At 62.6% G+C, this 57,671-nt stretch carries 46 protein-coding genes and 4 pseudogenes (1 of these 50 running past the window's edge); 19 read left to right on the top strand and 31 right to left on the bottom strand.

What is annotated here, in order from left to right; all coding sequences use genetic code 11:
• Positions 1-64: 64 nt before the first annotated feature.
• Positions 65-1,036, top strand: a pseudogene (locus D8676_RS20930) (ArsB/NhaD family transporter); the annotation flags it as partial.
• A gap of 407 nt (positions 1,037-1,443) precedes the next feature.
• Here the strand turns inward: D8676_RS20930 and D8676_RS20935 are convergent.
• The 5 genes from D8676_RS20935 to D8676_RS20955 form a co-directional block, all read right to left on the bottom strand.
• Positions 1,444-2,508: a lipocalin-like domain-containing protein gene (locus tag D8676_RS20935; RefSeq protein ID WP_121583045.1), complete on the bottom strand. Its 1,065-nt coding sequence runs from the start codon at positions 2,506-2,508 to the stop codon at positions 1,444-1,446.
• Positions 2,498-4,897 (bottom strand): ABC transporter permease, encoded by a 2,400-nt coding sequence (locus D8676_RS20940; RefSeq protein ID WP_121583046.1) that lies wholly within the window; start codon positions 4,895-4,897, stop codon positions 2,498-2,500. The genes D8676_RS20935 and D8676_RS20940 overlap by 11 nt, the downstream gene beginning before the upstream one ends.
• Positions 4,894-5,550: an ABC transporter ATP-binding protein gene (locus tag D8676_RS20945; RefSeq protein ID WP_121583047.1), complete on the bottom strand. Its 657-nt coding sequence runs from the start codon at positions 5,548-5,550 to the stop codon at positions 4,894-4,896. Before D8676_RS20945 ends, D8676_RS20940 begins: the two co-directional genes overlap by 4 nt.
• Positions 5,551-5,955: 405 nt before the next feature.
• Positions 5,956-6,798 (bottom strand): universal stress protein, encoded by an 843-nt coding sequence (locus D8676_RS20950; RefSeq protein WP_121583048.1) that lies wholly within the window; start codon positions 6,796-6,798, stop codon positions 5,956-5,958.
• A 66-nt stretch (positions 6,799-6,864) separates the two neighbouring features.
• On the bottom strand, positions 6,865-7,188 hold the full coding sequence (locus D8676_RS20955) for a cytochrome c (protein ID WP_121583049.1): 324 nt from the start codon (positions 7,186-7,188) through the stop codon (positions 6,865-6,867).
• 300 nt (positions 7,189-7,488) lie between these two features.
• Between D8676_RS20955 and D8676_RS20960 the strand changes: the two genes are divergently transcribed.
• A complete protein-coding gene (locus D8676_RS20960) occupies positions 7,489-9,876 on the top strand; it encodes a phosphoketolase family protein (RefSeq protein WP_121583050.1) in 2,388 nt (795 codons plus the stop codon).
• 30 nt (positions 9,877-9,906) lie between these two features.
• On the opposite strand, the gene D8676_RS20965 is transcribed toward D8676_RS20960, so the two are convergent.
• The 9 genes from D8676_RS20965 to D8676_RS21005 all read right to left on the bottom strand — a co-directional run bounded on the left by D8676_RS20965 (position 9,907) and on the right by D8676_RS21005 (position 21,939).
• Complete coding sequence (locus D8676_RS20965) at positions 9,907-11,736, bottom strand: acetate/propionate family kinase (RefSeq protein ID WP_245427013.1); 1,830 nt, start codon at positions 11,734-11,736, stop codon at positions 9,907-9,909.
• Positions 11,737-12,138: 402 nt separating this feature from the next.
• Positions 12,139-12,663 carry a DUF411 domain-containing protein gene (locus D8676_RS20970; RefSeq protein WP_121583052.1) on the bottom strand — a complete coding sequence of 175 codons (525 nt, stop codon included), beginning with the start codon at positions 12,661-12,663 and terminating at the stop codon, positions 12,139-12,141.
• A gap of 136 nt (positions 12,664-12,799) precedes the next feature.
• Positions 12,800-15,205, bottom strand: coding sequence for a heavy metal translocating P-type ATPase (locus D8676_RS20975; RefSeq protein ID WP_121583053.1), 2,406 nt, complete (start codon positions 15,203-15,205; stop codon positions 12,800-12,802).
• Positions 15,206-15,366: 161 nt separating this feature from the next.
• Positions 15,367-16,866: a multicopper oxidase domain-containing protein gene (locus D8676_RS20980; protein WP_121583054.1), complete on the bottom strand. Its 1,500-nt coding sequence runs from the start codon at positions 16,864-16,866 to the stop codon at positions 15,367-15,369.
• Between the two features lie 72 nt (positions 16,867-16,938).
• Complete coding sequence (locus tag D8676_RS20985; RefSeq protein WP_121583055.1) at positions 16,939-17,331, bottom strand: hypothetical protein; 393 nt, start codon at positions 17,329-17,331, stop codon at positions 16,939-16,941.
• A gap of 192 nt (positions 17,332-17,523) precedes the next feature.
• On the bottom strand, positions 17,524-18,288 hold the full coding sequence (locus D8676_RS20990) for an SDR family oxidoreductase (protein ID WP_121583056.1): 765 nt from the start codon (positions 18,286-18,288) through the stop codon (positions 17,524-17,526).
• A 619-nt stretch (positions 18,289-18,907) separates the two neighbouring features.
• A complete protein-coding gene (locus D8676_RS20995) occupies positions 18,908-19,561 on the bottom strand; it encodes a DUF924 family protein (protein ID WP_121583057.1) in 654 nt (217 codons plus the stop codon).
• A 118-nt stretch (positions 19,562-19,679) separates the two neighbouring features.
• A complete protein-coding gene (locus D8676_RS21000) occupies positions 19,680-21,632 on the bottom strand; it encodes a cation-translocating P-type ATPase (protein WP_121583058.1) in 1,953 nt (650 codons plus the stop codon).
• A 79-nt stretch (positions 21,633-21,711) separates the two neighbouring features.
• Positions 21,712-21,939 carry a heavy-metal-associated domain-containing protein gene (locus D8676_RS21005; protein ID WP_121583059.1) on the bottom strand — a complete coding sequence of 76 codons (228 nt, stop codon included), beginning with the start codon at positions 21,937-21,939 and terminating at the stop codon, positions 21,712-21,714.
• Positions 21,940-22,031: 92 nt separating this feature from the next.
• Here D8676_RS21005 and D8676_RS21010 point away from each other — a divergent pair, with 92 nt between their 5' ends.
• Positions 22,032-22,973, top strand: coding sequence for a LysR family transcriptional regulator (locus tag D8676_RS21010; protein WP_245427016.1), 942 nt, complete (start codon positions 22,032-22,034; stop codon positions 22,971-22,973).
• A gap of 96 nt (positions 22,974-23,069) precedes the next feature.
• Positions 23,070-25,007, top strand: a complete 1,938-nt coding sequence (locus D8676_RS21015) for a cation-translocating P-type ATPase (RefSeq protein ID WP_121583211.1) — start codon at positions 23,070-23,072, stop codon at positions 25,005-25,007.
• Here the strand turns inward: D8676_RS21015 and D8676_RS21020 are convergent.
• Positions 24,955-25,448 (bottom strand): annotated as a pseudogene (locus D8676_RS21020) (IS3 family transposase); the annotation flags it as partial. The gene D8676_RS21015 and the pseudogene D8676_RS21020 overlap by 53 nt on opposite strands.
• Here D8676_RS21020 and D8676_RS21025 point away from each other — a divergent pair.
• Together D8676_RS21025 and D8676_RS21030 are read left to right on the top strand one after the other, a co-directional pair.
• On the top strand, positions 25,431-25,928 hold the full coding sequence (locus D8676_RS21025; protein WP_121583061.1) for an intradiol ring-cleavage dioxygenase: 498 nt from the start codon (positions 25,431-25,433) through the stop codon (positions 25,926-25,928). The pseudogene D8676_RS21020 and the gene D8676_RS21025 sit on opposite strands and share 18 nt — an antisense overlap.
• A 101-nt stretch (positions 25,929-26,029) precedes the next feature.
• Positions 26,030-26,453, top strand: a pseudogene (locus tag D8676_RS21030) (CopG family transcriptional regulator).
• A 56-nt stretch (positions 26,454-26,509) separates the two neighbouring features.
• Here D8676_RS21030 and D8676_RS21035 read toward each other — a convergent pair.
• From D8676_RS21035 to D8676_RS21050, 4 genes are all read right to left on the bottom strand, one after another.
• Positions 26,510-27,424 carry a nucleotidyl transferase AbiEii/AbiGii toxin family protein gene (locus tag D8676_RS21035; RefSeq protein WP_121583062.1) on the bottom strand — a complete coding sequence of 305 codons (915 nt, stop codon included), beginning with the start codon at positions 27,422-27,424 and terminating at the stop codon, positions 26,510-26,512.
• Positions 27,424-28,272: a type IV toxin-antitoxin system AbiEi family antitoxin domain-containing protein gene (locus tag D8676_RS21040; RefSeq protein ID WP_121583063.1), complete on the bottom strand. Its 849-nt coding sequence runs from the start codon at positions 28,270-28,272 to the stop codon at positions 27,424-27,426. Before D8676_RS21040 ends, D8676_RS21035 begins: the two co-directional genes overlap by 1 nt.
• Positions 28,273-28,724: 452 nt before the next feature.
• Positions 28,725-29,387, bottom strand: coding sequence for a GntR family transcriptional regulator (locus D8676_RS21045; RefSeq protein WP_245427019.1), 663 nt, complete (start codon positions 29,385-29,387; stop codon positions 28,725-28,727).
• Between the two features lie 52 nt (positions 29,388-29,439).
• Positions 29,440-30,393 (bottom strand): D-glycerate dehydrogenase, encoded by a 954-nt coding sequence (locus D8676_RS21050; protein ID WP_121583065.1) that lies wholly within the window; start codon positions 30,391-30,393, stop codon positions 29,440-29,442.
• A 78-nt stretch (positions 30,394-30,471) separates the two neighbouring features.
• Here D8676_RS21050 and D8676_RS21055 point away from each other — a divergent pair, with 78 nt between their 5' ends.
• Positions 30,472-32,181, top strand: coding sequence for an IlvD/Edd family dehydratase (locus tag D8676_RS21055; protein ID WP_121583066.1), 1,710 nt, complete (start codon positions 30,472-30,474; stop codon positions 32,179-32,181).
• 39 nt (positions 32,182-32,220) lie between these two features.
• On the opposite strand, the gene D8676_RS21060 is transcribed toward D8676_RS21055, so the two are convergent.
• The 11 genes and pseudogenes from D8676_RS21060 to D8676_RS21110 form a co-directional block, all read right to left on the bottom strand.
• Positions 32,221-32,856 (bottom strand): aldolase, encoded by a 636-nt coding sequence (locus D8676_RS21060; protein ID WP_121583067.1) that lies wholly within the window; start codon positions 32,854-32,856, stop codon positions 32,221-32,223.
• Positions 32,853-34,127, bottom strand: a complete 1,275-nt coding sequence (gene otnK / locus D8676_RS21065; RefSeq protein WP_121583068.1) for a 3-oxo-tetronate kinase — start codon at positions 34,125-34,127, stop codon at positions 32,853-32,855. The genes D8676_RS21060 and otnK overlap by 4 nt, the downstream gene beginning before the upstream one ends.
• A complete protein-coding gene (locus D8676_RS21070; protein WP_121583069.1) occupies positions 34,121-34,804 on the bottom strand; it encodes an aspartate/glutamate racemase family protein in 684 nt (227 codons plus the stop codon). The genes otnK and D8676_RS21070 overlap by 7 nt, the downstream gene beginning before the upstream one ends.
• A 17-nt stretch (positions 34,805-34,821) precedes the next feature.
• Entirely contained in the window at positions 34,822-35,268 is a 447-nt protein-coding gene (locus tag D8676_RS21075; RefSeq protein WP_121583070.1) for a substrate-binding domain-containing protein, read from the bottom strand.
• Between the two features lie 17 nt (positions 35,269-35,285).
• Positions 35,286-36,728: pseudogene (locus D8676_RS21080) on the bottom strand (Na/Pi symporter); the annotation flags it as partial.
• Positions 36,729-37,017: 289 nt separating this feature from the next.
• On the bottom strand, positions 37,018-38,064 hold the full coding sequence (locus tag D8676_RS21085; protein ID WP_121583071.1) for a C45 family peptidase: 1,047 nt from the start codon (positions 38,062-38,064) through the stop codon (positions 37,018-37,020).
• Entirely contained in the window at positions 38,054-38,782 is a 729-nt protein-coding gene (gene glnQ, locus D8676_RS21090; RefSeq protein WP_121583072.1) for a glutamine ABC transporter ATP-binding protein GlnQ, read from the bottom strand. The genes D8676_RS21085 and glnQ overlap by 11 nt, the downstream gene beginning before the upstream one ends.
• Positions 38,779-39,435 carry a glutamine ABC transporter permease GlnP gene (gene glnP / locus D8676_RS21095; protein WP_121583073.1) on the bottom strand — a complete coding sequence of 219 codons (657 nt, stop codon included), beginning with the start codon at positions 39,433-39,435 and terminating at the stop codon, positions 38,779-38,781. Before glnP ends, glnQ begins: the two co-directional genes overlap by 4 nt.
• 96 nt (positions 39,436-39,531) lie before the next feature.
• Positions 39,532-40,272 (bottom strand): glutamine ABC transporter substrate-binding protein GlnH, encoded by a 741-nt coding sequence (gene glnH, locus D8676_RS21100; RefSeq protein ID WP_121583074.1) that lies wholly within the window; start codon positions 40,270-40,272, stop codon positions 39,532-39,534.
• A gap of 15 nt (positions 40,273-40,287) precedes the next feature.
• Positions 40,288-41,631 (bottom strand): aspartate aminotransferase family protein, encoded by a 1,344-nt coding sequence (locus D8676_RS21105; RefSeq protein WP_121583075.1) that lies wholly within the window; start codon positions 41,629-41,631, stop codon positions 40,288-40,290.
• Positions 41,628-42,512, bottom strand: coding sequence for a MurR/RpiR family transcriptional regulator (locus D8676_RS21110; RefSeq protein ID WP_121583076.1), 885 nt, complete (start codon positions 42,510-42,512; stop codon positions 41,628-41,630). The genes D8676_RS21105 and D8676_RS21110 overlap by 4 nt, the downstream gene beginning before the upstream one ends.
• 91 nt (positions 42,513-42,603) lie before the next feature.
• Here D8676_RS21110 and D8676_RS21115 point away from each other — a divergent pair, with 91 nt between their 5' ends.
• The 12 genes from D8676_RS21115 (at position 42,604) to D8676_RS21170 (ending at position 55,997) form a co-directional block, all read left to right on the top strand.
• Positions 42,604-43,470 carry a 3-keto-5-aminohexanoate cleavage protein gene (locus tag D8676_RS21115; RefSeq protein WP_121583077.1) on the top strand — a complete coding sequence of 289 codons (867 nt, stop codon included), beginning with the start codon at positions 42,604-42,606 and terminating at the stop codon, positions 43,468-43,470.
• Between the two features lie 268 nt (positions 43,471-43,738).
• Positions 43,739-44,194: a non-heme iron oxygenase ferredoxin subunit gene (locus D8676_RS21120; RefSeq protein ID WP_245427022.1), complete on the top strand. Its 456-nt coding sequence runs from the start codon at positions 43,739-43,741 to the stop codon at positions 44,192-44,194.
• Positions 44,195-44,270: 76 nt separating this feature from the next.
• The gene (locus D8676_RS21125; RefSeq protein ID WP_121583079.1) at positions 44,271-45,566 is read left to right on the top strand and encodes a sugar ABC transporter substrate-binding protein; all 1,296 of its coding nucleotides are present in this window, start codon (positions 44,271-44,273) and stop codon (positions 45,564-45,566) included.
• An 80-nt stretch (positions 45,567-45,646) separates the two neighbouring features.
• Entirely contained in the window at positions 45,647-46,636 is a 990-nt protein-coding gene (locus D8676_RS21130; protein ID WP_183097185.1) for an ABC transporter permease, read from the top strand.
• Positions 46,633-47,646 carry an ABC transporter permease gene (locus D8676_RS21135; protein WP_121583081.1) on the top strand — a complete coding sequence of 338 codons (1,014 nt, stop codon included), beginning with the start codon at positions 46,633-46,635 and terminating at the stop codon, positions 47,644-47,646. The genes D8676_RS21130 and D8676_RS21135 overlap by 4 nt, the downstream gene beginning before the upstream one ends.
• A 27-nt stretch (positions 47,647-47,673) precedes the next feature.
• Positions 47,674-49,224, top strand: a complete 1,551-nt coding sequence (locus D8676_RS21140; RefSeq protein ID WP_121583082.1) for an FGGY family carbohydrate kinase — start codon at positions 47,674-47,676, stop codon at positions 49,222-49,224.
• 7 nt (positions 49,225-49,231) lie between these two features.
• Complete coding sequence (locus D8676_RS21145) at positions 49,232-50,725, top strand: sugar ABC transporter ATP-binding protein (protein WP_121583083.1); 1,494 nt, start codon at positions 49,232-49,234, stop codon at positions 50,723-50,725.
• A gap of 147 nt (positions 50,726-50,872) precedes the next feature.
• A complete protein-coding gene (locus D8676_RS21150; protein ID WP_121583084.1) occupies positions 50,873-51,862 on the top strand; it encodes a fatty acid desaturase in 990 nt (329 codons plus the stop codon).
• Entirely contained in the window at positions 51,859-53,088 is a 1,230-nt protein-coding gene (locus D8676_RS21155; protein ID WP_121583085.1) for an FAD-dependent oxidoreductase, read from the top strand. The genes D8676_RS21150 and D8676_RS21155 overlap by 4 nt, the downstream gene beginning before the upstream one ends.
• Before the next feature lie 10 nt (positions 53,089-53,098).
• Complete coding sequence (locus D8676_RS21160) at positions 53,099-54,208, top strand: zinc-binding dehydrogenase (RefSeq protein ID WP_121583086.1); 1,110 nt, start codon at positions 53,099-53,101, stop codon at positions 54,206-54,208.
• A gap of 9 nt (positions 54,209-54,217) precedes the next feature.
• On the top strand, positions 54,218-55,099 hold the full coding sequence (locus tag D8676_RS21165) for an alpha/beta hydrolase (RefSeq protein WP_121583087.1): 882 nt from the start codon (positions 54,218-54,220) through the stop codon (positions 55,097-55,099).
• On the top strand, positions 55,056-55,997 hold the full coding sequence (locus D8676_RS21170) for a LysR substrate-binding domain-containing protein (protein WP_183097186.1): 942 nt from the start codon (positions 55,056-55,058) through the stop codon (positions 55,995-55,997). The genes D8676_RS21165 and D8676_RS21170 overlap by 44 nt, the downstream gene beginning before the upstream one ends.
• 138 nt (positions 55,998-56,135) lie before the next feature.
• Here D8676_RS21170 and D8676_RS21175 read toward each other — a convergent pair whose 3' ends face one another.
• On the bottom strand, positions 56,136-57,671 hold the 3' portion of the coding sequence (locus tag D8676_RS21175) for an SLC13 family permease (RefSeq protein ID WP_245427026.1). 441 nt of this gene lie beyond the right edge of the window; only the last 1,536 of its 1,977 coding nucleotides appear in the window; its start codon lies off the right edge, out of view; the stop codon is at positions 56,136-56,138.

Below are 57,671 nucleotides of genomic sequence, written 5' to 3' on the forward strand. Positions count from 1 at the left end.
GGGACGGGTTCAAACATGGGTCACTTCTCAATGAAAATTACACGCTCCCCCGGGTCACTTCTCAGCAGCAATCAACATGCTCACCCCGATCGTCCTCGCAATCCTCTTGCGTCTCGACTTCCCGCCAACGGCCGCGCTCGCGTTCACGGTCGGCTGCGGCTTCGTGGCAGACACCACCTCGCTTCCACTCGTCGTCTCAAACCTCGTGAACATCGTCACGGCGAACTTCTTCGGCATTTCCTTTGGCCGCTATGCTGCCGTCATGGTCCCGGTCAACTTTGTCTCCCTCGTCGCCACGCTCCTCGTGCTCTGGGTCTGGTTTCGCAAGGACATACCTCAGACCTATTCCGCCAATGGATTGGAAGAACCACGCCACGCGATCCGTGACATGGCCGTTTTCCGCACGGCCTTTCCCCTGCTCGGTCTCCTCCTCGTCGCCTATTTCGTAACGGGGCCGCTGGGCGTGCCGATCTCCTTCGTGACAGGGGCGGCCGCGTTTATCCTGCTGGCCGTTGCGGGCCGCTGGTTTTCCGTCGGAAGAGATGCGGTAGTACCACTTGGTAAAGTGCTGCGTGGCGCGCCCTGGCAAATCGTCCTCTTTTCGATCGGCATGTATCTCGTTGTCTACGGGCTTGGGAATGCAGGCCTGACTGATCTCGCGGCGAGCGTTCTGCTCTGGCTGGCTGCGCAGGGAACATTCGTTGCCACAATCGGCACCGGCTTCGTCGTCGCGGTGCTGGCCTCCGTCATGAACAACATGCCTGCCACCCTCGTTGGGGCGCTTGCCATCGATAGGGCCGACGTTCCGGCATTCACGCAGGAACTGATGGCCTATGCCAACATCGTCGGCAACGATCTCGGCCCGAAGTTTACGCCGATCGGGTCTCTTGCAACGCTGCTCTGGCTTCACGTTCTTGCGGGAAAGGGACAGCGGATCACATGGGGGCAATACATGAAGGTCGGTCTGGTGCTGACCCCGCCAGTCCTTCTGGTCACGCTGATTGCGCTTTGGGCCTGGCTACCCATCGTGTCGTAATGTCTGAATATGCAATCTGCGTCGGGTAAGCGGAGCGTCTTGTTCCGACCAATGGCGGCCCTTCGAATCCTATCAAAGGGCCATTATCAGGCATAAAGCAGCGTGCCACCGTAATCGCCTCGGCTGGCAGGCTGTTGCTTGTCATCCGTGGCGGATGCTGCCCTCGCTTCCTGATGGTCCCAAACCTACTCCCGATCGCGATGCGGGCGTGGTCGGTTGGTTGAGCGCCAACGCTTGGAACAGGGGTTCGAGATGCATCAAGACCCTCAGAGCAGCGGCAGTTTTCGATTGACAAGATTTCCGGTGGCCGAAGATCCTTCCACCCAGTGGTCAACCCGAACGCATGTGAGGTAGCCAAGGCGCACGGCCGCGATGCGGCTTATTGATCACCTGGAGGCTGCCAACGGTCATCGCGGTTCGTAGCCCGTCATCTCAAGATAGCCCTTGCCGGGGTGAGTGCCGGTCACCCGCACCGGACCTTCCCAATAGGGGATGCTGAGGCCCATCCAGGCCTGCGTATTGAGCGCGCCGACGGTGACGTCGAGCGCCCGGTCGGACAAGGCGAGCCGCCAGCGTGTCGGGACGTCGCGACCGTCCACCCGACTTGTTTCTAGCGGAGTGGCGACAAGATTGCCATCGCCATAAGATGTCGTGCTGCCGTCCGCCCCGATCCAGGTGGCCGAGGTGAAGCTGCCGCCGACAATGTCGCGCAGGCTGAAACCCATCAGCTTTTCGCCGGTGTCGAAAGAGAGTGAGAACCAGTCCCAGCCGGCCTGATCCTGCGCCAGCGGCTGCGACGACCATTCGCGATCGAGCCACGCGGTGCCGTGCACTGGCACCTCGCCTTCGGGCAGCGTGAGCGTACCCTCGACCGCGAAGAAGGGCTGGGAATAGTAATAGCTCGCCTGTCCCTTCGCCGACTTCACCGAGTAGCCATGATCGCCGTGAAGAACGAGCGGGCCTTGGGCGTGCATTGCGATGTCGTAGGCGAAGTCCGTGCCGGTGGCGGTCAGCCGCAGCCTGTCGAAACTGTCACCCGCCATTTGCCAGTCGTCGATCCAGGCGGCGAAGGGCTCGGCCGTGACGCCCGCCTGGCCTGTGCCGCCGCGCGCGAAACGCTCCGTGGCCCGGTGGGTCAAGGCGCTGGTGACGGCGGCATGGCCAAACCATAGCTGCGGACTCTCCCATCCCTCGGCCTCGGCCGGCGCGAGCGCCGAACGGAACAGCGTCCATTGCAGGCCGTAGTCCGCGCCATCGGGCCCGGTAAGATTCGCGGTCAGGTACCACCACTCGATCCGGTAATCCGGATGGGAGCCATGATCGCGCGGAAATTGGAACTGCTTGCCCGCTTCCGGAACCGAAAAGCCCTCGGCGTCGGTGCCCAGCCCGGCAAAGCCCTGGGCAAAACCATTGCCGAAGCCCAACAACAGGACGATGAGCGCTACGGCGCAATGCCAGGCTCTAGCGTTCATTGGCGAAGATCCTGAGCAATGCTGTCGGCTCCATGCGGGCGAGCCGCCAGGCAGGCCACAGCGCCGCGAGGAGTGCTGCGGCAAGCGCAAAGAGCACCAAGCGGATATATTCGGCAGGAAACAGATACATCGGCAGACGCCAGCCGAACGCCTCGACATTGACGATGGCAAGCAGCACCCAGGCGAGCGCCAGGCCCAGCGGCAGGGCCAGCGCCGCCGTGACCCCGGCAAGCAGGACGGTACGCAGGATCTCCAGCCCGGCGAGCCGGCGCTGGGTCGTCCCCATCGCCCAGACGGGCGCCATCTGGGGCAGCCGCATCGCCGCCAGCGTGAGGAGACTCATCAGGATTGCGAAGGCCGCGACGGCCAGCGTCAGCACGTTCAGCGCCCCGGTCACCGAGAAGGTGCGCTCGAACACCGACATCGAGAACGCCTTGAGTGCCGCCTGGTCGACAACGCTGGCGGGCCGCAGCCCGATCTCGTCGACCAGAGCCCGGCGCAAGCCCTCCGGGTCGGAAGTGCGCACGCCGTAGCGGACGGGCACGATGTCGGGGAAGACCTGCCGAAACAGCGCCTCGCCGATGATGGCCTGGCCGCTCGGGTTTCCGTAGTCGCCGACCACGCCCGCGACCGGCAGCGACAGTTCGGGACCAAGCGCAAGCATGGCGCCGACCCGCAAGCCGGCGCGGCGGGAAAGCTGCTCGTTGACAACCACTGCCTTGCCCTCCTCGACCTCGTCCCATACCGCGGGAACCGCATCGAGGAAGCGCCAGTTCTCGCGGTAGGTATAGCCGACGCGTGCTCCGAAAATTTCCGCCGGAAGGCCGGCGAGCGTCGCGTCGACCGACATGACCGGCAGCAAGGCGTCGGCGCGCGCCGCAAGGAAGCGCTCCAGGCCCGCCCGGTCTGTGCCCGCATCCGCATTGACATAGAGTTCGGCCGACAGGCGCTGGTCGAGGAAACCGGTAAAGGTCAGGCGGAAGCTCGAGACCATGGTGGAAACGCCGACATTGGCCGCCATCGCGAGAAGCAACGCCATCAGTGCAAGCCCGAGACCGGGCAGTTGCTGGCGTGTGTCGGCCCAGAACCATTGCGCCATGGCGCGGGCGGCCTGTCCTTCGCCAAGACGCAGGATCGCCGCCAGGCAAGATGGCAGCGCAAGTGCTGCCCCGAGCAGCAGGCAGGCAAGAAGTGCGAAGCCGGCAATCAACCCGTTGCCGGCGACAGCCAACGCGCCAGCCGCCGCGAGCAGCACGACAGCGACTGCGGCCTGCAGCTTGCGCGTCCGTCCCGAGGCCAGCGCCCAGGCGCGTCCGCCGGCGCTGGCCAGGACCGGCATTTGCGCCAGCCGCCACACCGCGCTGGCGGAAGCAAGCAATGCGCCGCCGAGCGCCATGGCCATGCCCGAAAGCCACCATGCCGGACGGATCTGCAGCGTGCCTGCGACGTCAGCGCCGTAAAGGCCTCGTATCGTTGCCGCGACGTCGGGCATCAGCAGCGTTGCGATGAAATAGCCGAGCACGATGCCGAGCGCGCCGGCAAGCGTCGCCAGCGAGACAAGCTCCAGCACCATCAGGACGATCAGCCGGCGGAGCGGCACGCCGAGCGCCCGCAGCGTGCGGACCATGCTCCGTCGCTGCTCGAAGGCGAGGCCGATCGCGCCGTGGACGATAAAGATGCCGACGGCGAAGCTGAGGAAACCGAAGGCCGTGAGATTGAGGTGGAAACTGTCGGTCAGCCGACCAACATCGCTTGCGTCGTCCGCGCGCTGGAGCATGAGGTCCGGCGCGATCGCGGCCAGCGGCAATTGGTGCAGAGGCTGGTCGGCCAGAACGATCAGGCGGCTGATGCGCCCGGTACGGTCAAGCAGCTTTTGCGCGACGCCGATGTCGGCGAGCACCGTGCCTGGCGCTACCGCCGTGTTGCGCAGCGCCGGGTTGGGCAGGTTCGCCACGAGCAGCGCTTCCGTTTCCGGGCCGGCGACCAGCGTGTGTGCGCGCAGGAAGTCCGCGAGGTCGGTGCGGTCCAGCGCTGCGCTTGCGGTCGAGCCGGGTGGCGCGGTCAGGGGATCGATCCCGACCAGCCTCACCATCGTGTCGCCGACGCGCAGCCTTCCCTCCACCACCGGGCTGACCAGCCAGCCGGCGCGGCGCAGTTCCACGAAAAGCTCCTGCGCGATAAAACCCCCGTCGCGCGGCAGAAGCTGGTCAAACCGGCCCTCGGCGAGCGTGGCGGCAGCCGCATCGTAGCTGGCGCGCGCCTCGGCGTTGATCGCCTGCACCCCCGACCAAAGGGACGTCGCCAGCGCGAGGCCGATCACGAGAGTCAGCAGTTGGAGCCGGTTGCGCCGCCAGTGTGAAGCCAGCGCCGACAGGATCGCGCCCGTCACGCGAGGCGACCCTGGCTGAGATGCGCCTGCCGCCCGAGCCGCGCTGCGAGGCGAGGGGAATGCGTGACCATCAGCAACGCCGCCCCCGTACTGGCCACGAGCGCCAGGAACTGCTCCATCACCTCATCCGCAGTCGCCTCATCGAGATTGCCGGTCGGCTCGTCGGCGAGGATCAGCTTCGGTCGCGCCGCCAGCGCGCGGGCGATCGCCACGCGCTGCTGCTGGCCGCCGGACAATTGCTCCGGGTATTTCCGTAACTGCGCCTCCAGCCCGAGCGCGCAGGCCAACCGTGAAAGCTCCGCGGGTTCCGCCATGCCGTTCAAACGCGCCTGGAAGGCGATGTTGGCGGCGACGTCCAGGGAGGGGATGAGGTTGAATTGCTGGAAGATGATGCCGACCGCGCTTCGTCTGAGAGCCGCGCGGCCGCGGTCGTCGAGCGCGGTGACCTCCTGCCCGTCGAGCAGGACGCGCCCGCCATTGGCGGCATCCAGCCCTGCCACCAGATGCAGCAACGTGCTCTTGCCCGAGCCGGATTCGCCGGTCAGCGCCAGCGTCTCGCCGGCATCGAGCAAAAGCGATACGCCGCGCAGGACAGGAACCGGACCTTCCGGCCCAGGATAGGATTTCTGCAAATCTTCGATCGAAAGCAACATGCACTACAGCTATCGTCTATGACGGAAGCGGGAAAGTCATGTGATGATGCGCGCTCCAGGCCGTGTTCCGTTCCGAAGCTGGATAAGCGGCAAAAGGTGGCGCGCCGATAAAAATCGGCGACGATAAGGCAGGAGCCGAATTGCCGTGTTCGCGGATATGCCGCAGGCGCAGAATCGTTCTCGCCGCTCGCTCGATAGGCCTACGTCATGTTGATGGCGCCGTGGTGAGGTCAGATCCTTGGCTCATCTCGCCGAGGGTCTTGGATCGGCGATGACGAAGAGCATGCCGATCCCGCCCAAAGACAACTGTCGATTCAGAACTTCGGCCGCGATGGCTACGGACTCGTTCTCGTCCAGCCGAGAACATGAACTCTCACTTTGCACGATCAAACAACGCGGCTAGCTCTAGTAAGCCATCATAAGAGGTACGGGGCATTTATCCAGAAGCGAGCGCGTCATCCCGCCCAAGACCGCTTGACGCAAACGCGAGTGGACGAACGCTCCCATGACCAGCAGTTCGACCTGCTCACTGGCAAGGAACAAACGCATCGCTTCGCCTTCGTCATCGCCCAGCTGGTTTGCGACCACGGCGATTTTCGTCGTGACACCATAAAGGGTCAGATAGTTGCTGAGTTCATCGGCTGATTTTAATCCCTCCGAACCCTTTGTGTCGAGAACAGTGGCGATGTTGACCTGATCAGCCATCATCAGGAAATCGAGGCTGTCGCGAACCGCTCGGGCAGCTCTGGCACTGCCATCCCAGGCGATCGCCACCTTTCCGATAGAACGGCGATCTGTCCCGGGAGTTATCAACACCGGCCGTCCGGTGTTGAAAATCGCATGTTCGATCGCCGGCCTGACCCAAGTATGCGACGGCTGGTCAGCTTGCAGAATTGTCAGATCATGAAGTCGCGCCATGGCAATGAAGCGCTGGTAGCGCCCGTCAAATGGCGAGTGGGCGTGTTCAATGGATACGCCGATACCTTTTTCGGATGCCAGTTGTCTAACTGTCTGCGTGGCGTGTGCAGATGCCTTTGCGAGTCGATCCGTTTCTTGCGCGATCCAGATCGAGGATGAACCAAGCGTTAGCGGGAATGGCTGCAACAAATCGGGAGCGAACACGTAAACTGTGAGTTTCGCCCGGTAAGCCAACGCCAGTTCCATCGCATCGGTCAGAGCGGCGGTCGAGGGGGCGACATCTGCACCGACGCCGACGAGCAAGCTTCGGAAACGACCGCTATCGCACATATGCGAATCCTCCGCGACTCTCGTTGTGCTCCACCCTCATCGCAGCCTTGCGATCCGGGTCATGATCTAATCATTGAGGCTGCTAATATAGTCAAGGATTGCGCCGATCTGGCCGGGTGTCGCTACGAACTCTGGCATGTCAGGGTGTCCAGTAGATATGCCTTCGGCAAAGGCTTCCTCAAGCGCATCGATAGGATAACGCTGTGAAAGCGTCCGGAAGGGTGGCGCATCCGCATGATCGCTCTTGCTTGTTCGATCGATCGCATGACAGCGCGCGCAGTTCAACTCCACCAAAGCCTTTCCCTCTGCAATGCCGTCGGTTTGGGCGGACGCTGAATCGAGAGCCATTAGCATCGCCAACCAAGCCATTCCGACCATCGTTCTGGACATGGGGTCGTTTCCTCCCTGTCGGTAGCTGTTTCACTCTGATACCATGGAGGGTAGCGCCTGGCGAACAGACGCACACGTCTAATTTCGATTAACTCTTGGCTTTGCAATACTCGGTAGCACTAATCTGATCTGTTACGCCGAGACTTGATGGGTGATTGACGGCATGGGGCCAAAAGTGGCCGACCGTGGCGAGTCCCATAGGGTGTTCGGGGCAGCTGAGGCGGTACCGGTCCATCATGACCGGCTGGCGAGACCATCGACGACCGGTTTGTCGCAGGGATCTGGATTACGGAGCTTAGAATGGCGGAACTGGATGACACGCAACTGGGTTTGATGGACCGCTACTGGCGCGCGGCCAACTACGTGTCGGTCGGCCAGATATATCTCATGGACAATCCTCTGCTGCGTCAGCCGTTGAAGGCGGAACACGTGAAGCCGCGGCTTCTCGGTCACTGGGGCACGACGCCCGGGCTCAACTTCATCTATGTGCATCTGAACCGGGTCATCAGGGAACGCGACACAGACATCCTCTACATCTGCGGCCCCGGCCACGGCGGGCCTGCAATGGTCGCCAACACCTACCTCGAGGGCTCGTACAGCGAGACCTATCCTGAGATAACGCAAGACGAAGAAGGATTGAGGAAACTCTTCCGGCAGTTCTCGTTCCCGGGCGGCGTGCCCAGCCACGTCGCCCCGGAGACGCCCGGTTCCATTCACGAGGGCGGTGAACTCGGCTACGCGCTTGTCCATGCCTTCGGTGCCGCGTTTGACAACCCCGCCCTCACAGTCGCCTGCGTCGTCGGCGACGGGGAAGCCGAGACAGGTCCGCTGGCGGCCGCCTGGCATTCCAACAAGTTTCTGAATCCGAAGGTTGATGGCGCGGTCCTGCCGATCCTGCATCTTAATGGCTACAAAATCGCCAATCCCACCCTTTTGGCGCGCATGTCGGACGCGGAACTCCGCGATCTTTTCAGGGGCTACGGCTACGAGCCGCTCTTCGTCGAGGGGCATGAGCCGATACCGATGCACCGCGCCATGGCGGCGTCAATGGACTTGGCCATGGACAGAATTCAGGACATTCAGCGAGAGGCGCGAACGGAAGGCTGGTCGGGCGAGCGCCCGCGCTGGCCGATGATCATCCTGCGCAGCCCGAAAGGTTGGACTGGACCGAAGGAGGTCGACGGCAAAAAGGTGGCGGACTTCTGGCGCTCGCATCAGGTCCCCGTTTCCAATGCTCGCGGCGATGCCACCCACCGCGAGATCCTCGAAGAGTGGCTGCGCAGCTATCGGCCGGAGGAGTTGTTCGACGTAAAAGGCCGCTTCCGGCCGGAGATCGCTTCCCTGGCGCCCGAAGGCGCAAAACGCATGGGCGCGCTGCCCCATGCCAATGGCGGGATGCTGAAGAAGGACCTCATCCTGCCGGACTGGAAGAGCCTCGCGCTCGACGTCGGGCAACCGGGCGAAACGATCGCCGAGGCGACCCGCTTGATGGGAGCTTATCTGCGTGAGGTCATACGCCTCAACGCCGAGGCAAGGAATTTCCGCCTCATGGGTCCAGATGAGACCGCCTCGAACAGGCTCGACGCCGTCTTCGAAGTGACGGACCGGGTCTGGATGGAGAAAATTGAACCTTACGATACCCACCTCGCGCGCGAAGGCCGGGTAATGGAGGTTCTGTCAGAGCATCTTTGCCAAGGGTGGCTGGAAGGTTACTTGCTGACCGGGCGGCATGGCGTGTTCTCCTGCTACGAGGCCTTCATCCACATCGTGGATTCTATGGTCAATCAGCATGCCAAATGGCTCAAGGTTTCTGCGGAATTACCGTGGCGCAAGCCGATCGCCTCTCTCAACTATCTCCTGACCTCGCATGTCTGGCGGCAAGACCACAACGGCTTCAGCCACCAGGATCCGGGCTTCGCCGACTTCGTCGCCAACAAGAAGGCCGACACCGTCCGCCTTTATTTTCCGCCGGATGCCAACACGCTGCTCTGGGTCACCGACCACTGCCTGAGGACCTGGAATCGGATCAACGTGATCACGGCTGGCAAACAGCCTCAGCCGCAGTGGCTGACTGCCGAAGGGGCGGAACGCCATTGCGAGGCGGGCGCCGGGATTTGGGAGTGGGCCTGCACATGCCCGGCTGACGAGGAGCCCGACGTGGTGATGGCCTGCTGCGGCGACGTGCCGACAGTGGAAACGCTGGCTGCCGTCGACCTGCTGCGCCGCGAGCTACCCGATCTCCGGATCAGGGTGGTCAACGTTGTAGACCTGATGACGCTGCAATCTCACACGACCCATCCGCACGGGTTCACCGACGATGAATTCGACGCTCTCTTCACGAAGGACAGGCCCGTCATCTTCGCCTACCACGGCTATCCCTATCTCATTCACCGTCTGACCTATAAGCGGACCAACCACGACAATTTCCATGTCCATGGCTTCCAGGAGGAAGGCACGACCACCACGCCCTTCGACATGGCGGTCATGAACCGGATCGACCGTTTCCACCTGGCAATGGCGGCTGTCAGACGCCTGCCGGATCTAGGCGAGCCTGGCGAACGAATGAGGGACATGTGCAGGCTTTTCCTCGAGGAGCACGCTCACTATATCCGCGAATACGGCGAGGACATGCCCCAGGTCCAGAAATGGAGCTGGCCCTACAAGACTGCTGCAGAGGCCGGAGACTGATAGCCTGACTGGCGACGGCCATGGCATACTTCAGTTCTGCACGAGTTGACCCATCGCGGTGACTTCAATTCCCGCCGCGTTTGCCTCGTCGGTATCGATGTGCACTTCCGTGAACGAGTTGGCGCCCACCCGCACCAGGGTCCGCCCGAAGGTGAGGCCGCGATCCTCGTCGCCAACGCGCACGTCGACATACTCCCCGTCCTGGATGCCGAGGCGCTTTGCGTCGGCGGGGTTGGTGTGGATGTGCCTGGCCGCAATGATGAGGCCGTCGGTGGTGAAGCTTCCGGAGGGCCCCTCGATCGTGACCTGCGGTGTAGCTTCGATTCTGCCGCTGTCGCGCACGGGCACGTCAATGCCGAGCGCGAAGCTGTCGGTGCGCGAAACTTCGATCTGCGTGCGCTCGCGCAACGGTCCGAGGATCGCGACACGTTCGAGCCTGCCCTTGGGACCGACGAGCGTGACCCTTTCGCCTGCCGCCCAATGGCCTGGCTGTCGCAGCGGCGTCGCCTGGTCGAGCACGTAGCCCTTTCCGAACAGGGCATCGACCGCCTCGCGCGAGAGGTGGACGTGCCTGGCCGAGACCGCAATCGGCAGGCGCAGCTGGCCCCCCGGCTGGCCGGCCGCGAGCATCGCCGCCGTCTCGCGGGCGATCATCAGCTGCTCAGCCGTCTCCGTCACGAAGACGCGGACACGCGAACCGTAAGCCTGGATCTGAGACGCCGCGTGGCCTGACAGGTTCACCCCCATGTTGCGGTCGTGGTCGAGTTGCAGGCCCATGAAGTCCAGACCGTCGCAGATACGCCGACGCATGGAGGGAGAATTCTCGCCGATGCCCCCGGTGAAGACGATCGCGTCCAGTCCTCCCATGGCTGCCGCATACGCCCCGACATATTTTTTGGCGCGGTAGGCGTAGATCTCGATCGCGAGCTGGGCTTGGGGGTCTCCCTTCGCTGCCCTGTCTTCGATGTCGCGCATGTCGGACGAGCCTGCCAGCCCTTTCAGCCCGCTTTCGTCGTAGAGCGCGTCCTCGATCTGCTGCACAGACAGACCGAGTTCGCGCGACAGGAAGCCGAACGCGCCTGGGTCCACGTCACCTGAGCGGGTTCCCATCACCAGCCCCTCGAGCGGCGTCATCCCCATGGAACTGTCCATGCTGTGCCCGCGGTTGACGGCGCAGACGCTGGCGCCGTTGCCGAGATGAATGCTCACCAGTTGCAGGTCAAAAAGCGGTCGGTCGATTTCCTCGGCTGCCCTTTCGGCCACATATTTATGGGAGGTTCCATGAAACCCATAGCGGCGCAGGCCCGCCTCTCGCCATCTCGCGGGCACCGCATAAGTTGTTACGAACGCCGGGTTGCTGAGATGGAAGGCTGTGTCGAAGACCGCGACCTGAGGCAGGTCCGGCCAGAGGCCCCTGCAGAGCCTGACTGCCTCGAGATTCGCTGGGTTGTGAAGTGGAGCGAGCGGTGACAGCGCCGCGATGGCCTCGACCGTTTCGTCGTCCAGCAGCGTCGGCGAGGAAAATCTTGCGCCGCCATGGACGATCCGGTGGCCAATGGCATCGATAGCCTCAACTCCGAACCGCTTCAACGCAGCCGGAACGCCCTTCAGCGCTTCGGTGGGACTGCCAAACTCGGCTGCGCCGCGCTCGTCGGTTTCGCCATGCCGGAAGCGGTATTCGCATCCTCTGCTCCGAAAGCGCTCATAAGAACCCTTGAACACTCCGCGTGTCTCCGTTCCCACGCTGAAGATGCCGAACTTGAGGCTGGAACTGCCGGCGTTGAAGACGAGTACATGCATGCACTGCCCCTTGTCAGTAGGTGGTTTACGGTTGACTAACACAGTTTCGCCGAACTGCACGGTGGACGCTAGAACATCGATCGGGTCGCTGGCACGCAGGGCTATCCCCGGTGGCCGGGGTGGCATTCAGCAGCGCTTTGAGCACGCCGCGTGTCTGGCCGATATTCGCGTTTTAGCTGGTGGCAACACGGTTCGCATCCGAGTTTTTTGGGCCGACTGGCGGAAGGAATAGCGAAGGAGGCGCTTCTACTGATGGCAAGCAGGCAGGATGCAGACCGCAAACTGGCGCAATCGGCCGTATCTCGCCCGAGAACGGCTTGCGTGCTCCCGGTCATGCGCCCCATCTTCCTTCCGGTGGCACGCCAGGCCAGTGCGACGTCGCGTTCACGTCGCCCGCCACCCGATGCCGCGAGACAGCCCTGCTGAGGGAGGCAAGCCACCCTCGGCCTGGTGCTGATGCAGTTAATTCTCAGGCCGGGCGGTCCTGTCGAATTTGCCTATGTCAGATTCCTGCGGACCGAGGAAGCGGCCGAAGCTCCGGATGGTCGGGCCGAACAGGAACGCTTCGTACGGTTCGGGATTGACGTCAGGGAAATCCATGCCGGGCGAGCCGGCAGGCATTCCGGGCACGGCCAGCCCCGTAGCCCCAGGCCGCTGAGCCAGCAGGCGGTGGATCGCCGCGACGGGCACATGGCCCTCGATCACATAGCCGGCCACCTCGGCGGTGTGGCACGATGCCAGACCTGCCGGAACACCGAGGCGGTGCTTGAGGCTGTCCATATCGGCGGATTCCACAACCTGCACCGGGAACCCCGCGGCCTCGATATGCGCGACCCAGCCATCGCAGCAGCCGCAGGACGGATCCTTGGTGACACTCACCAGAGGCAACGCCCCGGCATGCCCCCACCGTGCCATGGACATCAGCAGGGGGAGCGCGCCGGCAGCGGCCAGAAGGGCGCGTCGGCTGATGCGGTGATCGGTTCTCATCGTCAAACCTCGTTCCATGAATGCATTATCTCTCCGTCAGGTCAGGGCGCGACGCACGAAGGGTGAGCAGGCGCCGCGCTCGCAGAAGACGTCGGCAGATGCGTGCGCGGGATCGGCTGGCGATGCCACCCGGATATCATAGCTTCACCGAGCGCAGCCTTGTGGCATTTGCGATGACGCTGACCGAGGATAGCGCCATGGCGGCGGCGGCAATGATCGGCGACAGCAAGATGCCGAAGAACGGATATAACACTCCGGCCGCGACCGGGACGCCAAGCGCATTATAGATGAAGGCAAAGAACAGGTTCTGGCGGATATTGCCCATGACCGCCTGCGACAGTCGGCGGGCGCGGACGATGCCGGTCAGATCGCCCTTGAGCAGGGTGACGCCGGCGCTTTCCATCGCCACGTCGGTGCCGGTGCCCATAGCGATGCCGACATCGGCGGCGGCCAGTGCTGGCGCATCGTTGACGCCATCGCCGGCCATTGCCACCACTTCGCCCGCCGCCTTGTGCCGCTGCACGACCTCGCTCTTCTGGTCGGGCAGGACCTCTGCCTCGACCTCATCAATGCCGAGCTGGCGGGCGACCGCCTTTGCCGTGGTCCAGTTGTCGCCGGTGAGCATCACCACGCGGATGCCTTGCGCTTTCAGCGCGGCCAGCGCTTCAGGCGTCGATGGCTTGACCGGATCGGCGATGGCGAAGATCGCGGCGACGCGGCCCTCCACCCCCATGAAGATGGCGGTGGCGCCATCCTCGCGCAGCCGGTCGGCCTCAGTGGCCAGCGGTGTGACATCGATGCCTTGCTCAGCAAGAAACTTCGCATTGCCAAGGGGAATGCGTTTGCCCTCAATCGTGCCGTAAGCGCCTTTGCCGGTTGGCGAGTCGAAATCCGTGACCGGCGCAATCGTGATGCCGCGCTCTTCGGCGGCGCGGACAATGGCAAGCGCCAGCGGATGCTCGCTCGCCCTTTCGACGCTTGCGGCGAGGCGCAAGGCCTCATCCTCCGTAAAACCGGGAGCCGGAACGATTTTCGTGACGGCGGGCCGGCCCTCGGTAAGCGTGCCGGTCTTGTCGACAATGATGGTGTCGACCTTTTCCATATGCTCCAATGCCTCGGCGTTCTTGATCAGCACGCCCGCCTGCGCCCCGCGCCCGACGCCGACCATGATCGACATCGGCGTCGCCAGTCCAAGCGCGCAGGGACAGGCGATGATCAGCACGGAAACCGCCGCGATCAGGCCGAAGGAGAAACGTGGTTCCGGTCCCCAGATCGACCAGGCGACAAAAGCAAGGACCGCGACGATGATCACTGCCGGCACGAACCAGCCCGACACCTGATCGGCGAGGCGCTGGATCGGCGCGCGCGAGCGTTGTGCCTCCGCGACGAGCTGGACGATCTGTGACAGCATGGTGTCGCGGCCGACCTTCTTCGCCTCGATCACCAGCGCGCCGGACTGGTTCATGGTGCCGCCGATGGCCCTGGAGCCGACCTCCTTGGTCACGGGCATCGATTCCCCGGTCACCATCGATTCATCGACAGCGCTGCGACCGTCCAGCACCTCGCCATCGACCGGCACCTTCTCGCCGGGGCGCACGCGCAGGCGGTCGCCGACATCAACGGTGTCGAGCTGAACCTCCTCCTCGGTGCCGTCGTCACGAATGATCCGGGCAGTCTTGGGGGCGAGATCGAGCAATGCGCGGATTGCGCCGCTGGTGCTTTCCCGCGCCCGCAATTCCAGCACCTGCCCGAGCAACACCAGCACGGTAATGACCGCCGCGGCCTCGAAATACACCGCCACCGACCCGTCACTCTGACGGAACGCATCCGGGAAGATCCCGGGCGCAAACGTGGCAATGATGCTGTAGACCCATGCCGCGCCGGTGCCCATGGCGATCAGGGTGAACATGTTGAGGTTGCGCGTGACCAGCGATTGCCAGCCGCGTTCAAAAAATGGCCAGCCCGCCCAGAGGACGACCGGAGTTGCAAGGATCAGTTGCAGCCAATTCGAGGTCGTCTGGCCGACATAGTGGTTGAGACCGAGGAGATGGCCACCCATTTCCAGAATGAACACCGGAAGCGTCAGCGCCAGCCCGATCCAGAAGCGCCGTGTCATGTCGATCAGTTCAGGATTGGGCTCAGCCTCCAGGCTGACCAGCACAGGCTCCAGCCCCATGCCGCAGATCGGGCACGAACCCGGACCGATTTGCCGAACCTCCGGATGCATGGGACAGGTATAGACCGTCCCCTCGGGTACCGGCTCTGCCTTTGCCGCCGCCGTTGCAGGATCGAGGTAGCGTTCAGGCTCAGCCAAAAACTTAGAGCGACACCCCGCCGAACAGAAATAATAGGGCCGCCCGGCATGGTCAGCCTTGTGTTCTGTCGTGTGGGGATCGACCATCATCCTGCAGACCGGGTCCTTGACCTTGTGGGCACTGTCCGGCGCGGCGGCTGCGTGGTCATGCGCGTGATCGTGCACATCCCCCTCGGCCGAATGAGCGTGAGTCTGGTTCTGGTGATCGTGTTCGGTCTTGCTGGTCATTTTCACGTGTCCTCGGCGTTTATCCTCGGGCTTGCTTTCCACCTGTTCTGCGCTTTCCGATAGCTGGAAGGTCAAGAGGTGATCGTTAGTCCGAAGTATTGCCCTTTACAGATTGCCTGGCAGAGGGAGCCGACATCCGGCGTCCTCTCCCATCCCTTGATTTATGCGCTGACCGTGAACTCGGTCATCATGCCGGTCTCAAGGTGCGGCATGTGGTGGCAATGCAGCATCCAGCGCGCGGCCTCGCCAGCCTCGAGCGCAATATCGACCATCGACATTGGCGGGACATACACCGTGTCGCGCAGTGCGCCACGGACCGCGCGCCCATTCAACCCGACGACCTGGAACACATGCCCGTGCAGATGCATCGGGTGACCCATCATCGACATGTTGTGGAAGGATAACACGACCCGTTCGCCGTTGCGTGCGGCAAGCGGGCGGTGCTGGCCCCAAACTTCACCGTTGATCGTCCAGACATAGGGCTGCATCGAGCCACCGAGCATCACCATATGACTGCGGTCCACCGGCCGGTCCGGCAGGGCATCGGCGGCGATCAGGCGCGATTCCTGAGCAAGGTCGGTGTCGTAGGCAGGCGCTTCGACCTCTGCCGCGGTGTCGATGCGTCGGACGTCGGCGCCCTGCGTGGCAAGGATCATCCCGGTGCGCTCTCGCGCGCCCTCCCGAAGCGCGAGGATCGGCCAGGCGCCGCCCGCCTGCGGCAGGTCGATCTCAAGATCGAGCCGCTGGCCCATGGCCAGGCCGAAGCGCGTGCCCGGGACGGGCTGAACGGCATGTCCGTCCACCGCGACGAGCCGGGCCTGCGCCTCGCCAGTCTCGATCCAGAATACCGTTGCCGCGGCGGCGTTGATCACCCGCAGGCGGATGCGCCCGCCACGCTCGACCGGCACCACCTCGGGGTCCGAAAGGGTGCGGTCGTTGGCAAGATAGGCGTCCCAGTCGTAGTCGTTGAGGTCCATCGCCATTCCTTCCATGGCGTCCATCCCCATCATCCCGCGCATGGCGCCGTGGTCCATGCCACCCATTGGCATGTTCCCCATCGCGCCGTGATCCATGCTGCCCATGCCCGAGCCGTGGCCGCCACCGTGACCACCGGCGGTCCCGTGGCCGGCGCTGATCTCGGCCATTACCTCCTCGGGGGCCTTGAACGAGAAATCATGCAGGAACAGCACCACCTCCTGCCGGTCGGCGGTGACATCCTCGGCGCTGCGCACGATCAGCGGCGCGGCCAGAAGGCGCATTTCGTGCACTGGCACATGCGCGTGCATCCAGTACGTGCCGGGCAGCGGCGCGAAGTCGTAGGCGCGTGTCTCGCCGGGGGCGAGCATCGGCAAAGGCATGTCGGGCACGCCATCTTGTGTGTTGGGCGGGATCTGGCCATGCCAGTGGATCAGCGTGTCAACATCGAGATCGTTGCGCAGATCAACCCGGAATCGCGTGCCGGGATCGAGTGTCAGGCCCTGTCCGGCCGGCCCGACAAGACCCCAGACGGTGGCGGCGCGACCGTCGATATCCAACGTCCGGCTTGCGGCGCGCAAGGACAGCGGGGCGACGCCCTGCGCTGCCGCGATCCGGGGTAGATGCGCATAGGCCAGCATGGCTGCGCCAGCGGCAAGAAAGCCGCGTCGTGAAACGGTATTCATGATCGTCTCCTTGGGACAGCAGTCCCGTTCTTGAAAGCGATAGACGCCGCGGACCTCGGCCCGGACGCGCGTTCAGAGGAGACGGTGCTTGGGAGGTCGTTCGTTCAGCCCAGGTGCCCGACTGGCGAAGACTGCACCCGTTGGCAGGTCATGGCTGGCAGGCGCGTAGTCGCTGCCGCCGCCTTCACCAGGGGATGGCAGGAACACCGAAAGACCGGCGCAAAGCAACTCACAGGCTTCGACATTATCTGAGCCACAGTAATGGTCGCCATCACAGGGATCTTGGCTGCCGGCCACAACGTGCATCATCTCGCCGACATGCACTGAGTGATCCGGCTCTGCGCCCAAACGCGCCGCGTGCGCCGATGTCACCGTCGTCATGACGACGATCGCGAGTGCGGCAAGCATGGTCACAAGGCGCGAGAACATGCCGGAAAGATAGGCGCTGGCCACAGGAATGTCCATTGCCCCAGCGTGGCGCCTCTGGCAGTAATTCATCCTAGCATGTAGCTAATAGAAATTGCTCGCCACCAATCATGCAACTCATGCAAAAAGAACTCGGTAATATTTTGTGGCTCGGGTTGCTCCTCGGGAGGCCTGATCCCGGCAATTCTCATTGGATGGCATCAGGCCGCCTTCTGTTTGCTCTTCAGATTCTCAACTCAGCATGCCGCCATCCACACGGAACTGCGACCCGGTAATGAAGCTGGATTTCTCACTCGCCAGGAACAGTACGGCGTTGGCGATGTCTTCACCCTCGGCATAGCGGCCGAGCGGAATGGAGCGCGCGATATCTTCCTGCGCGGCGCCTGACCCGCTTTCCAGCGAACGCATCATCTGCGTGTTAGCGGGCGACGGATGAACCGAATTGACTCGCACCTGATAGGGCGCTGATTCATTCGCAACGATGCGTGTCATGCCGTGAATTGCAAATTTCGACGTGACATAGGGTGATACCGGCATTGGCCCTGCCACCAATCCACCGATCGACGAGGTATTGATGACGCTGCCGGATTTTTGAGCATACATCACCGGCAGGACATATTTCAAACCAAGCCAGCAGCCCCGGACGTTGATGGCCATAACCCGGTCAAAATCCTCGGTCTTCTGATCCACGATCGGCGCCACCTTGCCTTCAATGCCAGCGTTGTTGAAAAACACATCGATCGTGCCGAATTGAGCGACGGTTTCCTCCACGTAGCGCTTGACATCCTCCTCCTTGGAAACGTCGGCGGCAATGGTAATCAACTGGTCAGATTGAGCACCAAGATCGGTCGCTCGCGTGACCAGAGCGTCGGCAGAGATGTCAACAATTGCGACCTTGCAGCCCTCTGACAGGAATGCCTTGGCCGCAGCCGCGCCGAGGCCGTTCGCGCCACCGGTAATCAGGACAACCTTTCCTGCTAGATCCGAATACGTCATGCTTCAACTCCTTTGGTGGGAAGCTTTCGGAGCTAGCACAGGATCAGCTGCGGGGTGGCCTTTGTAAAGGAGGATGCCCGCGGAGAATTGTGATTACTCAGCTGGCCGAGCGCCACCTCCATTTGTTCCGCTGATGCCAGTTCGGCGACGGCACGAGATCGTGGAGTGACCGGACCCATCGTACAGTTCACCTGCCGTCCTGGAAGCTGTACTCGGCAGCGGCTTCTTGGATGAATCGATACCGCTCTCGAGTTACGCCGCCAGGGTGCGGGCGTTAGCGCCGATGACATGAGTATCCGGCATCCGGGCGGTAGCAGGACCTGGATTCCGCAGAGCATGTCGGTGTCGATGTTCCCGGCTCGACCTCCACGTGACGTCGTAGTTGGCCGATTGGCGCTCGGGCGAACCGAGAGGGTAGATGTTCAATCCAAATTTGTTGCAGTCATTTCTTCGCTTGGTTTGTCCTCGATTAGTTTCCACAAGAAGCGGACCGGATCGAACTGGCTCCAGCCCAAGCGGTCGGTTTGATTCCTATCGGTCTCAAAGTTCGTTGGTCAATTCAACGAGCGACTGCCTCATACGGATAGGGTCTGTCAGATGAGCCAGCAAATCTGAGCGTTTAAGTCGACTGAAATGCCCTTTCATGCGGAAAATCACCTTTCTCCAAATAAGCTTCTTCTGCACGAGTCGACTCCCGTCTGAGGACCCGATTGCGGTGCGGATGGCGCCCGAAAGCTGCTAGCACCTCTTTCACGTCTCGGGCCTGCTTCACCAGCGACCGGTAGATCGGCTGAAGCGGGGCAGGGGCCTCCGCAGCGATTTCCTCGCGAAGCCCTATGAGGCGGTCGATGCCCTGGAGATGATCCGGCCCCTCGCAATGACCGAATGGCAGGCCGTGAACGATCCTGAACCAAGGCGTTGGCAGCGCGGCGTAGTGGCCATTAGACAACCCATCCAGCGAGAGCGCCAGCGCCGTCGGGTCCTGCGCGAAGGCGCGTGGGCTGCCGCGCCAGACCGAGCGCGAGAACTGATCCAGCAGGATGATGAGCGCGAGCCTGCCTGCAGGGTCGGTGGCCCAATGATGGAGATTGCCTGCGGCGACCTGTGCGGTGAGCTCGGAAAAGCGGTCGATGATTTCGCGGTCCGCGCCGCCTCGCATCCGCCAGAACCAGTGATCCCGGTGGACGTCGGGGTCGATTGCCATAGAGCGTCCCTCGGGGAACCAGAACTGAAGAACCGCACCCCAGGGTTGCTCGTCGGATTCAGTATTCATAGCCCCACCTCCGTGAAACCGCTGCTTCCTTGCATTTTGCAGCGTATCGGAAATTCCATCGTAAGGAAGCGAATTGCCCCCGCGCCGGGGCGCGGGGGCTTTCATCATGGACAACAGCTTATGTCCTGGCAGTGGCTGCCTTTGCTGCGGCGGACACCGATGTCTCATGACCGCCGGCCACAGGCCTGGCTCCCTTGGGAACACGCAGCAACCGCATGCCATTGGCGATGACGATCAGCACCGACAACTGGTGCACCAGCATGCCGCCCGCCATATGGATGTCGCCCGAGAACACACCGGCCAGCAGCCCGGCAACTGTCACCAGCGCGATCACCAGATTTTGGCGCATGTTGCTGAGCGTTGCCCGCGAGATGGCCATCGCCTCAGGAATCTTTCCTAGATCGTCCTTGAGGAGCGCAATATCCGCGGTCTCGATGGCAACGTCGCTACCGGCGGCACCCATGGCAATGCTGGTATCCGCAGCCGCGAGAGCGGGAGCATCATTGATGCCGTCGCCGACCATGGCGACATGGGCGCCATCGGCCTTCATCTTGCGGATGAGATCCAGCTTGTCCTCTGGCATCAAGCCGGCGTGAACCTCGTCGATGCCGACCTCGCGGGCAACGGCTTGTGCCGCGCCCTCTTGATCTCCGGTCAGCATGACGACGCGCCGGATGCCGATTTCGCGCAAACGGGCGATGGCCTCTTTCGCACCCTCGCGGGCCATGTCGGACATGCCCAGCAATCCGATCAGCCTGCCATCAGCCGCCACCAGGATCGGCGTCTGGCCGGCCTTGAGCAGCCGCTCCAGCCCGGCCTCGCCCTCCGTTCCGAGAGGGATGCCCAACTTTTCCATCAGCCGGCGGTTGCCGGCGGCGACGTCACGTCCTTCGATGCGAGCGCTGATGCCCATCCCGGCGTGTTCGTCCAGCGTCTCGGGCGTGGGCAGCGGACCTTGCTTGCGTCCAGCCTCGACGATGGGACGGCCAAGCGGATGGTCAGATCCGCCTTCTGCGGTGGCGGCAAGACGCAGGAGGTCATCCTCGCTCATGCCCTGGAGCGCGATCACCGTAGCCAGACGCGGCTTGCCTTCTGTCAGCGTGCCGGTCTTGTCGAGCGCCAGCGTATCGATCCGTCCGGCACTTTCCAGATGCTGACCACCCTTGATCAGGATGCCGCTGCGTGCGGCTCGGCCGATACCGGCGACGATCGACACCGGCGTCGAGATCACCAGCGCGCCGGGGCAGCCGACGACCAGCAGGGTCAGTGCCAGCCTGATATCCTGCGTGAAGGCGAAGGTGAGCACGGCAAGTCCGATGATAGAGGGCGTATACCATTGCGCGAAACGTTCGATCATGCGCTGGCTGGGAGCCTTTTCATCCTGTGCTTCCTCGACGCGCTGGATGATGCGGGCAAGCGTGGTGTCGGCGCCGACATTGGTGGCGCGAATGCGCAGGAGACCGTTCTCGGCGATGGTCCCGGCATGGACGTGGCTGCCCGGTGCCTTCTCGGCCGGCATCGGCTCGCCAGTGATCGCGGCTTCACTGACCGCGGCTGTGCCCTCGGTCACTTCACCATCGACGGGAATGCGCTGCCCGGCCTTGACCAGCACGATCTCGCCCGGCTGCACTTCATGGGCCGGGATTTCGGCCGGTTCACCATTGCGCAGGACGGTTGCGGTGGCAGGCGCGGCGTCCAGCAATTCCTTCAAGGCGCCGCGGGTCTGGCCCATTGTCCGCACTTCAAGCCATGCGCCGAACATGAAGAGGAAGGTGACGGCGGCCGATTCCCAGACTTCGCCGATCATCAGGGCGCCGACAGCGGCGACGGTGACAAGGAGTTCGATGCTGAGATGCCTGACCCGCAACGCTCGCCAGGCGCGTACCGCAATGTCGGAGCCAGCCAGCAAGGCGGCGGCGACCATCAATGCGGACCACAGCTCGATCATGTCAAAGCCATAGCGTGCCAAAAGGCCGGTGGCGATCAGCCCGCCGCTGCCCATAGTCAGCCAGAAGCGCCGGCGCGCCGGATGCGCAAAGGCGCTCTTGATCTCTAGAATGACACCGCTCATCTCAACTCTCCTTTTTTCAGCATCCTCCAGACGAGCCGGCCGCGCCGATTTTTCGACGCGGCCGGGCGATGGGATAGATTCAGAAGGCCGACGGTCTTGCTTCGTAGCCGGTGCTGCGCACCGCATCGACCAGCGCCTCGACGCTCGACTGGCTGGGGTCGTGCTCGACCTCGATCTTGCCGGTGTTGAAACGTACGGTAGCCTTCTCAACGCCCGGCAAGGCATTCAACGCCTTCTCGATCTTCGGAACACAGGACGGGCATGAAAGCTCATCACTGCGCAGGACCGTTTTCATCGATTGGGTCATGGTTTTTCTCCTTCTGTCAGGGGCAGGTTGCGGTGAACCCAGCCCTCGACCTGAAAGATAGGCTGTGCGAGGATGGGTTAGTATGAGCCATAATGGAAAGCTCGGCTTGCATGGATGCAAAGGCTAATTGGGATGATCTGCGTGTCTTTCTGGCTGTCGCACGGGCCGGGTCCCTGTCGGGCGCGGCGCGAACGCTCGGCGTGAACCACTCCACGGTCTTTCGCCGCATCGGCGCATTCGAAGAGGTGTTGACGGTACGCCTCTTCGAGCGGCAGCCGGGCGGCTATCTGCTCACGCCCGCCGGAGAAGAACTGCGCGACGGCGCGTTGCGCGTCGAGGAGGAGATCGCAAGCCTGAGCCGCAAGGTGAGCGGGCAGGATTTGCGTCTCAGCGGCAGCGTCAGGGTTACGACCATCGACATGCTGGCCTTCGGGCTGCTGCCACGCCACCTTGCCGGGTTCCGTGATGCCTATCCCGATATCGAGGTCGAGCTCATCGTCGGAAACGCCACCCTCAATCTTAGCCGACGTGAGGCTGACATTGCGCTTCGTGTTGGCAACGCGCCTGCGGAAACCCTGGTTGGTCGTCGGGTGGGGCGGCTCGCCTTTGCCGTCTATGGCAGCGCCAGCTACCGCGCGCGCCGGCCGGAGGCCGATCTGGCGCAGCATGACTGGATCGGCTACGATTCAGAGCATGAGGCGCTGGTGCGCCGCATCACGCGCTTTCTACCCGAGGCAAAGCCGACGCTACGCACGAATTCGGTCGCATCCGCTCTGTTCGCGGCCAAGGCGGGGCTAGGGCTTGCACCATTACCGTGTGGACTGGCCGATCTCGAGCCCGACCTGACACGAATTGCGCCGTTGCCCGATGAGTTCACTCTCGATCTTTGGCTGTTGACCCATGAAGATTTGCGCCAGACGGGACGGATTCGCGCATTCCTTGATTTTCTGGCCGAAGAATTGGCAAAGGAAGCGCCATTGCTGGAAGGACGAGGTCATGACGAGATCGTTTCAATTCGCGGGACCACCCAATGAACGGCGACGATCGGGCTGCGTCATATCGGAGGTAGTGTGAGAAACCTGTTTCAGATTGACCGTTCTTTCATCCTGACGGTCCTCACCGTCCTCGGGATGATCCTGGCCACGCTCGCTCTATGGCCGCTTCAGGGCGCCGTCGCCGCTTTCTTTTCTCTCGTCGGTCTTGCGCTCGTTTATCTGGCGGGGGGTCTGCCTGCCGCATGGCGGGCGGCCGTCACCTTGTGGGAAGAGCGCGTTCTCGACATTGACCTTCTGATGGTGGTTGCTGCTGTCGCGGCGGCGGCGGTTGGCGCACCCTTCGAGGGCGCGGTTCTGCTGACGCTTTTCAGTATCTCGACCACGCTGGAGGAGCGCGCGCTCGGCCGCGCGCGCCGCGCCATCGAGGCATTGATGGAGCTGCGTCCCGAGACGGCACTTCGCAAGGCATCGGACGGAACAGTTGCCGAGATTCCGGCTGCCGATCTCAGTGTGGATGATGTCGTGGTGCTGCGGCCGGGCGCGCGGGTTCCCGCCGATGGGGTAATCATTGGCGGCCGCAGCTCGCTCGATGAGGCAAACATCACCGGCGAGTCGATGCCGGTCGCCAAGGAGCCCGGTGCACAGGTCTTCGAGGCGACGGTCAATCTCGACGGTGTGCTTGAGGTGACCGTGACGAGGTCGGTCGAAGAAAGTACCGTCGCCCGCATGATCGCGCTGGTGACCGAAGCGCAGGCCGCCAAGGCGCCGTCCGAACGCTTTAGCGCGTGGTTCGGCCAGCGCTACACAGTTGCGGTGATGGCCGGAGCTGTCTTGGCCTTCGCGATTTTCTACTGGCTAGGACGCGACTGGGAGGAAGCGCTCTACCGATCTGCGACCTTGCTGGTGGCTGCAAGCCCGTGCGCGATCGTCATCTCCGTGCCTGCCGCGATCTTATCGGCGCTGTCGGCGGCAGCGCGCGGCGGTGTGTTGTTCAAGGGCGGGGCGGCGCTTGAGACACTGGCGGCAGTCGACATTTTTGCCTTCGACAAGACCGGGACGTTGACGACGGGCAAAGCGTCGGTAACCGGGGTTGTGGCGCTTGACGGGGATGAACGGCTCTTCCTGTCGTTGCTTGCAGGGCTCGAGGCGCACTCCGAACACCACAGCGCCGCGGCCATTCGGCAGGAAGCCGCCAGCCGCGGCATCGACCCCGCCAAAGTGGTGAACGTGAGCGCCCGCCCGAGCGCCGGAATCGTCGGTGAAGCAGGAGCCGGGCAATTGTGGGCAGGCAATCCGCGCCTGGCCGCGCAGATGGGCGCATCCATTGAGCACCCGGCACTCAAGGCGCTGGCCGCTGACACGCAGACAGTCATTTATGTGGGGCGAGATTCGCGCGTTATGGGCGCTGTCACCATCGCAGATCAGGCGCGCTCGACGTCCGCACCGGCTCTTGCCGCGTTGCGGGAAGGTGGGGTCAGCCAGATCGTCATGATGACCGGCGACCGGCGGCCCGTCGCCTTGCGCATAGGAGCAGAGCTTGGACTGAAGCCTGACGAGATCCACGCCGACATGCTGCCGGAGGACAAGGTGCGGATGGCGGGCGAGTTGGCAGCCAGAGGCAAGGTTGCGTTCGTCGGTGATGGCGTTAACGACGCAGCAGCGCTTGCCCGCGCTGATGTGGGGATTGCAATGGGCGCGGCTGGCTCGGATGTCGCGCTGCAGGCGGCCGACGTGGCGCTGCTGTCGGAGGACATGGGACGGCTCGCGGATGCGCATCGGCTTGCCCGTCGCGCAGCAACAATTATTCGGCAGAACCTCGTCTTTGCCATGGGTGCCATGGCGATCCTCGTCACCGGTGGACTCTTTTTCGAGTTGCCTCTGCCGCTTGCGGTCATCGGCCATGAAGGCGGAACCGTGTTGGTGGTTTTGAATGGGTTGAGACTACTCAGAGATCCCATTCGCCGCGACGCATCACAATCCAAACCGCACCGAAAATTGCTCGGCACTTCGAGCGTGATCCAGCCCATCCAGCGACAGGCCTACCGTCGAAAAGTCTTACGACGAGCGAGTTGAACCGACTTTAACTACCTAGGCAAAGCCTTCCTGGGTCCTGATGTAGGTGATGTCTGTCACCCACGCCTTGTCCGGCGCATCAACATCGAACTGTCGAGCCAGGGTGTTGTCGACCACGACCGACGGCTTGCCGCCATAGGAGCCAGGCCGGCGCTTGTAGCCGATCTGCGCCTTGATCCCAGCCAGCCTGGCGAGACGAGCGATGCGGTTGGCACAACTGGTCTCTCCCTGGTCGAGTAGGTCGTCGTGCAGCTTGCGGTAGCCGTAGACCCTGCCGCTTTCCTTCCAGGCCTTGCTGATGAGCTCGGTCTGACGGGCGTCTTCTCGACCTCGCCTGCTCAAGGGATTCTTCAGCCAGGCGTAGAAACCGCTGGGTTGGATGCGCAGGCAACGACACATCGTCCGAACAGTGAACTGCTGGCGATGCTCGGCAACAAACGCGCACCCGCTTGCGAGGATGGGAACGAGCCTACGCTTGCGCGCGAAGCCGGCCCGTTCTTCAGGCCGAATGCGCCGCTCAAGCAGGATCTTTTTCTGGATGCACCAGGCGGCACTCCATTCACTATCGCCGGCTACGTCGTTGATGATCGCTGCAGACCTCTATCTAGGAGCCTGATCGAAATCTGGCATGCGGACGAAAATGGTGACTACGACCACCAGGGCTTCCGGCTCAGAGGCCATCAATTCGCCGATGAGCAGGGGCGCTGGTGGTTCAACACGGTAATGCCCGCGCTTTATTCGGGACGCACGCGCCATTTTCATTTCCGAGTTCAGCGTGCGGGCGGAGCGGTCCTGACAACGCAGCTGTTTTTCCCAGATGAGCCGGGCAATGCGCGAGACTGGCTCTTCGATGAAACGCTGCTCATTGCCATGACCAATGCCACCGATGGACGCTTCGGGCGTTTCGATTTCGTCGTCTGATATCGCCGACCACGTGCGGAAGGGCTTCAGATGAAGAAGTATTTCCATGATCGAGCCTGATCCTCCACGGATCCGGGCGAAGGCATGTAGCTATGAGCATCATGGTTCGTCGCAAGAAGAAGACGCAAATCTCGGTCTATCTCGATCCCGAGATCATGACGATGCTGACGGATTACGCTGCCCGCCGGGACCAGTCCCAGTCGATGATCGCGGAAGCCGCTATCGCGTCCTTCCTGTTGCCCGATGCTGATGAGAGACGAGAAGCGGCCATCGCCAAGCGGATCGACCAGGTCGACCGCCGCTAATGCGACTGGAGCGCGATCTCGGTATCAGCGTTGAGATCATGGCGGTTTTTATTCGGTTCTGGTTCTCCTCGAGACCGGCGTTGCACGAACCCGCGGCCCACGCCGCGCGGGCCAAAGCGGACGAACGCTACGAGCTTTCGTCTCCGCGCTTGGGCGTCGTTTGGCGCAAGGGCCGAAGCTGCGGCAGGAAATCAGCGAAGATCCAGCGAGCAATGCCTAGTTGCCTGCAACGCCTTTACCGGGGAATGGCGGCTTTAGTCATCCTCGAGACATAGTCTAAGTGGGCAGAACTTCTTCAAGCTGTCTGACCAGCGCCTGACGCTTCTCGACTTTCAAGCTGTCGAGGTTCTGTTGCCGCCATCGCACTGCGGGCAGGTCGGCCGCGGACTCTAGGTCGGGGATCGCCCAGTCGGGTTCACCACGCTCGAACGCCAACAGGAACTGGCGGTGCGCATCGGGCATCGCGCCGACAATGCCGGCGATCAATGCTTCACGCGCCGCAAGCAGGGTCTCGAGTTCGACCGGTTGCCGGGTCATGCCGACAAAACCGCGCGCGAATTCGGTGGCGATGTCCTTGCGCCGAACTGCCAATACCTCGGCCATGGGGCGATCATGGCTGATGAGATAGATGAGAAAGGCCCGGCGAAGTGACTCGTCGATGCCTTCGTTCGCCAGTAGATCGCGGACGTCGAACAGATCGCGCGGATGCTGCCTATCGAGCGCGGCGACAATCTTGCCGGCATAAAGATCAGGGAAGGAGACGATCCGCATTTCGGCAAATCCGAATTCGTCTTCCACGCTGGGCGAGACCGAGCGTATGGCGGGCTCGAACACGCAGCCACGCAGGACCGGCGTCACCTCAATCTTGATTTGCGCGCCATCGCCGCGGAACACGAGCTTGGTGATCACGTTCTCGCGTGAGCGTGACGGAGCGACACGGGAGCCGCGGACTGTCTCGGTAATGCGCTCGGCGATACGCGCCATCGCCGCATCGATCGTTGCAAGCGAGGTCGCGCGATCCTGCACTGGCAGGTAGGTAAGGTCGATATCGACCGAGAGACGCGGCAGGTCGCGCACGAACAGATTGATTGCCGTGCCACCCTTCATCGCGAAGCACTCTTCAGCAACCACCGAAGCCAGTGTGCGGATCAGTAGTGCGACCTGTTTTCGGTAAGTGTCCGCAAATGCCATCAATACGCCTCGGCCAGTTCCTTGGGAACGGTGATCTCGTAGGTCGGGTCGTACCTGCCATCCTTGACCAGCATGCGCTTGCCCGATCCCAAATCGATTGCGGTTCGGTCGACATGCTTGAGCCATGCATGGCGATGCCGATCGGCAAAAAAGAAGAACAAGCGCTTCACCTTCACACTGCGGCAGCGGACAAGCAGCTTCTGGAGCCGCCTCGGCGCAAGATCGCTCAGACCTTCCATCAGCACGTCGACCTGATCGAAGCTTTCATGGTGCGGGAGTTCATCGAGAAGTTCGAGAATCGATCGTTCGGGCGTCGATACCGTCAACGGCCAGTCCCATTGGCCCCAGGGCAGAACACGCAGTCCGGCATCCTGAAAAGATCCCGCATCTCGCGCATCAGGTGCGCGGTCCGAAACGAGGGAAGGGAAGCTGATACCTTCCAGGTCGGCCCCGAAAAGCGGCGTGCTGTTATGATACACGAACCGTTCCGTCAGCGGCAGCGTCGTGAGCCAGCTGGGTGGCCTTGCTGGACCGTGAAGGTGGATCTCGGAACGATCCTGTGAGAGGTAATGGGCATAGCCTTGCAGCTCGAGGGCTGTCCGGCCGCCAACGGTGAGACGATAGCCTAGAAGCGTCTGCAGGGAGATGACCACCTGCTGCCAGCCAAGCTGTCCGCGAGGGCGCCGATAGACACGGCGAGCCGGCTGTTCGAGCCAACCCGAGGCGACATATTTGGTGCGCAGTGAGGTTGAGTAGCCGTGAGCAGAAAGCCACGCGGCATCGACGAGCAATCCTTCTGGCAGGAGGTGCTCCAGCTGCTTTAACTTCCCCGTTGTTTGCTCACTCATGGTGAGTGTTTTAGCATGATTTCAAACTATGCGCCAGTTTGAAGGTGCCTTGGTTTGCTGCGCTGTGGTTAGCAAATCCGCACAAACGCAAACTGACCTCTTGTTCGAGGCAGGTCGCTCATTGTGGTCAGCGGTGTTTTCTGATACAAATCGGCTATTCTGTGGTGTGGCCTTCACAGGGTCCAAACGGGCGATAGACGCCGATTGTCCTTGAAACCCACAAATTTCTTTTCGACCCTTTTTCCCTTTAAAATCAAAAGCGTAACATTTTGACTAGCCAGTAGTCGGTTTTTGTGCGCCCGAAGGCCATAATTATATGTGATATCAATGGCTTAAGGTGGGTTTGGACGATTGAGTGGGAATGATCAGGCCCTCCGAACGTGTCCAAAACTGCCCGCAATGGGCTTCATGCCATCTCAAGCACGAGTTTGCGACACAGCCGCGGCGGCGGGTCAGCGGGTTTTTAGGTAAAAGGTTTTGGATGTCGGCAGATGCGCCCGGCACAGCCTTGCCAGCAATGCCCCGTCGCCCTGCTTCAGCGCGTCGATCATGGCATGGTGCTCGTTGCGGGCCGTCTCGCGTGCCTGGGCGTCCTTGAGCGCCGCGAAGCGGATAGAATGGGCGCGCTGCGAGGCGCTGTCGATGGCTTCCGCCAGGAACGGGTTGGCGCAAAGCGAGAAAAGCAGCTTGTGGAAAGCGAGATTGCTTCTGAAAATGCCGGCATAGTCCACGTCCCGGACAGAACGGTCATGGCCGGCCTGAATGGCCTCGAGTTCGGCAAGGGCCGCCGGGTCTACCGGAAACCGGATCTGAAGCGCCGCCTGCGTTTCCAGCAATTCGCGCAGCTCGTAGAGCTGTTCGACCTCCAGCGCAGAGTAGGCCCGGACCTGTGCGCCGCGGTTCGGCACGCGCTCGATCAGCCCCATGCGGTCGAGTTCCATCAGCGCCTGGCGGATGACATGGCGCTTGGTATCGAAGCGCGCGAGAAGAGCATCCTCCACCAACCGCTCGCGCGGCAGAAGTTCGCCGAGGACGATGTCTTCCTCGAGTTGGGATACGATCTCCTCGAGCGTGGAGCCCGAAAATTTCTGGTGCGCATCGTCCAAGTCGGCCAAGCCCATCTCTTGCCCTCGCTATCTGATAACGAATGACCTTCGCCCCGGATTGTCAATAATCAAGGGCATCAGGTGGGTGCCCACCCTCCTTGAACCGGGCAAGATTGTCCAGCGCACGCCAGCCCATGGCATTGCGGGTCTCGACCGTGGCGCTGCCCATATGCGGCGTTAGGAAGACGTTCGGAAAATCCCCGAAGCGCAGGTCGAAGGCAGGCTCGCCGCGGAAGACATCCAGCCCGGCTGCTCCGATCTGGCCCGACGCGAGCGCCGCCAGCAGCGCCTCTTCATCGATCAGATCGCCGCGCGCGGTGTTGATGAGGATCGCGCCGCGCGGAAGCAGGTGAAGGCGTTCCCGGGTCATGACGGGAGACCCGGCGGAAGGCACGTGCAGGCTGACGAAGGCACATTGCGGCAGCATTTCCTCGATGGTGTCGAGGTAGCGCGCACCGATCGCCTCGTCGTCTGGCAGGCGGTGACGGTTGTGGTAGAGGATGTGCATGCCGAAGCCGCGCGCCCGGCTTGCAACGGCCCTGCCGATGCGACCCATCCCGATGATTCCAAGGTTTTTTCCGCTCGGCTGCACGCCGAGCATCTCGTTCAGGGCAAACCGCCTGCGCCAGCCTGCATCCATCACTGCAGCATATTCCTTCGCGCGGCGCGCGGCGCAAAGCAGAAGCATCATGGCGAGGTCGGCGGTGGCGTCCGTCAGCACGTCCGGCGTGTTGGTGACGATGATACCGCGGGCCCTGGCGGCCTTGCGGTCGATATGGTCGAAGCCGACGCTGCAGGTTGCGATGATCTTCACCGTCTCCGGAAATGCCGCGATCGTCGCGGCATCGAGTTTTTGCCGCGACGACACCAGCACGCCCCGCGCCGCACTGGAACGAAGGGCGGCGACCAGCGCCTCGGAGTCGAGTTCCTGCTCCTGCGACAGAACGGCATCGAATTCGATCCTGGCGCGATCGGCCACGTCTTGGGGAACGGGGCTGGCAATGACAATGCGCATCTCGATCTCCTATCAATAATATTATTGACAATTTAGACCCAGGCAGTCAACTGTGGCGCGAGCACGAGGAGCGCTGGAATGACGGACTGGAAAGGGATGCATAAAAACGTCGCCCATTACGGCGACGCTGACTTTTCCATTTATCTGCGGAAGGCCTTCATCAAGGCGATGGGCTATACCGACCAGGCTCTCGACAGGCCGATCGTCGGCATCATCGACACCGGTTCCGATTATAACGCCTGCCATCGCAACGTTCCCGACCTGATTGAGGCGGCCAAGCGCGGCGTCATGCTGGCTGGGGGTATCCCCATGGCTTTCCCGGTCATCTCGCTGCAGGAGAGCTTTTCCCACCCCACCAGCATGTACCTTCGCAACCTGATGGCGCTCGACGTGGAAGAGATGATCCGCGCCCAGCCGATGGATGCGGTGATCCTGCTCGGCGGCTGCGACAAGACCGTGCCGGCGCTGCTCATGGGCGCGGCCAGCGCCAATGTTCCGGCCATTCTTCTCGTGACCGGCCCGATGAGCGCCGGTAGCTGGCGCGGCGAAAAGATCGGCGCCTGTACCGATTGCCGCCGGTTCTGGGGTCGCTACCGCGCCGGCGAACTGAGCCGGGAGGAAATTACCGAGGTCAACGACGAATTGGCGCCGACGATCGGTACGTGCGGCGTCATGGGAACCGCCAGCACGATGGCCCTGGCAGCCGAAAGCCTCGGGATCATGCTGCCGGAAGGGGCCTGTACGCCGGCCGTGTTTGCCGAACGGCGCCGTCTGGCCGAGCGGACCGGTGAGCGAGCGGTACAGATCGCGGCCGAGGGCCTGACGCCGGACAAGATCATGACGCCGGCTGCGTTCCGCAATGCCTTCCGGGTGGTGCTCGCCGCCGGAGGCTCGACCAACGCCATCATCCATCTGACGGCGATTGCCGGGCGGCTCGGCATCGAGGTCGATCTCGACCGCGTCGACGAGATCGGCCGCGAGATTCCGGTGCTGGTGGACCTGAAGCCGACGGGCCAGCACTACATGGAGGACCTCCATCGCGCCGGAGGGCTGACCCCGCTGCTGCGTCAGCTCAGCCCCCTGCTGGAACTGGACTGTCTGACGATTACCGGAAAAAGCCTCGGCGAAAATGTTCGCGCGGCGAGGCCGGACTGGCCCCAGACCGTGGTGCGGCCGCTGGAGAACCCTATCCATGCTGGCGGCGGTCTGGCGATCCTCAAAGGCAACATCGCTCCCAAGGGCGCCGTGATTAAGAAGGCGGCCGCCAATGCAGCCCTTTGCAGGCATCGCGGGCGGGCGGTGGTATTCGAGAATCTCACTGACCTCGCCGACAGGATCGATTCCGCCGATCTCGACGTCGGCCCGGACGATATCCTGGTGCTGCGCAATGCCGGCCCCAAGGGAGGGCCGGGAATGCCGGAAGCCGGCTATATCCCGATACCGAAGAAGCTGGCGCAGAAGGGCGTCAAGGACATGGTCCGCATTTCGGATGCGCGCATGAGCGGGACGGCTTTCGGTACCATCGTGCTGCACATCACGCCCGAGGCTGCCGAAGGCGGCCCGCTGGCGCTGGTCGAGAACGGAGACGTCATCAGCCTCGACGTCGATGCGCGGCGGCTGGAACTGGAAGTCGATGCCGAGGAGCTGGAACGGCGGCGCTCCGCGGCGCGCAAGGCCCCCGAGCCCGTACAGCGTGGCTATGCATTCCTGCATTTCCACTACGTTACCCAGGCCGACACGGGATGCGACCTCGCTTTCGCCATCCCTCCCTACACGTCCAGGATGTGAGGCCAGGTCGTCCCTTCCGTCACCGGACAGCGGGATCGGTCAAGGCTCGCCGTATCTGGTGCGAAGTTCCTCGATTTGCTGTGTGTTCAGGTGGCGCGGGCCTTGGCCGCGCAGCAGCATCTGCAGCTTTGCGCTTTCCTCCAGTTCCTCGGCTGCGTAGACCGCGGAGACGATATCCGGGCCGCTGACGACCGGCCCGTGATTGCCAAGCAGCACCGCCGCGTGCCGTCCCTTCAGGCCACGGATCATTTCACCGGTCAGCGGTGAGCCAGGCATCGTGTAGGGGAGATATTTCAGGCGGCCCACGCGCATGATCAGATAGGGAGTGATCGGCTCCAGGCAGTCATCCTCATCGGCTATCGAGAGGCACGAAAGGGCAGTGGCGTAAGTCGAATGCAGATGGACGACCGCCTTGTATTGCGGGCGCGTGGCGTAGAAGGCGAGATGAAGCGGCAATTCCTTGGATGGCGGAAGGCCGTCCACATGCTTTCCCTCAAGGTCGAGTTTCGACAGGCTTTCCGGATCGAGATGCCCGAGCGAGGAATTGGTCGGCGTCATGAGATAGCCGTCCGCGACGGCGGCGCTCATATTGCCGGCCGAGCCGACGGAATAGCCTCGCTCGAAAAGCGAGCGCGCCAGCCGGGTGATTTCCTGCCTGAGTTCCGCCTCGGTCATTCCGCAGCTTCCATCCTCGCCAATGCCTTGTCGAAGAAGTCGACAGCGCCGAAATTGCCCGACTTGAGGGCAAGCGCCATTCTGGGGCCGGCCTTCGAAAGCAGGACCGGCACACCCGGATCGATCTCCCGGCCTATGGCGAGCGGCCCCAATTCGAGCGCCGACACCACGGCACCGGAGGTTTCGCCGCCGGCGACGATGAGCCGGCGGACACCACCGGCAACCAGTTGCCGGGCAACCTTGCCGAAGAATCCGTCGATCGCTGCCGACGCGCGGGCGGCACCGTAGCGCGCCTGAATTTCAACCACCGTTGCAGGGTCGGCCGAGGTGAAGGCGAGCGGCGCACGACCCTCATTCTCCCTCAGGAACAAGACCGCTTCTTCCGGTTTCAACCGCTCCTCGACGATGGCGCCCACATCGAGGGCCAATGTGGGATGAAGCCGTGCGTGGTGTTCCACCTGTTCGCGCGTTCGCCCCGAACAACTGCCGGCAAGGATGGCCTCCGGCCCGGACACCGCCGACGCTTGCGGGGCGCTGCCGCGCGCGGCACCGATGAGGATGAAATTCCGTGGCAGGCCAAGCGCGATGCCGGAGCCGCCCGTGATCAGCGGCTGCCCTGCGCAGGCCGTTGCGATGGTAATGAGGTCCGCGTCGCCGATGGCGTCCACGATCACCAGCGTTTCGCCCCGCCCTGCGGCAGCTTCGAGCGCGGTCTTGACGGCCTCGGGGCCGCTGGACACGACGCCTGCCGGGACGAAGCCGACCGGCGTGGCACATTGCTGCTTCAGCCACCGGCGCAGGTCGGCATCCGTCATCGGGTTGATCGGATGGTTCTCAAGGCCGGATTCGTTGAGAAGCCGATCCTGAACGAACAGATGGCCCTGGTAGACGGTTCGGCCGGCGGCGGGAAAGGCCGGACAGGCAACGACCCCGCGCACGCCCAGTACCCTGGCAAGGGCTTCGCCTACGGGACCGATATTTCCTTCGGGCGTCGAATCGAAGGTCGAGCAATATTTGAAAATGACTTGCCGGCAACCGTGCCGGCGCAGCCATTCCAGGGCTTGCAGCGATTGCGCGACCGCTTCCGCAGGCGGGATGGAGCGGCTCTTGAGAGCGATGACGCAGGCTTCCTCGTCCGGCGCCGGGTCCTGCTGCGGGACACCGAGATACTGGCTGGTTCGCAACCCGCCCTCGTCGCTTATGCCTTTGGCCAGCGTATTGGCGATATCGCTGGCACCCGTGAAATCGTCCGCGATGACACCGATCAGCATGCCGTACCGTTGCCTCGTTGGCCGATCAGGCACTTCATCTGCTGGACAGCCGACCGGGGCGCCGTCAGAACGGGGAGGGGGATCCTGGCCTGCACGGCCTCGGCGGCTGCGGAGGTCGAGAAGTGGGCAAGCATGACCGCATCCATACCGGCCAGCTCGGGCGCGCGCTCGGCCACCAGACGGTTGTGGGTTTCGTGATCACCCTTGCGCAGGCGGTCGATCGCGTCGTCCACGAGCACGGTGGTTAGGGTGGCGCCAGCATACCGATCGGCGGCATAGGCGGCGAACTCCGCTTCCATCGTCGGGACGGAGGGCCCGAAGGTTGCCAGCATGCCGATGCGGCGGCCCTTTTCCAAGGCGGCGGCGAACATCGCCTCGTTGGGCTTCACCACGGGGATCGGCAGGTCTTGCGCCATCCGCTCTATGGCGGGCCCGAAGGCCGAACAGGTCACCAGCACGCCATCCGCGCCGATAAGATGAGCGTACCGGCCGAACGCCACGAAGCGCGCGATCAGCTTCTCGGACAGCGTGTCCGCCTCCTTGGCCCGGTCAATGGTCAATCCGTCATCGAGAAGGTTGACGGTTTCGGCCCCAGGCCAGTTCTGCGCGAAAGCCGCATGGACCGGCGCCATCGCCACCGGCGTGGCATGAAGAAGAACGATCCGTGGCTTTGCCATTTTAGTCTCCGAAAACACTATTGTCGGGGCGACAGGCCGGCCGCCGCATATGCCTTCATGGCATCGGCGGAAGACAGGGCCTGCACCAGCTGCCGTGCCTGTTCCTGCCGTGGCGACGAGCGCAGCACGGCGGCGGAAAATCCGGTGACGCTGGCGACTTCCGGCGGCAACGGCCCGACCAGCTCGACACCCTTCACCATGATGAGTTCGCTGATCTGCTGGATTGCGAGGTCGGCTTCGCCGCTGACCAGTTTTTCCGCCGTCAGCCCTTCCGGAATCACGACCGCCTTCTGCCGTACCGCCTCGCCGATGCCCAGGCGGTCGATGAGCTTCTCGAAATAGATGCCGCTCGCTCCGGCCCTGGAATAGGCGATGGCGGAACAAGACAGCACGGCCTGCCGGAATGCCTCGGTCGTGGCGATATCCGGCTTGGGCTTTCCGGCCAGCACGGCGAGACCGACCATGGCGTCGGCAAGAGCCACGCAATCTCGGGCGAAACATTCCAGCCGATGGGAGCGGCCTGGGCGCCGAGGGCCGTTTCCGAGGTGATAGAGTTTCCAACTGCCTCGGCTCCGTGCATTGTCCGTGCGCACAGTTCGGCAACGTGAATATTGTGAGCGGCTGCGACCGTCTGTATTTCCAGCCCACAGTCCGTTACGGCTTCTACGAGGCGCGAGGCGTGTTCCAAGGCATGTAGCGTGCTCGTCATGCGCAGTCGCTCGGCCTCGGTCTCGGGAGGTTCCTTCAATTCGGACAGGAATCCCCACACCTCCTCGAGCGTGGCTGCCGCCGCAGCGTCATGCGCCACATGGCCCCCTCGGCCCGAAAGCGCAGCGGAAACCGAAGCCGCGGTGGTCGACACCACATCCGCGACGACTCGCCGGGCTGTTTCGACCGCGATCACCGGACTGGTGAGCGTGCTCGGATCGAGCGCGCGCTGAAGCGCCGTCTGCCTGGAGGGCAAGAGCCGCTCCACGACGCGGGTGAACCACTGTATTGCAGGAAGGAGCACCGCAACCCCGATGACATTGTAAGCCGTGTGATAGGCGGCGAGGAGCGTCATGCCGTCGATCGAGGCGGCAAGAGCCCTCATCAGGGCCGCCGTGAATGGAAAGGCGATGATCGCGATTAGCGCGGCCAGGACCTTGAACAGGACATAGGCAAGGGCGAGACGCTTTGCCGTTGCGCCGGCACCGATGGCCGCCAATGCGGAGCTCGTCGCCGTACCGATATTCTGGCCGACGATCAGCGCCGCACCCTGTTCCAGGCTTATGGCCCCGGCGTAGAAGGCCGAAATGGTGACGGCGATAGCGGCCGTCGAGGATTGCATGACCGCAGTCATCGCGAGGCCGACGGTGATCAGGATCAAGAGGCCAACCGACCCGGCCATCCAGCCGACACCCGGCGCGCCGAGCACCCCCGGAAGGTCCGACGGATGCAGGCTCTCGGCAAGGCCTCCCATGCCCTGTTGGAGAGTTGTCAACCCGTAGAGAACCAGCGCGAAACCGGCAAGCGCGCTGCCCGACGCCGCTATCCGCCCGTTTCCCAGCAATTTGGCCAGCGCGCCAATAAAGATCATCGGAAACGCATAGACCGAGAGCGAGACGCGCACGCCGATGAGCGCCACGAGCCAGCCGGTGCCCGTCGTGCCCACATTGGCGCCGAACACGAGGCCGAGCCCCTGCGGGAAGGTCAGAAGTCCGGCATTGACGAGGCCGATGGTCGTCATCGTCACTGCGCTCGACGACTGCACAAGCAACGTCACGATCGCGCCCCAGAAGGCGCCTGAGAGCGGTGTGGCCGCTGCCTTGCCAAGAACCGTACGCAGAGCAGACCCTGCCAGGGCCTTCAGGCCGTCGGTCATGACAGCCATGCCGAGCAGGAACAGACCAACGCCGCCGAGAACAGCAATTATTGTCGACATAAACGTCTCGTCTTACTGGCGCTCAAGCCTTGGGCTCGCGGAGCCAGGGCACAGCCGACCCTATGCCGCCCCTTTGCTACGATAAAGCATTTATGAACGCGCAGCGGTGTTGCGCAATCCGCCTTCACCAGCAAGAAGGCCGACGAGAGTTTTTCACAGGCCATACCCATTCCGGACGTTGAGGAGCGCGGCGAGGTGATGAAGGATATCGAAAAGTTCCCGGCGGCGCGCCCGCGCTATCAGCACCGTGAGCCGTGGGAGGTTCTAGGGAGCAGCTGATAGTGCGTTGCTATGTTAAGCGCGATCGCCGGTCCGTGCCTCTCAGGACGTAGCAAGGCGCATGGCTCATCTGGTCGTAGACTTGCCAATCCAGCGATTGGCTCCCGACGTCGAAGACGGCAGTCGCAAGCGTGTTCTCATGATCGGGATCGTCGGGTTGCGCGCGGTAGATCGGCAACGCCGCGGCGGTTCCATCCCAAAGGACGGACGTCGGGTCGAGCGTGCCGCCGGCGCCGGCGATGATCGCGTCGCCGCGCTGCTGCCGTGACGACGAAGACGACGTGATGATCTGCCGTTCGCCCGACATGTCCTGATGGACCAGATGGTTGGCATGGCATCGGGGCTGCCGGACAACCTCGACCGAACAGCTCGAATGCGTGAATTCCACGCTCACAAGGCGAGGGTCGCCGCGCTGGGCCAGCGTCATGTGAAAGGCTCCGGCGCGCTGGGATGTCCGCAGCAGCTCAGTCGCCTCGTCGAGTGATCCGCAATCCAGAATGGCGCGGCCGAGGATCATACGCGGCAGCCCGGCGCCGGCATCTCGCGAGCGGATGTTATTGACGGTCTGGACGAGGCCCGTCTCGGTCGCGGCGAAGGTATGGCCGGGGATCGACGCGGGATAGACGAAACTCGTGAACGAGCGGCCGCCGACGGGCTGAACACGTGCCAGCGCGCAATGGCCGCGAAAGCCGGGATCGCCGTCCTCATTGTGTGCGACCACCGGCGCGTCGCCGGGTATCTGCACCGTCGTGCACCCGTCGGGCGCCATGGCCCAGACGTCGCCGCGGCAGTTCCAGAGAAACACGTCGTTGAAGGGCAGGGCGAGGCCCTGCGCCAATCCCTGCAGCTCAGACCAGTAGGCGGGGAGGCGGGCCTCGACAAGTCTGCGCATCTCGGCCGCGCGCGGGTCGTCGCGGAACGCCATCACCGAAGCCCAGGCATGGCCGATGACGAGGTGACGATGGACGATGTCGGCTCCGAACAGACCGAGCTGGACGCCGATGTCGTGATGCTTTCCCGCTATCTCCAGAAATCCGAGCCGGCCCTCAGTGGACATGCTGCAGGAACTCCTTGAGGCGCGGATTCGTCGTATTGGCGAGCAGCTCGGCGGGATTGCCGTCGACCGAGATCTTGCCGTCCTCCATGAAGATCAGGCGCGTTCCGACCTGACGGGCGAAGGCCATTTCATGCGTGACCACGATCATGGTCATGCCTTCCTCAGCCAGGGAGCGCATGACGCGCAGCACCTCATGGCGCAGCTCCGGATCGAGCGCGGACGTCGGCTCGTCGAACAGCATGAGCTTCGGCTTGACCGCGAGCGCGCGCGCAATCGCCACGCGCTGCTGCTGGCCGCCAGAAAGCTCCGACGGATAATGGTGGCCGCGTTCGGCAAGGCCCACCTTGGCGAGAAGTGCCTTCGCCTGTTCGATAGCCTCAGCCTTGGCGACGCCGCGCACACGCTGCGGGCCGAAGGCGACGTTCTGCAGCGCGGTCATCTGCGGGAACAGGTTGAACTGCTGGAACACCATGCCGGCCTCCTGGCGGATCAGCCGCACCTTGGAGCGCCCTGACCTGACGCTGATGTCGTCGACGACAAGGTCGCCGCCATTGATCTCTTCGAGCGCGTTGATGCAGCGAAGCAGCGTGGACTTGCCCGAGCCGGACGGCCCGATCAGCACCACGACCTCGCCCGCATCGATGTTGAGGTCGACCTCGCGCAGCACCACGACCGGGCCGAAGGTCTTGGTGACCTTGCGAAACTCTACGATGCTCATAGGATCCGCATCCTCTTTTCGGTGACACGCAGGATCAGTGTCAGTGTGCCGGTCATCAGCAGGTAGAGGATCGCCACCGCCGACCAGATTTCTACGGCCCGGAAATTGGCGGCCATGATCTCCTGACCCTGACGGGTCAGTTCGCCGACGCCGATGACGATGAACAGCGACGTGTCCTTGAGGCTGACGATGAACTGGTTGCCGAGCGGCGGGATCATCCGCCGGAAGGCTACTGGTCCGATGATGTAGACCAGCACCTTCCACATCGGCAGGCCGAGCGCGAGTCCCGCTTCCTTCAGCCCCTTGTGCACCGACAGGAACGAGCCGCGCACGATCTCGGCGATGTAGGCGCCGGCGTTGACGATGATGGAGACGACCGCCGCGGTCATCGGGTTGACGCGGATGTCGGCGAGCACCGGCAGCGCGAAATAGATGAACATGACCTGTACGACGATGGGTGTGCCCCGGATCAGCTCGACATAGGCAAAGGCGATGCCATTGACGATGGCGTTGCCGTAGGCACGCATCAGGCCGGCAACGAAGCCGACGATGAGGCCGCCCACCAGCCCGGCGACGGTGATCAGGATCGTGAGCCGCGCGCCGCTGAGCAGCGCCGGCATTGCGTCGGCGATGACGGACCAGTCGAATTCCATGTTGGGCTCCCGCTATGAGGCGCGCCCGCCGAAGGGAGCCGGCGCGCCTGACCAGAGCAATCTCCTGCAAGGCCAGGCAGCGGCCTTGCGTCAGTGTCAGAGCTTCGGCTCAGCGCCGAACCACTTTTTGTAGATCTCGGTATAGCGGCCATCCTTCTTCATGTTGGCGAGTGCCACATTCACCTTGGCCACCAGTTCGCTGCCCTTCGGGAAACCGATGCCGTACTGGTGGGCCATCATCTGCTCGCCGACCGCCTTCACCTTGCCGTCACCGGCCGTCTTCACGTAGTAGAGCACGTTCGGCGTGTCATGCATGGCCGCGTCGACACGGCCGGTCCGCAGCTCCAGATAGGCGTTGTCGATGTTGGGGAACTGGCGCAGCTCCGTTTCCTTGAAGTTCTCCTTGGCATAGTCGGTCGCCGAAGTGCCGGTCTTGGTGGCCAGTACCTTGCCCTTCAGGTCATCCGCGCCCTTGATCGTGCTGTCGGCGGGCACCATCAGCAGGAAGCCGCTGTCGTAATAGCCGTCGGAGAAGTCTATCGCCTTCTTGCGCTCGTCCTTGATGGTGATGCCAGCCAGCGCGACATCCACCTGCTTGGTCTGGAGCGCCGGAATGATGCCGTTGAAGTCCATCGGCTGCAGCGTGTAGGTGACGCCGATCTCCTTGGCGATGGCATCCCACATGTCGATGTCGAAGCCGACATATTTGTCGCCTTCCTTGAATTCGAACGGTACGAAGGCGGTGTCGGTGGCGACGACCAGGTCCTCGGCCTTGGTGCTCTGTGTGAATGCGATGGCCGTTGCGAAGGCGGCAAACAGGATATTGCGCAGTTTCATCTGGGTTCCCCTTGGTTAGTGCTTTTCGATTGGAAGAGAGGCGATTGCCGCATCGATCGCATCGCCGAGCCTTTCGACGATGCGGGAAATGTCGCTGCGGTCGACGATGAAGGGCGGCGCCAGCAGGACGTGATCGCCGAGCCTGCCGTCGATGGTGCCGCCCATCGGATAGACCATGAGACCGCGCGCCATGGCTTCCTTCTTGATGCGCGCGTTGAGCTTCAGCTTCGGGTCGAACGGATGCTTGCTTGTGCGGTCCGCCACCAGTTCGACGCCCCGGAACAGGCCGCGCCCGCGGACGTCGCCGACATGGTGATGGTTGCCCAGACGCTCGGTCAGACGGGTTTCCAGCTCGGTGCCCATGGCGACCACGTTGGCGAGCAGGTTCTCTCGCCGGATCGTCTGCTGCACGGCAAGCCCGGCAGCCGCGGCCATCGGGTGCCCCATATAGGTGTGGCCGTGCTGGAAGAAGCCGGAGCCGTTGGCGAAGGCATCGAATATCTTTTGCGACAGCAGCACCGCGCCGAGCGGCTGGTAACCGCCGCCCAGCCCCTTGGCGATGGTCATCAGGTCCGGCGCTACGCCGTCCTGCTCGCAGGCATGCAGCGTCCCGGTGCGGCCCATGCCGCACATCACCTCGTCGAGGATGAGCAGCACGCCGTAGCGGTCACATATGGCGCGGATGCGCTTGAGGTAGTCGGCGACGGGTGGCACCGCTCCAGCGGTCGCACCCACGACCGTCTCCGCAACGAAAGCAATGACCTGGTCGGCGCCGAGTTCGAGTATCTTGTCCTCGAGCTGCTGCGCGGCGCGGGCGGCATAGGCTTCGTCGCTCTCGCCGGTTTCCTGCAGGCGGTAGGCGTAGCAGGGGTCGATGTGGTGGGTTTCGATCAGCAGCGGCTTGAATTGCGCGCGGCGCCACTCATTGCCGCCCGCGGCCAGCGCGCCCAGCGTGTTGCCGTGATAGCTCTGTCGGCGCGCGATGATGTGCCGGCGCTGCGGTTCGCCCTTCTCGACAAAATACTGCCGCGCCATTTTCAGGGCGGCCTCGACGGCCTCGGACCCGCCGCTGACGAGATAGACGTGGCTCAACCCGGCTGGGGCGTCCTCGACCAGCAGGTCCGCCAGGGCCTCGGCGACTTCCGACGTGAAGAAGCCGGTATGCGCATAAGCCAGCCGGTCCAGTTGCTCGTGAAGGGCAGAGATCACAGCCGGATGAGCATGGCCCAGGCAGGATACCGCTGCCCCGCCGGAGGCGTCGATATAGGCCTTGCCCTCGGCATCGAACAGTTCGATGCCGCTGCCGCCGACGGCGACCGGCATGCGGGAATGAGCGGCGCGATGCAGGATGCGGGTCACGGACGTTTCGTCCTCGTCTTGAGATGGGTGTTGAGTGCGGCCGACTGGCGGTCGACGCTGGCGAGCGCGGCGCTCGCAGTGTCTCCGGCATGTCCGGCCACAAGGGCCCCGAGGATTTCGCCGACGACAAAGGCCGGCGACATGGTGTGCAGGAAGGACGGACTTTCCGTCGGAACGACGATGGTGCAGGCGGCGAGCTGTGCCAGCGGTGCAACCGGGCTGTCGGTGATCGCCACAACCGACAGCCCGCAGGATTGCGCATATTCGGTCAGTTCGACCGTCTGCCGTGTATAGGGGAGCACGCTCACCGCGACGAGCACATCGTCGCGTGCCGCACTGCCCAGGGTGTCTGCACCGATCCCGCCAGGGGCGTCCAGCATGATCGCATGCTTGCCGGCCAGCGACAGCACATAGTGCAGATGCCAGGCTGGCGAATGGCTGGAACGCAGGCCGAGACAATAGATGCGCCGTGCCCGTGAAAGCCGCCGCGCCGCATCGACAAGGTTGTCCAGGGTGGCAGGCTGTGACAGCGAGCCGATCTGGGCGTGGACGCCTCCCAGCATATCCGCGGCCAACGCATGGTCGCCCTTGAGCTTCTGGCTTTTCGCCTGGGTGCCCACGCGGCCGACAAACCCGGTCACATCGCTGCGCATGGCGTCGGCATAGAGCTGGCGGACGTCCTCGTAACCGGAAAGACCGAGGTGTTTGGCCAGGCGGGTCATGGTGGCCGGCTGAACCTGTGCCTGCCGCGCCTGCTCGCGCATCGACAGCAGGGCAACCTCGCGCGGTTGGTCGAGGACATAGCGCGCGGCGGCCTGGAGTTGCTCCGACATCGAGTCGAAGGCTGTTACGATCGCTTCGGCGAGAGGACCTGCTTGCATGGGACTCGAATACACCGGCTCAAACTTGATTGCAACATTTGTTTCATAAGTGTATCAGTATGATTTATATGGATCATTACAGGAAGTACGAATGACGGCGCCCCAGCAACCGCACCGGGTAGCGATTTCAGTGGCGCCGAATGGCGGCCGGAAGACAAAGGCGGATCACCCGTCCATTCCACTCACGGCGATCGAACTTGCGAGGACCGCCGCCGAATGCCTGGAAGCGGGCGCCAGCATGATCCATGTCCATGTGCGCCGGGCCGATGGCCGTCATCTCCTCGATACCGACGCTTACCAGCAAACAATCACGGCGATCCGCGCGGAGGTGGACGACCGTCTTCTGATTCAGATCACCACCGAGGCGCTCGGCATCTACAGTCCCGCCGAACAGATCGCCGTGCTGAAGGCAACCCGGCCGGAAGCCGCGTCGCTGGCGCTTCGCGAGCTTGTGCCGGACGATACCGCCGAGCCGGCTTTCGCCGATGCGCTCGCCTGGATGAAGCAGGAGGACGTGCGCCCGCAGATCATCCTCTACGATCCTTCGGAAGCCGTCCGACTGGCGGCGATGATCCGCCGCGGCCTGGTGCCGTGGTCCGACATTCCGGTCATCTATGTGCTCGGCCGTTACACGGTCGCCCAAACGTCGTTGCCGTCCGACCTGCTGCCGTTCCTGGCGCCAGATATGCCGCGGTTCTCGAACTGGAGTGTATGCGCCTTCGGCAGGCATGAAGCCGCATGCGTCACCACGGCTGCGCTGTTGGGCGGACATGTCCGGGTCGGCTTCGAGAACAATCTCCTGCTACCGGACGGCAATCGGGCAGAAAGCAACGCCGCGCTGATCCAGCCGGTCGCAGCCGCGATTAAAGGATTCGGATTTTCCCTATGCGATGCGACGTCAGCTCGCGCGCTCTTCGGGAACTCGGCGACGGAGAGTTCAGTCGCCAGAACAACCTGATCCGCTTGCACGCATATCTGAAAGAGGCGGTTTAAACCGACCAGGGTAGGGGGATAGTCCTGCTTCGGCCGGCGTAAAAGTCGTCCACCTATTTTCCTTTTTTGCACCGAGCGAAGGAGGGCAGGGGATCTGCCGCGGACCTGTATCTGAAGGTCCGTCTCGCCTGCTCTGAATGGATCATGCAGCGCCAGGCGGCGAAGCATGATGCTGTCGTATTTGGTCCCGCCCAGCCCACAAGCGCCGATCACCGTCCGGTGGCTGAGGCTCGATGCCAAGTGAAGACCAATGCCCTCATTCAAAGAATGAATTTGAGCGTCCAATCGGCGTGCCAATAGGTAGAACGAACCTAAATTTCGGGCCTAACGAAACAAAACGAAAGACGACGATGGCTGAGGAGAATACCGCGGGGGCCGCACCTGAATGGGTGTTGGCGGCAGGGGCGCATGCGCTTGCATCGGAAGATGCGATGCGCTTCACGCACGGCGGAAAATGCATTGCGGTCTATAACCTTTCGGGCAGCTTCTATGCCACGTCGGGTATCTGCACGCATGAACATGCCTTCATGTCGGAAGGCTATATCGACGGCGAAACCGTCGAATGTCCCCTGCATCAGGGGCTCTTCAACATTCGAACGGGCGCCGCGCTGTCGCCGCCCGTGACCAAGAACCTGCAGACGTTCAAGACCAAAGTCGAAAATGGGCAGGTCTACGTGCTGGTCGAATAGCCATCACGGGATGAGCTGGTGACTACCCAGGCGTGGTCGCCGAGGAAAAACCATCATCAAAAATCGGGAGGAAAATATGTTCAGTTCAACACGGCGTGCCGCCTTACGCGGCACGATCAGCGCTGTCGTGCTTATGGCGGTGCAGGGCGGGTTCACGGTCGCCGCGCAGGCCGAAGGCGTGCACGACACGCTGAATGGCCTCATTGCCAAATATTCCGAGCAGGCCAAGCAGGAGATGTCCAACAAAAGCGTCTCGGAGCTCTTCGAGAAAGACGGTTTTCGCGACTATCTCGACGTCTATCCGGTAGGCGAACTGGCGGAAGGCTTCGTGTGGAAGCCGGGCATGGGTGCGACATTCACCGGCCCCTACAGCAAGCTCGAAATCAAGTCGCCCTTCACCGACTACATCCCGCTGGCGGAAGGGCCGGTGCTCGATCCCAACAAGACCTACAAAATCGGCTTCGTGTTTCACGGCTTCAACCATCCCTGGCTGATCAGCCTCGCAGACACGGCGGCCTGGGAAGCGGCGCGGCATCCCAATGTCGAGATCGAAGTGATCGACGCGGAATTCGACGACAACAAGATGGGTCAGGTCATCGATACTTGGGTCGCCAAGAAATACGACGGCATCGTCCTGTGGCCGTCGCGAGAGGCGCCGATGGGGCCGCCGGTTGACCGTGCCATCGATGCCGGAATCCCGGTCGTCAGCGTCGACCGCAGGACTTCGTCCGAAAAGATCAGCTCGGAGGTCCTCGGGAACTTCTATGCGAACGGTCTCCAGGAAGGTCTCTACCTGAAGGAGGTCCTTCAGGGCGGAAACATCGTGCTCAACCGCAAGGACCTAGGAAGCACCGCGGATTCGATCCGTACCGGCGCCTTCCTCGAAGTGATCGGCAATGTCGATGGCTTCAATATCCAGGGCAACTACCACACGAACAGCCAGCGCCAGCTGGCGTTCCAGTCCACTGCCGATGCCCTCCAGGCTTTCAACGACATTTCTGTCAGCTTCAACACCGGTGGTGAGGAAGCCATGGGAGCCCTCGACGCAATCCGCGAGGCGAAGCGGCTGAACTCCGCGCCCGATGGCAAGAAGATCGTCATCCTAGCCAACGACGATGCCAAGGAGGTCCTGAAGGAGATCACGGACGGCAACATCGACATGGTGTCGCCATACACGCCGTTGATCGGCGACATCGGTATCCGCGCCGTCATCAAGCATATCGGTGCCAAGGAAGGCCTCAACGAGGCTCCGCCGAAGCTCATCATGACGCCGAATCTGCCGATGATCACCAAGACCAAGATGACCATCGAAGGCGTCGAGACCATGACGCCGGACGAGTGGCCCTACGCTTACGGACCCGCTGTAAACTGAACCTCCCAAGACGTTCCATGCCGCAGCCGTTGGATTGGCTGCGGCATGGGACCTGGACCGGATTCGACGGGTTTCGCCACATGGCCGCAATCGAAGATAAAGCAGGCGCCAAGCCATCGGGAAATCGCCCGGCGTGGCCGGCTCTGCCAGCCGTCGGGGACCTGAGCCGTGTCGCCGTGCTGATCGCGCTCGTCACGGTCGGGCAGTATCTCTATCCGGGCTTCCTTTCGGCTGAGAACCTGCGCGTGATCCTGACCGCTGTCGCCGGCATAGGCATCCTCGCCTTCGGGATGACGATGGTCGTCATAACAGGCGAAATAGACCTCTCCGTTGCCGGTGTCGCCGTCCTTTCCACAGTCGTCGGCGGCCTGCTGATAGCGACCGGTTCACCCTTCCTGATCATCGGGGCCGTGCTGCTCTGCGGACTTGTGCTCGGCATCATCAACGGCATCCTGGTGGCGAAGGTCGGCATCTCCTCGCTGATCTCCACGCTGGCCATGCTCGGCATCGCGGGGGCTCTCGCCAATATCTTCTCGGGAGGGCAGGCTGCCTATCCGGAGAAGATCGCGGAATTCATGTGGTTCGGTCGCGGAACCGTTTTCGGCGTACCAGTACCGATCGCACTTTTCGCCCTGATGGCGCTGATCTGTCTTTTCCTCACCCGGAGCGCGACCTTCGGACGAAGGCTTTACGCGACGGGCGGCAACGCGCGGGCGGCGATGCTCTCCGGCATAAGGGTCGATCGCGTCAAGATCGCGGTCTTCGCGTTCTGCGGCGTCTGCGCTGCCGTGGCGGGCCTGATCGAAAGTGCTCGCCTCGGCTACATCAATCCGGCAGCCTTTCCAGGGCTTGAACTGAAGGTGCTGGCGGTGACCGTGCTTGGTGGCGCGGCGCTGGCGGGCGGCACGGGATCTGTATTCGGCGCGCTTGTAGCGGCCCTCATCATCGGCGTGATCAATAATCTTCTGAACCAGATGGGCGTCAGCTTCTACATGCAGCAGGTCGTCACTGCGCTGGTCATTCTCGTGGTCGTCATGCCCGGCATGAAGCACAGGAAATTCGTGAAATGACGATCGCTGAGAGAGCCTCCGCCCGGCCGCTGGCGGTCTCCGGGATTCTCAAGGATCCAATTCTCTGGCTCCTCGTGTCCATCGTGATCGTCGGTGCTGCGACCTCGCCGCATTATCTGTCGGAACTCAACATCCAGAACCTGTTGCGCAACGCGGCGCTGGTAGGGCTTCTCGCCACCGGCATGTCGATCGTCCTGATTACCGGCCGGATCGATCTCTCCATCGCCGCGAACATGGTTTTCGCAACGATAATCGGCGTCGTCGTGACAGCCTGGATCGGTCGCGAATTCGACGTGCGGTGGATTGTAAGAGGCAACACCTTCGTCGGATCGCCCGTGGTCTTCATCGCAGTCTCGATCATGACCGGCGTGGCGATCGGGATCGTCAATGGCATCGGCGTGGCCTATCTCAAGGTCGCCTCCTTCATCATGACGCTCGTGTCGCTGACCGCCTTGCGCGGCATGGGCTATCTGGCGACCAACGGCGCGCCCTTTTATCTCAAGGGCGAGACGTTCAACTGGCTGGGCGATGCGGTATTGCTCGGTGTTCCGGTAAGCTTCGCGCTGTTCATCATTCTCGTGGCGGTGACGCATTTCTTCCTCACCTGCACGACGACCGGCGGACGGCTCTATGCAATCGGCGGCAATGAGACCGCGACGCTTTATTCCGGCATCAAGACGAAACGCTACATCGTCACCGCCTTCGCGCTGAGTGGTTTCTTCGCGACCGTGGCCGGCCTCGTCTTCACGGCACGGCTCAAATCCGTGGAAGCCGCGCTCGCGCAGGGCTACGAACTCACCGCGATCGCGATCGCGGTGATCGGTGGCGTCGCGCTCGGTGGAGGAACCGGTTCGTTGTGGCGGGTGCTCCTGGCGGCCGTCACGTTCGCGGCGGGGCTCAATCTGCTGGCCATATGGGGCGTACCGACATGGTACCAGAACCTCGCCATAGGTGCGGTTCTGGTCCTGGCGGTGGCGATGGCGCGTTTCCAGTACAAGTCGCAACATTGAATTTTATCAAGGCAGGGAGGAACAGCTTTGACGGGACATCTGACGATCGGGATCGACATCGGCACAACCAACGTCAAGGCATGTATTCTAGACACGAATACCGGAAAGATCGTTGCGTTCGGATCGCAGGAGCATCCGCTTTTCCACCCACGGCCGGGCTATGCCGAACAGGAAGCGGAGAACTATTGGCAGGCGGTGACGTCGTCGATCCGGCAGTGTCTGGAGCAGGGCAACTTTGCCCGCGACATCGCTGGCGTCGCGATATCGGGGCTGGTCGGCGTGACCTTGCCGGTCAATGATAAGGGCAAACCCCTGCGCCCGGCGATGATCTGGATGGACTCTCGTTCCGAAGAGGAATGCGATGACATCCGCAAGACCGTGGGCACGCGCGAGATCAATCGCAACAACGGCAACCGGGTGGCACCGTGGTTCATAGATCCCAAGGCGCTGTGGATAGCAAAACACGAGCCGCACGTTTTTTCAGCCACGCACAAGTTCCTCTCGCCCGCGGGCTACTGCACCTATCGCATGTGCGGCAATTTCACGATGAACACCGGCGATGCCGGGCTGGCCTATGCATACGAATACCAGAAGGAAGCCTGGAATCCCGCAATCGCCAATGCGATCGGAATTCCGATCGAAAAGTTCCCGAGGCTCTATCGCTCGCACGAGGTCGTCGGCGAGATCACCAGCAAGGCTGCCGAGGAAACCGGTCTGCTTGCCGGCACGATTGTCGCGGCGGGTGGCACCGACATCAGTTCGGCCGCGCTCGGCGTCGGGGTGACGAAGGCCGGCGAGGCCTTCTATTCGATGGGAACCGGTTCCAACCTTGGGATCATGATCCCGACGGAACAGACGCTCGACGAATATCGCATCCTGAAGTGGCCGCATGTGCTGCCGGGCCTGACGATGTTCGATGCGCCGATGGCATTCACCGGGGCGTCGCTGAAGTGGTTCCGCGATCAATTCGGTGATTCCGAATTCCGGCTCGCGGAACGCATGGGCCAAAACCTCTTCGACCTCTTCACCGAACAGGCGAAGCAGGTCCCGGCCTGTTCGAATGGACTGTTGTACCTTCCTTATCTGGGCAATTCGCTGGCGCCGAACTGGAACAGTCGCGCGACCGGCGTTTTCTTCGGCGTTCAGCCGACAACCACGCGCGCGACGATGATCCGTGCGCTCATTGAGGGCGTCGCGTTCGATGTCCTTTCAAACTTCCGCATCGCCGAAGCGGCTGGCGCGAAGATCGATACGCTGGTCCTCAATGGGGGACCGACCAAGAGCCGGTTCTGGAACCAGATCACGGCGAATGTCGTCAACCGGCCGCTCAAGGTGCCGGACATCGGCGAGGCTGCGCCGATCGGCGATGCGGTGCTGGCTGCGGTTGCAGCCGGTATTTATCCCGATCCGGTCACGCCGCTTGGCGATATCGTCAAGATCAAGGAGACCATCGATCCAGATCCCGCGATGAACCGCCGTTATGTCGACTTCTTCGAGGAGTGGTGCCTGGTCTACCAGAGCCTCGTCGGCTCGATGGACAGGCATCGTGCGCTGCTCGACAAATACAGCGTGAACTGAGGCGATCGTGGAAAACATCGCGCCAATCCTCGAACTTCGCGGCATCAGCAAGACGTTCCCGGGCGTTCGCGCGCTCTCGAACGTCTCATTCGATCTTCGGGCCGGCGAGGTTCATGCACTCGTCGGAGAGAATGGCGCAGGAAAATCCACGCTTCTGTCCTGCATGAACGGGCTACTGCAACCCAATGAGGGTGAGATCCTGATCGACGGCAAACAGGCTGTCCTCTCCAGCCCTTCGATCGCCATAGAGCATCGTCTGGCCATGGTTCACCAGGAACTGGTTCTCTGCCCCAATCTCAGTGTGGCCCAGAACATATTTCTCGGACGGGAACCGAAGCGTGGGCTCGGCGCTCTTGATCGCGTCGCGATGAACCGGAAGGCGACCGAACTTCTCGACATGATCGGCGTCGAGATCGACCCCAAGCGGGTGCTTGGAACACTCAGTCTCAACGAACAGCAGATCGTGGAAATCTGCCGTGCCCTGGCGACAGACCCGAAAGTTATCGTGCTCGACGAGCCGACGGCATCGCTCAACGACGACCAGGTCATTCACCTGCTGAACGTCGTCAAGCTTCTCAAGGCGCGAGGTCTGGGGATTGTCTATGTCTCGCATCGGCTTAACGAGGTGCTGGAGCTTTCCGATCGGATCACCGTCCTGCGCGACGGCAGCGTCGTCACCACGGTCGATGCCGAAGGCATGACCGAGCCTCAACTCGTTTCCTACATGGTAGGCAAGGCCCGTGCGGGTGCCAGGAGCGATTTTCGCGAGCGCAGGCATGGTGGGGTGATGCTCGAACTCGACGGGCTATCCAAGGCCGGCAAGTTCCAGGATGTTTCATTCAAGGTTCGGCGGGGCGAGATCGTCGGCATCGCGGGATTGCTTGGTTGCAACCGGGAAGCCGTCGCGCAGGCGATCTTCGGTGCGACAAGCACTGACCAGGGCGAGATCCTGATACGCGAAACACCGGCGCGGTTTCGGTCTCCGCACGACGCGATTCGCTTGGGCGTCGCTTACATGCCTGCCGACCGCAAGAACGAAGGCCTCGTCCTGGACATGAACATCGCCGACAATGCGAGCATGGCGACGCTCGGCAGCCTCGGCACCTGGGGGGTGTTGCGACGCGGTCGCGTGCGGCGCATGGCCTCGGATATCGTCAAACTGCTCTCCATCAAGGTCAGCAGCTTGTCCCAGAAGGCTTCGCAGCTTTCCGGCGGCAACCAGCAGAAAATCGTCATCGGCAAATGGATTGCCCGCAATAGCGAGATCGTTGTCGCGGAAGATCCGACCCGCGGCGTGGACATCGGCGCGAAGGCGGAAATCTGGAATTCCCTGCAGTCACTGGCGGATGAGGGCAAGGCGCTCGTCGTCATGACGACGGAACTGCAGGAAATGCTGCATGTCTGCGACCGCATTCTCGTCATGAGCAGAGGGCGGATAACCGGCGAGTTCCAACGTCACGAGTTTTCGGCCGAGACCATCACGCAACGGTTCTTTGCGTAACCACCGGAAGCCGCGCGTGGCTGGTCGAGGCCACCATTCTTCGCCCCGACGCAATATGAATGACCCTATCAGAACAATGAATTTTCTCCGTTCCGGACCGGTCGTTAGAATTGCACGGCAGTTATCAGTTTCGAGCTGGAGAATACCATGGAAGGGAATAATTCCGCGAGCTATGCCGGCATCGGCGGGGTAGGGAGCAACATCTGGCCACTGACCGGGCCGGAGGTCGTTTCCCGCGAGAAACTGAAGGAGCTTCGGGTTCGCACCAACGGCCCAGGGCTCTACAATCTCGCGATCCATGTCCTTGCGTTGGCTGTGACAGGATCACTCGTCTATTTCGCCTCCGGGAACCTGTGGCTGCAGGTGCCGGCGATGCTGGTCTACGGGACCGTGATCGTCCTGATGTTTGCGCCGCTCCACGAATGCTCGCACGGCACGGCCTTCCGTTCCCGCTGGCTTAACCACGCGGTGGGCTTCGCAATAGGCGCCCTCACGATGAGGCCCTTCCTGTATTTCAAATATCGGCATGCCGCCCACCACACCTACACCCAGCATGACGAGCGCGATCCCGACATCGTGCCGTTTCCCACGACATTCCGCGAATATTTCTCGATGATTCTCGGCGCGTCCTTCTGGCCCAAGCTCATCGGCACGCTCGTAAGAGGCTCGACGGGTCGATACGACGAGGAGGAAAAGCGCTTTCTACCGGACACCGTGCGTGGCCAGGTCTCGCTTGAGATCCGGCTTCTGGTGCTGCTTTACGTTTCGATCGCCGCAGCCTCCGTCTATTTCGGCAGCACGATCGCGCTCTTCTACTGGTTCCTCCCGCGTGTGATGGGCGAGCCGGTGCTCCGTGCAATCCGCATGGCTGAGCATACCGGTGCCGACGAGAGCCCGGATCTGCTTGCCAATACCCGGACGACGCTGGTCAACCCGATCATGCGCCAGCTTTATTGGAACATGCCGTTCCATGCCGAGCATCACCTTGCGTCTTCGGTGCCGTTCCATGCCCTGGGCAGGTTGCACGATCACGTCGAACCTCACCTGAAACATGTCAGCAAGGGCTATTTCCAGGTTCACCGGGAAATCCTCGGCGAAGTCGGCCGCATGCGCCGGGAAGCAAGACAGGCAGCATGACTGCCAACAATGCTGCCGTAGTGATCGTCGGCGCCGGACATGCCGGCGGCCGATGTGCCGAGCGACTTCGACATTTCGGCTGGCGGGGCCGGATCGTTCTCATCGGCGACGAACCTGTCGCCCCCTATGAGCGGCCGCCGCTGTCGAAGGCCGTTCTTTGCGATGAGTCCGAACCGGCGCCGAGCTTCATCATCGACGAGGACACGATTGCCCGACTTGGCATCGAATATCGTCCGAATGCGATCGTGCGCAGTGTATGGGCCAAGGACCGCCAGATAGTGCTCGAGGACGCAACCAAGCTTGCCTATGACAAGCTGGTTCTCGCCACCGGCTTGACGCCCCGCCGGCTGCCGCTGATCGATGTGCTTGGCGAAAAGGTGTTCTACCTGCACAAACTCGACGAGGCCCGCGCTCTGCGCGGGGCGGTCGTGCAGGGTCAGGAAATACTGATCGTCGGCGCAGGTTTCATTGGCCTGGAGGTTGCCGCGAGCGCGACGAAACTCGGCGCTCGGGTTACTGTCGTCGAGACGGCGCCGCGCGCGCTTTCGCGCGTCCTTCCCGCGGAGATTTCCGCTTCCATCGTCGCCTGTCATGAAAAGTCCGGTGTCCGCATCCTTTGCGGGCGGACAATTGGAAAAGTCACGCAGGCGCCCGAAGAGATCGCCGTTCATCTGGATGACGGCACGGTGATCCGTCCCGATATCGTAATCGTCGGCATAGGCGGCGTTCCAAACGCCGTGCTTGCCCGCTCCGCGGGCCTTGCCTTGTCCAATGGTATTGAAGTCGATGCGGATTGCCGGACCAGCAATCCCGACATCTACGCGATCGGAGACATCGCGGCCTACCTGGAACCGGATGGCCAGCGCAGCCGGGTCGAATCCTGGATGAACGCCGAGGAAACGGCCGCGAATGCGGCCCGCTCGATTTGCGGGGAGGAGTCGGCTCAGAGGAATGTTCCGTTGTTCTGGACGGATCAATATGACCGCAGGTTCCAGATCGTGGGAAGATTTCTTCCCGATGCCGAAATCTATTTCCAGGGCCGACCCGGCGAACCTGGTTATCTTGCCTACTCGGTGAAAAATGGACGCCTGACAGGAGCGTTCGGCGTGGATGCGGCGCGCGCGGTTCGGAAAGCGCAGCGGGCCATAGGCAGTAGTGACGCCGTCACCCACCGTGAACTTGTCGATGCGGGGTTTTCCACGGCGGTGGAGCCCGTGGACGCGTGAGGCTGGAAACATGATAAAGACCACCGCTGCGATCTGCGTCGCGCCCAATGTTCCGCTTGAAATCGATACGCTGACCGTTGATGGGCCGGGGCCGGGTGAAGTGCTTGTGGAGATTGTCGCCAGCGGCCTCTGCCATACCGACCTTACCGCGTTGGAAGGCGTCAACGCCAGCAGCGTCTACCCGCTCATTCCCGGACATGAGGGCGCCGGGCGGGTTGTGGAAGTCGGCCTCGGCGTTACCACGCTGTGCATCGACGACCATGTCATACCGCTATACGGACCGGAATGCGGCGAATGCAGCATGTGCCGCTCCAAGCGTACGAACCTCTGCTGGACCATCAAGCCCACCCGCGACCGAGGCGTCATGCCTGACGGCACGTCGCGCTTCATGCGAGGTAACAAGCCCGTTCACCATTTCATGGGAACGTCGACACTGTCGCGCTACACCGTGGTGCCGGAGATCGCGCTGGCAAAGATCCGCAAGGATGCTCCCCTGGACAAGGTCTGTCTCTTCGGCTGCGGGGTGACCACCGGCGTGGGTGCGGCGCTTGCCCATGTTCGACCGGGAGACAAGGTCGCCGTCTTTGGTCTTGGCGGCATCGGCGTGAACATAATCCAGGGTGCGAGGATCGCCGGTGCATCCAGGATCATAGGCATTGACATCAGTTCGGCAAAGACCGAACTCGCCACAAGCTACGGCATGACGGACTTCATCCGTCCTGGACCGGACGCACCCGATCCTGTCGTTGCTATACGAGACCTGACTGGCGGCGGGGTTGACGTGGCTTTCGAATGCACCGGCGTCCTTGGTGTCATGCGGCAGTCCCTTGATTGTTGCGTCCCCGCATGGGGCGTAAGCGTGCTGCTGGGCGTCGAACCTTCGGGTTCCGAACTTTCCTTTCCCCCGGTGCAGGTGCGCTACGGCAAGTCGATCGTCGGCAGCTATTTCGGCGGCATCAAGGGGAGAACCGGGCTACCCGGGTTGATCGACCGCTTCATGGAAGGCGAGATCGACCTCGACAGGCAGATCACGCACAGACTGCAACTTCATGAGGTGAACGAGGGCTTCCACCTCATGAAGCAGGGCAAGTCGGTGCGCAGCGTCGTGATGTTCGAGTGAAGGCGAGCCGTGGCCAGAGCCGATGAGCCCGACTACGTGTTTCGGGATCGCCATCCCGAACGCCATGACGTCTACGCGCTGTACGACATGGAAAGTGAGCGGAGCAGGAAGGAATTTCAATGCTTCCTCGACCTGCCTTACGGTCAGCACGAGCGGATGACCTTCGATCTCTTTCCCGGCCGCCGCAATAGTCCCCTGGTGATCTTCTTCCACGGCGGCTACTGGCAGAGCCTTGACAAGCGACGCTTCAGTTTCGTGGCGGGAGCCCTGAGGGCGCGCGGTTTTTCAGTGGCACTTCCAAACTATCCTCTTGCCCCTGGCGTAACATTGGAGCGCTGCGTAGCCGCGGCGGTATCCAGCGTGCCGGCGGTGTTCGAAGCGCTTTCCCGGTGCGGCGCGCAGCCGTCCGTATGGCTTACGTCAGGTCATTCCGCTGGCGGTCATCTCGCGGTCTGGGCCGGCAAGGCCGCCAGCCAGATGCCGCAGCTACGTACCCGACCTTTTGCGGGAATGGCGCCGATCAGCGGCATCTTCGATCTGCAACCGCTTGTCGGAACGAGTCTCAACAGGGCGCTGAAACTCACCTTGGCACGCGCTGCTGGGCTGGGGCCTGTCAATCAAGACCTTCCCAGGACGAGCTATCGGCTGTTTGTCGGAAGCGATGAGACGGCGGGCTTCGTCGGTCAGTCTGAAACGTTCAGGCACAGGCTTTCGGATGCCGGCCGCGACGTGATCATCCAACGCCTCGCAGGGCGCAATCACTACACCGTGCTGAAGGATTTGCTTTCCACGGATTCGAGTGTGATGAAGGCGATAGAGGACTTGATTGGAACGGGGGGAGGAAACCTTGCCAATCGGAGAGGCGGCGAGAAATCGCCTGAACTACGTTAACTTCAACCAACTGCGATCCTTTTATGCGGTCGCACGCGAGTCGAGCTTCACCAAGGCGGCCGAGCTGCTGTGCATCGGTCAGCCTACCGTCACGACGCAGGTCAAGACCCTGGAGGAGACCTACAATCTCCAGCTATTCGTACGCGGGCCCAATGAGCTGAAGCTCACCGACGCCGGCGAGGCTCTGCTTGCCGTGGCGAAACAGATATTCTCGCTGGAAGAGCGTGCGCACTCCCTGCTGAACACGGTTGGCAATCAATTCGCCGGGCGCATGCATATCGGCACGGTCGGGCCCTTGTTCGTGATGAAGCTGCTGTCCAGCTACATCGATCGCTTCCCGTTGATGCATGTCACGCTGGAGAGCGCCAATTCGGATACGGTCTACCAAAAATTGCTCAACTATGAGGTGGACGTCGGCGTCTTGGGAAGCGACTACAACGATCCGCGGCTGGACCTGGTTTGTCTCGGCAAGCACGAAGTGGTCATCGCCATTCCGGTCGGGCATCCCTGGACGCATCGGAAGCAGCTTAACGTGGAGGAACTCGACGGCCAGCGGCTGATCATGCGCGAGAAGGGGTCCATGACAAGGCGCGCCCTGGAGGAGGTCCTTGCGATCAACAACATCAGACCGAATGTCGTCATGGAGCTTTCACGCGATTCTGTTCTCGAAGCCACGGCAGCCGGGCTTGGGCTTGGCATCATTTCCGATTTCGAATTTTCGCGTGACGACAGGCTTCGTGCCCTCTCCATAGCGGAATATCAGCCCTATACGCGATCCTACGTAGCCTGCCTCAAGGAGCGTAGCAGCATTCCCTCCATCGACGCGTTCGTACGGATGTCACGCGACTACGCATCGGCGGAAAATGAACGACTTCGCGCAGACACTGTTGGCGCCTGATGGCTGCCGTCCGGGAGGGCAACCGGTCGGCGGCGGAGTTGGGACGTGATGGCAAAACTCCCCGATGCCTCCAGGCGTTTCATGCGTCGCGACGCTCTTGTCATGCCGAGTGAGCCTCGGATGCAGTCGTACCATCCCCTAGAACGGGAACACGATCGGTACGAGCAGGACACTGACGATCAACGTCATCACGGTCAGCGGCACGCCGACCCATAGGAAATCGGAGAAGCTGTAATTGCCCGGTCCTACGACCAGCATGTTCACCGGAGAGGACACAGGCGTCATGAAAGCGGCCGAGGCCGCAAGAGCGACGGTCATCGCGAAGGGGTAGGGCGAGGCCTCCAGCTCATACGCTACCGCAAGCGCCACGGGAGCCATCAGCACCGCCGTTGCCGTATTCGAGATGAACAGTCCGAGGATTGCCGTCAACACGAAGACCGCGGCCAGCGCCATTCTTGGGCCTGCCTCGCCCACCGCCGAGACAAGGGCCGACGCGGCCAGTTCCACGCCGCCGGTATTTTGCAACGCCACCGAGAAGGGCAGCATGCCCACGATCACGATCAGGCTTTGCCAGTGTATGGACCGATAGGCGCCGTTCATGTCGATGCAGCCGAACAGCCCCAGCAACAGACAGCCGATCAGAGCCGCCTGCACGTTGGCCACGATGCCGCTGACCATCATCGCCACGATCAGCCCGAGAATGACCAGCGCGTGGGGCGCGCGCGAGGGTCGCTCGATCACCTCATCCAGTTCCGCGGGCATCGTCAGCACGATCAGGTCACGCGCCTGATGGACATTTCGGATCGCCCTCCACGACCCGACTGCCAGCAATGTGTCGCCGACCTGCATCGGCTCCGAGGAGATCGCCGCCTCGACGGGCCTCGTGCCATGCTTCAGGCCGATGACGACGAGGTCGTGCTCGCTGCGGAAACGGGCCTCCGTCACCGTCCTATCGATCAGAGGCGAGCCGGGCGGCACCATCAGCTCGACCATGCCGATTTCCTGCGCGTGATCGCTGAAATAGTGTCCCGAGATCGGCAGAGGATGCAGGCCGGACCTGCGGCAGAACTCTTCCGGCTCGAAATCCGCGCTGGAGATATCCAGGAACAGCGCGTCCCGCGCCTGCAGTTCGGTTGCTGCCGAAGGCTTGATCAGCTTGCGGCCAAAGCCCTGGCCGCGTTCGATGGCGATGACGTTGATCCCCTGGCTCGCACGCAGGTCCAGCGCATCGAGCCTTTTCCCGCACCAGTCAGAATCCTTGTCGAGCCGGACGCGCATTTCCCGGTCCGTGAGGCCATAGGCCTCGATCCAGTCCGCAAGGCGCGGGCGCTTGGCCGATGCGGCAGGCGTCTCCTTTCCCAGCCAGCGACGCGCCACCAGCATAAAGAGAATGGCGAGGAGCAGAACCGGCACGCCAAAAGGCATGAAGGCGAAGAAGGAGAATCCCTCTTGCCCGGCGCGGATCAATTGGCTGTTCACGACCAGGTTGGGTGCCGTTGCGACCAGCGTCATCATTCCGCTGATCAGCGCGCCGACACTGAGCGGCATCATCAGCCTGCCCGGCGAAATCCCGGCATTGGCGGCGATCCGCAATACGATGGGGATGAAGATCGCGACGACGCCCGTCGAGCTCATGAAGGATCCGATCCCGGCGACGAGCATCATCAGCAGCGC

This window comes from Mesorhizobium sp. YM1C-6-2, from assembly GCF_003666685.1.
In the GTDB taxonomy this organism is placed as follows: Bacteria; Pseudomonadota; Alphaproteobacteria; order Rhizobiales; family Rhizobiaceae; genus Mesorhizobium_K.

What these genes read in the sequence shown, in the direction of transcription:
- D8676_RS20935 (WP_121583045.1), bottom strand. Translation starts at nt 2,508, where the DNA reads ATGAACGCTAGAGCCTGGCATTGCGCCGTAGCGCTCATCGTCCTGTTG.
- D8676_RS20945 (WP_121583047.1), bottom strand. Translation starts at nt 5,550, where the DNA reads ATGTTGCTTTCGATCGAAGATTTGCAGAAATCCTATCCTGGGCCGGAA.
- D8676_RS20950 (WP_121583048.1), bottom strand. Translation starts at nt 6,798, where the DNA reads ATGTGCGATAGCGGTCGTTTCCGAAGCTTGCTCGTCGGCGTCGGTGCA.
- D8676_RS20955 (WP_121583049.1), bottom strand. Translation starts at nt 7,188, where the DNA reads ATGTCCAGAACGATGGTCGGAATGGCTTGGTTGGCGATGCTAATGGCT.
- D8676_RS20960 (WP_121583050.1), top strand. Translation starts at nt 7,489, where the DNA reads ATGGCGGAACTGGATGACACGCAACTGGGTTTGATGGACCGCTACTGG.
- D8676_RS20970 (WP_121583052.1), bottom strand. Translation starts at nt 12,663, where the DNA reads ATGAGAACCGATCACCGCATCAGCCGACGCGCCCTTCTGGCCGCTGCC.
- D8676_RS20975 (WP_121583053.1), bottom strand. Translation starts at nt 15,205, where the DNA reads ATGACCAGCAAGACCGAACACGATCACCAGAACCAGACTCACGCTCAT.
- D8676_RS20980 (WP_121583054.1), bottom strand. Translation starts at nt 16,866, where the DNA reads ATGAATACCGTTTCACGACGCGGCTTTCTTGCCGCTGGCGCAGCCATG.
- D8676_RS20985 (WP_121583055.1), bottom strand. Translation starts at nt 17,331, where the DNA reads ATGGACATTCCTGTGGCCAGCGCCTATCTTTCCGGCATGTTCTCGCGC.
- D8676_RS20990 (WP_121583056.1), bottom strand. Translation starts at nt 18,288, where the DNA reads ATGACGTATTCGGATCTAGCAGGAAAGGTTGTCCTGATTACCGGTGGC.
- D8676_RS20995 (WP_121583057.1), bottom strand. Translation starts at nt 19,561, where the DNA reads ATGAATACTGAATCCGACGAGCAACCCTGGGGTGCGGTTCTTCAGTTC.
- D8676_RS21000 (WP_121583058.1), bottom strand. Translation starts at nt 21,632, where the DNA reads ATGAGCGGTGTCATTCTAGAGATCAAGAGCGCCTTTGCGCATCCGGCG.
- D8676_RS21005 (WP_121583059.1), bottom strand. Translation starts at nt 21,939, where the DNA reads ATGACCCAATCGATGAAAACGGTCCTGCGCAGTGATGAGCTTTCATGC.
- D8676_RS21010 (WP_245427016.1), top strand. Translation starts at nt 22,032, where the DNA reads ATGGAAAGCTCGGCTTGCATGGATGCAAAGGCTAATTGGGATGATCTG.
- D8676_RS21015 (WP_121583211.1), top strand. Translation starts at nt 23,070, where the DNA reads ATGATCCTGGCCACGCTCGCTCTATGGCCGCTTCAGGGCGCCGTCGCC.
- D8676_RS21025 (WP_121583061.1), top strand. Translation starts at nt 25,431, where the DNA reads ATGCTCGGCAACAAACGCGCACCCGCTTGCGAGGATGGGAACGAGCCT.
- D8676_RS21035 (WP_121583062.1), bottom strand. Translation starts at nt 27,424, where the DNA reads ATGGCATTTGCGGACACTTACCGAAAACAGGTCGCACTACTGATCCGC.
- D8676_RS21040 (WP_121583063.1), bottom strand. Translation starts at nt 28,272, where the DNA reads ATGAGTGAGCAAACAACGGGGAAGTTAAAGCAGCTGGAGCACCTCCTG.
- D8676_RS21050 (WP_121583065.1), bottom strand. Translation starts at nt 30,393, where the DNA reads ATGCGCATTGTCATTGCCAGCCCCGTTCCCCAAGACGTGGCCGATCGC.
- D8676_RS21055 (WP_121583066.1), top strand. Translation starts at nt 30,472, where the DNA reads ATGACGGACTGGAAAGGGATGCATAAAAACGTCGCCCATTACGGCGAC.
- D8676_RS21060 (WP_121583067.1), bottom strand. Translation starts at nt 32,856, where the DNA reads ATGACCGAGGCGGAACTCAGGCAGGAAATCACCCGGCTGGCGCGCTCG.
- otnK (WP_121583068.1), bottom strand. Translation starts at nt 34,127, where the DNA reads ATGCTGATCGGTGTCATCGCGGACGATTTCACGGGTGCCAGCGATATC.
- D8676_RS21070 (WP_121583069.1), bottom strand. Translation starts at nt 34,804, where the DNA reads ATGGCAAAGCCACGGATCGTTCTTCTTCATGCCACGCCGGTGGCGATG.
- D8676_RS21075 (WP_121583070.1), bottom strand. Translation starts at nt 35,268, where the DNA reads ATGGTCGGTCTCGCCGTGCTGGCCGGAAAGCCCAAGCCGGATATCGCC.
- D8676_RS21085 (WP_121583071.1), bottom strand. Translation starts at nt 38,064, where the DNA reads ATGTCCACTGAGGGCCGGCTCGGATTTCTGGAGATAGCGGGAAAGCAT.
- glnQ (WP_121583072.1), bottom strand. Translation starts at nt 38,782, where the DNA reads ATGAGCATCGTAGAGTTTCGCAAGGTCACCAAGACCTTCGGCCCGGTC.
- glnP (WP_121583073.1), bottom strand. Translation starts at nt 39,435, where the DNA reads ATGGAATTCGACTGGTCCGTCATCGCCGACGCAATGCCGGCGCTGCTC.
- glnH (WP_121583074.1), bottom strand. Translation starts at nt 40,272, where the DNA reads ATGAAACTGCGCAATATCCTGTTTGCCGCCTTCGCAACGGCCATCGCA.
- D8676_RS21110 (WP_121583076.1), bottom strand. Translation starts at nt 42,512, where the DNA reads ATGCAAGCAGGTCCTCTCGCCGAAGCGATCGTAACAGCCTTCGACTCG.
- D8676_RS21115 (WP_121583077.1), top strand. Translation starts at nt 42,604, where the DNA reads ATGACGGCGCCCCAGCAACCGCACCGGGTAGCGATTTCAGTGGCGCCG.
- D8676_RS21120 (WP_245427022.1), top strand. Translation starts at nt 43,739, where the DNA reads ATGCCAAGTGAAGACCAATGCCCTCATTCAAAGAATGAATTTGAGCGT.
- D8676_RS21125 (WP_121583079.1), top strand. Translation starts at nt 44,271, where the DNA reads ATGTTCAGTTCAACACGGCGTGCCGCCTTACGCGGCACGATCAGCGCT.
- D8676_RS21130 (WP_183097185.1), top strand. Translation starts at nt 45,647, where the DNA reads ATGGCCGCAATCGAAGATAAAGCAGGCGCCAAGCCATCGGGAAATCGC.
- D8676_RS21135 (WP_121583081.1), top strand. Translation starts at nt 46,633, where the DNA reads ATGACGATCGCTGAGAGAGCCTCCGCCCGGCCGCTGGCGGTCTCCGGG.
- D8676_RS21150 (WP_121583084.1), top strand. Translation starts at nt 50,873, where the DNA reads ATGGAAGGGAATAATTCCGCGAGCTATGCCGGCATCGGCGGGGTAGGG.
- D8676_RS21155 (WP_121583085.1), top strand. Translation starts at nt 51,859, where the DNA reads ATGACTGCCAACAATGCTGCCGTAGTGATCGTCGGCGCCGGACATGCC.
- D8676_RS21160 (WP_121583086.1), top strand. Translation starts at nt 53,099, where the DNA reads ATGATAAAGACCACCGCTGCGATCTGCGTCGCGCCCAATGTTCCGCTT.